Consider the following 40,693-nt stretch of genomic DNA (forward strand, 5'->3'; position numbering starts at 1 on the left):
TCGACATGCCGCAGCAACAGATCATTGCGGCGGCGTTGCAGCAGATTCACGGTAAAGAACCAGCTCGCCCCCGGCGCGAAAGCACGGCGATAGTTCGGCATCCTTGCCCCTCCAGAAACACCAAAAGGTCAAGCCTAGACGGCCACGGAAATAGCTCAAGCCCCGGCAACATCAGGTAACCCGTAGGGCGCATTAGCCGCAGGCGTAATGCGCCGAACGAGAGCCGCACACCACAAACTCCAGAGAGCAAAACACCCCGCGCAAGGTAGGGCGTTCAGTGTTGCAATGGATATCGTGATTCGCGGTGAACGACGGATTACGCTTCGCTAATCCATCCTACGGAGTTGATCCGCCTTACCGGGTTACGGAGTTGATCCGCCTTACCGGGTTGCACCAACACAGCCAGATCGAGGCCACGGTGCTTATCCGCCGTACCGTGTACTCGGCTACCAAAGGCATAGATCGACAGGAGGTCATCTAGCCGTGCACGCAACAGTTCGATCAGCACCGAATCATTCATGATCAGCCTTTGCCTATCGATTGATCGGTCTATCCCAAACATCCTCAAGTTGCTCTGCCTAGACTACTCGCTCACAAAATCATAGTCGCTGATGGGGCAGGCATTGACTCAGCTTTTCCACTGACATGTAAAAAAGCGCCCTGCATATGCAGGGCGCTTTTGAAGAGGAGTTTTAGGCTTAACCTAAACCCGCAGTAAGAAAATATTACCCTTCAGTGCAGTTGTTCGGACGAACAGAGGCAGGCAGGTTAGAGGTGCAGCTCCAGTTACCGTTGGCAACGGTATAGGTAAAGGTAACTTTCTTACCAGCAATTTGGTCATTAACGCCAGAACCAGCGTCTTTGAAAGTTGCGACCAAGGCGCAAGAAGTAGTGCCATTTGCAGTAGCAACGATAGTATTAACGTACTTACCGCTGAGGGTGTAGCCGTTTGCATCATTGAGGGCGCCTGCAGGGCTACCAGCAACAGGAGGAGTAGCTGTAGGGTTAGCCGGCACTGCTGCTGCCGAGCTGCACGCAGTTGCGAGACCAGAGTTTCCAGCGATGTCGATCAGCGGAGTTTTAAGACCGCCCAGGAGGTTCATAGCCTCTGTGACTTGAGCACGAGCGGTGTAGTTCTGGTATTGCGGCAGGGCGATAGCGGCCAAAATACCAATGATCGCAACTACGATCATCAATTCGATCAGGGTAAAACCCTTTTGCATTTGAGCTTTCATGATTCTCTCCGAAATTGAACAGGCCCATTGACCTGACAGGAAGGGAAGCACGAGACGTGCCAACTTCCAAAACCTCTCTTTTGCGGGCCTTTACCGAGCCACATGCACATACCGCAGCACAGCCCACGCCACTAACTGCCAATTTTCGTCACTCGCGAATGCACGGTTTGGCAGGCCACCTGCAACTGGGCTATAAGGCAGGCATTGTGTGTGGAGCCCCCAATGAACGAAAGCGTATCCCTCTCCGGCCTGGCCAAGCAGATGGTGCTGGCCGAGCTGCTGGACGAAAAAGCCGCTCAACAGGCACAGCTACAAGCACAGCGCAACAAGCTGTCGCTGGTCACCTATCTAGTGCAGAACAAGCTGGTAAAAAGTCGTGCATTGGCAGAACTAGCCTCGGAGCAGTTCGGCGTTTCCTTTCTCGACCTCAACAGCCTCGACAAGGAAAGCCAGCCACGTGACCTGATCAGCGAGAAACTGGTACGCCAACATCGCGTGCTGCCGCTATGGCGTCGAGGTAACAAGCTGTTCGTTGCGCTTTCTGACCCGACCAATCACCAGGCCGTCACCGATGTGCAGTTCAGCACCGGCCTGACCACAGAAGCCATTTTGGTCGAGGACGACAAACTCGGCGATGCCATCGACAAGTTCTTCGACTCGGCCAACAGCAGCATGGACGAGCTGGCAGACGTTGATCTGGATGGACTGGATGTCGAGGCGGTTGATGATGAGAAGTCGGTCGGCGAAGGTGGCGCCGATGCTGACGATGCGCCGGTAGTACGTTTCGTCAACAAGATGCTGCTGGACGCCATCAAGGGCGGCTCATCGGACCTGCACTTCGAGCCCTACGAAAAAGCCTATCGGGTACGCTTTCGTACCGACGGTATCCTCCATGAAGTCGCGCGCCCACCCATTCAGCTTGCTCCACGCATCTCTGCCCGCCTCAAGGTGATGGCCGCGCTGGATATTTCCGAACGGCGCAAGCCGCAGGACGGCCGGATCAAGATGAAAATCTCCAAGACCAAGGCCATCGATTTCCGCGTCAACACGCTCCCAACGCTCTGGGGCGAGAAGATCGTGATGCGGATTCTCGACCCTACTAGCGCGCAAATGGGCATCGATGCACTGGGCTACGAGGAGGAACAGAAAGAGCTGTATATGAACGCCCTGAAGCAACCCCAGGGCATGATTCTGGTCACCGGCCCCACTGGCTCGGGAAAGACGGTATCGCTCTATACCGGCCTGAACATCCTCAACACGCCTGATGTGAACATCTCCACCGCCGAAGACCCGGTGGAGATCAACCTGGAGGGCATCAACCAGGTCAACGTCAACCCCAAACAGGGTATGGACTTCACCCAGGCGCTGCGCGCCTTCCTGCGTCAGGACCCGGATATCATCATGGTCGGTGAGATTCGAGACCTGGACACCGCCTCCATTGCCGTCAAGGCCGCACAGACCGGGCATATGGTGATGTCCACCCTGCACACCAACAGCGCCGCGGAAACCCTGACCCGCCTGCGCAATATGGGCGTGCCTTCGTTCAATATCGCCACCTCGGTCAACCTGATCATCGCCCAGCGTCTGGCGCGCAAGCTGTGCAACAGCTGCAAGAAGGAAGTGAACGTACCGCGTGAAACCCTGCTGGCCGAAGGCTTCCCCGAGGACAAGATCGGCACCTTCAAGATTTATGGCCCGGTGGGCTGTGAAAACTGCAAGGGTGGTTACAAAGGGCGTGTCGGTATTTATGAAGTGGTTAAAAACACGCCCAACCTGCAGCGGATTATCATGGAGGAAGGCAACTCCATCGATATTGCCGCGCAGATGCGTAAAGACGGCTTTAATGACCTACGCACCTCCGCTTTGCTCAAGGCCATGCAAGGGGTCACCAGCCTTGAGGAAGTCAACCGCGTAACCAAGGATTAACCATGGCGGAAAAAGCTCTAAAAACCAGTGTGTTCACCTGGGAAGGCAAGAACAAAAGCGGTGCCGTCGTCAAGGGGGAGCTCAGCGGGCAGAACCCGTCCTTGGTCAAGGCGCAACTGCGCAAACAGGGGATCAATCCGACCAAAGTGCGCAAAAAGGGGGTGTCGCTCTTCAGCGCAGGCAAGAAGATCAAACCCATGGATATCGCCCTGTTTACCCGGCAGATGGCGACCATGATGAAAGCTGGCGTGCCACTGCTGCAGTCCTTCGACATCATCTCAGAGGGCTTCGACAACCCCAACATGCGCAAGCTGGTCGACGAGGTGAAGCAGGAGGTGGCTGCTGGTAACAGTTTTGCCGCCTCGCTGCGCAAGAAACCACAGTACTTCGATGAACTGTATTGCAACCTGGTTGAGTCTGGCGAACAGGCCGGCGCGCTGGAGAATCTGCTGGACCGAATCGCCACCTACAAAGAAAAGACCGAAGCGCTGAAGGCCAAGATCAAGAAGGCGATGAACTATCCAATCGCTGTTGTGGTGGTCGCCATCATCGTCTCAGCCATTTTGCTCATTAAAGTTGTACCGCAATTCGAGGAAGTTTTCGCCAACTTTGGCGCTGAACTACCTGCCTTTACGCTGATGGTAATAGGCATATCGCAATTTCTTCAGGAGTGGTGGTTCATTTTTCTGATTGCAATCATCGCCGCTGCCTTTGCATTCAAAGAAGCGATGAAGCGCTCGCAGAAACTGCGCGACTCGGTTGACCGTGGCGTACTGAAACTGCCAATAGTCGGCGACATTCTTTACAAATCTGCGGTAGCCCGCTTCGCACGCACACTATCAACGACTTTTGCCGCTGGCGTGCCACTGGTCGATGCGCTGGATTCGGTCTCCGGCGCCACCGGTAATGTGGTGTTCAAGAATGCGACCAACAAGATCAAGGCCGATGTCTCGACTGGTATGCAGCTTAACTTCTCAATGCGCACCACCGGTACCTTCCCCTCCATGGCTGTGCAGATGACCGCTATTGGCGAAGAATCGGGCTCGCTGGATGAGATGCTCGACAAGGTGGCCAGCTTCTATGAGGCCGAAGTGGACAATATGGTCGACGGCCTAACCAGCCTGATGGAGCCGATCATCATGTCCGTGCTGGGCGTGCTGGTCGGTGGCCTTATCATCGCCATGTACCTGCCAATCTTCCAGTTGGGTGCCGTCGTTTAAATGCTCGTGATCGACTTCCTGGCCAGCCATGTGCTGGCCTTTGTTTTGTGTGTTTCGTTGCTGGGTTTGCTGGTCGGCAGCTTCCTCAATGTAGTGATCTACCGCCTACCGGTGATGCTGCAACGCGATTGGCAGAGCCAGGCACGCGAGGTGCTGGAGCTGCCGCCAGCACCGACCACTCAGACCTTCAATCTGATTCTGCCCAATTCCTGCTGCCCCAACTGCGGTCATGAGATTCGCCCCTGGGAGAACATCCCGGTCATCAGCTATTTGTTCCTGCGCGGCAAGTGTTCGAACTGCAAAACCCCGATCAGCAAGCGTTACCCCATCGTCGAACTGGCTTGCGGGCTGCTTTCAGGCTACGTCGCCTGGCATTTCGGCTTCACCTGGCAGGCTGGCGCCATGCTGGTGCTGGCCTGGGGGCTGCTGGCGATGAGCCTGATCGATGCCGACCACCAGTTGCTGCCCGATGTGCTGGTGCTGCCGCTGCTGTGGCTGGGCTTGATCGTCAATTACTACGGATTGTTCACCAGCCTGGAAGATGCCCTGTGGGGCGCGATTGCCGGATACCTGAGCCTGTGGTCGGTGTATTGGCTGTTCAAGCTGATCACCGGCAAGGAAGGCATGGGTTACGGCGACTTCAAGCTGCTGGCCATGCTCGGCGCCTGGGGTGGCTGGCAGATTCTGCCGTTGACCATTCTGCTGTCGTCGCTGGTCGGCGCGGTCCTGGGGGTGATTCTGCTGCGCATGCGTGGCAGCGATTCCGGCACGCCGATTCCCTTCGGCCCTTATCTGGCGATTGCCGGGTGGATCGCTCTGCTGTGGGGCGATGTGATTACCGGCAGTTATCTGAAGTTCGCTGGGTTTTGAGCCAAACAGCCACCCATAGTCGCCCAAGTTGTAGGAGCCCCGCCCCGGGGCGAAGTTTCTGGATCTAGCGCTGAACCTCAGAACCATTCGCCGCGGGGCGCGGCTCCTACAGGGTTTGAGCTAACCCAGCGACACTCGTCACTCCCGCGAAGGCGGGAGTCCAGGAGTTATCCTGACTCCACGAGCTGGGTCCCCGCCTTCGCGGGGATGACGGATCGCGGTACACGCGGTTCGCATCATCCAGCAATCCCCCCTACAATCGCGGCCTTGAGCAGTAACGAGACCGCATTGGCGTTATGAAACCCTGGATACTCGGCCTGACTGGTGGCATTGGCAGCGGCAAGAGCGCGGTGGCGCAAGGCTTTATCGAACGCGGCGTGCACGTGGTGGACGCCGATCATGCAGCGCGTTGGGTGGTCGAACCGGGGCGCCCGGCGCTGGCAAAGATTGTTGAGCACTTTGGTGCAGGCGTACTGCAAGCCAATGGCGAGTTGGACCGCGCCGCACTGCGCAAGCTGATATTTGCCGACTCCGAGCAGCGCCGCTGGCTGGAAAGCTTGCTGCACCCGCTGATCGGTCAGGAGATCGTTCAGGTGCTGGCGCGCGCAGAATCGCCCTATGCCATTCTGGTGTCGCCATTGCTGGTCGAGTCCGGCCAGCGGCAGATGACCCAACGCATATTGGTCGTCGACACGCCTGCCGAGTTGCAGGTGCAACGCACCATCGCGCGCGATCAGAGTTCGGAAGAACAGGTTCGCGCCATCATGCAGGCCCAGGCCAGCCGCGAAGAGCGCCTGCGCCATGCTCACGACGTGCTGATCAATGATCGTGATATGGCCTGGCTGGACGCGGAGGTCGAGCGCCTGCACAACTTTTACCTGACCCTGCGCGGAGGCCAACCATGACCATTACCGTTCAATGCCCAACCTGTAGCGCACCCGTCGAGTGGAAAGCCGAAAACACCTACCGCCCCTTCTGCTGCGAACGCTGCAAGCTGATCGATCTGGGCGCCTGGGCTGCCGAAGAGCATGCGATTCCCGGCAATGACCTGGAAGACGAGATGTTCAGCGGCGACCTGCCGACACGGCCACATTGATTACAGGCCTGGAAAGAGCCGATTGGCTCGTCTCTCGCTACCACTCTTGGCGACGAGGAAAGCATCGTGACTAGCGCAGCTTGTCCGTAGGAGCCCGCTTGCGGGCGATCAAGTACAAGAGCATCGCCAGCAAGCCGGCTCCTACAGGTTGCTATGCAGCTTTCTATGGCCGCATAAAAGCGTAGTCGCGGTCGTCGTCGAGGTTGTCGGCGAGAAACTGTAGCTCGTGCGCCAACTCCCGGGGATCACGCAGCGCCCTGCTCCGCTGTACGACCTCCGACAGCAGCGCACGCAGTGCCACAACAGGCTCATGACCCTGCACTTCGGCGTCATGCAAATCGTCCTGAACAGCGTTTCTTGCCCAGCTGTGAACACTCATCTCAAGTCTCTCGGAGGCGTTTCTCACAGCATGGCGGCAGGCCCGTTTCGGATATTGACGGGGATCAATCCGCTCGCTGCCATTCAATCGGCCAATACGGTCTCATTCACTCACCGCGATCCCCCTCCTTCCAAGGCGCCTGCAGGTAGCGGCTGCGGTTGAAGGTTTCCAGCCAGTCCGGGTAGAACACCACCAGCGCGGTGACGATGGTGCCGTTGATAAAGGCCTCGGGGAACGCCACCAGCCACAGATAGCCGGCAAAGTCGTCCAGCCAGGGCGGCATGGGGAACAGCCCGTCCATCCACAACAACGCAAGGCCGCCGAGCAGCGTCATCAACGTCGCCAACGCTGCCGGAAAGAAACCGCAGAAGAAGATGTAGACGAACAGGTTACGCGGCTGCGCGCGCTCTACACGGATTGCGCACACCTCGGTGACCAGCACCGGAATCAGCACCAGCAGCACGCCGTTGATGCCGAGCGAGGCCAGGTCCATGCGACCGATAGCCAGCAGGCCAAGCTGCGCCGCCAGGCCAGCCAACACGGCAAGTGGCCAATCGAGCAGCAGGGTTACGGCGGTCATACCGATGAAGTGGTAGGAAAGCCCGGAGTCGAAATCGCGGCGCACCAGCCACAGCAGAAACAGCGCGAGCATGGTGCCGAACAGCAGATGCTGGCGGCGCAGGTCACTGAACAGTTCGACCCAGGGCGCCCGTGTTATCGCCCAGAGCAGCGCCAGCCCGTAGACCAGCCAGCCGCCCAGCAAGGTGGAGAACGCCAGCAGGTTGGAAGCGATCATGCGCGCACACCCTCTCCTTCATTCATTGCCATGCCCGGCAGTCTACACCGGCACCCGGATTTGATTTTGCCGGCAGAGCAACTGCAATGGCGACTGCCCTGCCATTGATCGACAACAGACAACAAAGCCCAGCTGGATTTCCACACTCACCGGAGCGACTGGAGCTGCAGGCACTGGCATGCGGGTAAGCGCTGCGGCTAAGCTTCAGACATGGACGATTCCGATTATCTGCGCTTACTTACGCACCAGGCCGAACAAGCCAATGCCTTCCTCTCCAACGCCAAGAAATGGGAGCGTGAGCGTTGGGTCTGTCAACGCCTGCTGCAAGCGCTGAACGTGCGTCACCATAGCGATGACTTCACGCCCAGCGGCCAGGAGCCGCCGGACGTACTGTTTCGCGATGCCAACTTCGAAGTGTTTTTCGTGCTCGATGAAGGCCGGCGCCTCAATGACGAGTGGCGCGCCGAACTGGAGCGGCGCCGCAGCGCCTTTTCCCTGAGCCAACTGGTGCGTCGCGAAGCGCGCCCCAAACGCATTCCAGCCAGCGAAATGCAGGCGCGCCTGGCACCGACCCTGCGCAAGAAGGCGCATAACTACCGCGAGCGTGGCATCGACCTCGGCGAACTCGACCTGGTCGCCTTCGTCAGCCTCAAGCGCGCCGTGCTCGACTGCAATAGCCACTTCCCGCCCCCTACCGAATACCTGCGCCAAGGCTGGCGCTCGCTGTCCTTGGTTGGTCCGCGCTTCGCCCGTGTGCTGTTCGCTCACCCGGACGCGCCGGATTTTCTAAGGCAAAATCTCGGCCGCAGTCTGCTGTTCGACATCGGTATCGGCCTGTGAGCCCCTTGCAGGAATTGCTCGCCGGCGTGCCGCAAGTCGGCCAGGTGCGCTGGATAGGCGTGCGCCCCAAGGCGCGCGAGGCGATGCTCGAAGTCGAGGCCGTGGAAGCGCGGCGTGAAGCCGGCCTGACCGGCGATCACAGCCGCCCAGAGCCACGCAATGCGCGGCAGGTCACGCTGATTCAGTGGGAACACCTGGCCGTCGTTGCCGCCTTGCTCGGCCGCGATGCGCCCATGCCGCCCAGCGAGCTGCGCCGCAATATCGCGGTCGCCGGCATCAATCTGTTCAGCCTCAAGGGCCGGCGCTTTCGCATTGGCCAGGCGCTGCTGGAAACCACCGGCTGGTGCCAACCCTGCGCCCGCCTGGAGGAACGTCTCGGTCGCGGCACCTTCCAGGCCATGCGAGGCCATGGCGGCATTACCGCTCGCGTGATCGAGGGCGGCATCATCCGCCTGGAGGACGCGGTAAGCGTGGACCCCCTCGAAACGATATCTGACCCGCAGGACAACGACGCTCGCCAAGGCTGGCAGGCACGCCTAGAATAGTCGCATTCAAGCAGAGGCCCGCCCATGACCAGTCGCCTGAGCCCCGAAGACCAACAGAAAGTCGACCAATACCTGAGCGCACCGCAGCATCAGGTTGAACGTCAGCCGTTTCGCGTTTGGCGTCTGCTGGCGGTGGTCATGGTCGTGACCATTGGCCTGGGCCTGCTGAGCCGCTTGCTGAGTCGACTGGTGCTATGAGCTGCCTTGCGCTCGCCCTCTCGCACTCACACCGTCTTTTTCAAAGCCTTGTGAGCAATATCCATGTCCCATCGCATCGTGATTGTCGGCGGCGGCGCCGGCGGTTTGGAGCTGGCCACCCGCCTGGGTAGAAAACTGGGCAAGAGTGGCGCGGCCCGAATCATTCTGGTCGACGCCAACCTCACCCATATCTGGAAGCCCCTGCTGCACGAAGTGGCCGCCGGCTCGTTGAACTCCTCGGAAGACGAACTGAACTACGTGGCCCAGGCCAAGTGGAACCATTTCGAGTTCCAGCTCGGGCGCATGTCCGGCCTCGACCGTGCCAGCAAGAGCATCACCCTGGCACCGACGCTGGATGACGATGGCCAGGTACTGATGCCTGAACGCCGCATCACCTACGACAGCCTGGTCATTGCCGTTGGCAGCACCACCAATGACTTCGGCACGCCTGGCGCTGCTGAGCACTGCATTTTCCTCGACACCCGCGCGCAGGCCGAGCGCTTCCATCGCCGCATGCTCAGCCACTACCTGCGTGCACATGCCAGCGAGAACGAATACGGTTCGAAGATCGATATCGCCATCGTCGGCGCCGGTGCCACCGGGGTCGAGCTGGCAGCAGAACTGCACCACGCGGCCAAGCAGTTGGTCGCCTATGGCCTAGACCGCATTCGCCCCGAAGACATGCGCATCACCCTGATCGAGGCCGGGCCGCGTGTGCTGCCTGCTCTGCCCGAGCGCATCGCACGGCCGGTGCATCAGACCCTGGAGAAGCTCGGCGTCACCGTGCTGACCGGTGCGGCTGTCAGCGAAGTGACTGCCGACGGCCTGAAAACCGCCGACGGCAACTTCATCCCGGCCAGCCTGAAAGTCTGGGCTGCCGGCATTCGCGCCCCCGGTTTTCTCAAGGATCTCGACGGCCTGGAGAGCAACCGCATCAACCAGCTGCAGGTTCGTCCGACCCTGCAAACGACGCTCGATGACGACGTATTCGCCTTCGGCGACTGCGCAGCCTGCCCGCAGCCGGGCACTGAGGGCCGCAACGTGCCGCCACGCGCCCAGGCAGCGCATCAGCAGGCATCGCTGCTGGCCAAGTCGCTACGTTTGAAGATCAGCGCCCAGCCGCTGCCGGAATACCGCTATCGCGATTACGGCTCACTGATCTCGCTGTCGAGCTTCTCCGCGGTCGGTAACCTGATGGGCAACCTGACCGGCAGCGTCATGCTCGAAGGCTGGCTGGCACGGGTGTTCTACGTGTCGCTGTATCGCATGCACCAGATGGCCCTGTATGGCGTGCCACGCACCTTGCTGCTGATGCTCAGCGATCGCATCGGGCGCAGCACCGAGCCGCGCCTGAAGCTGCATTGAAGTAGTGGCAGGCTACAGACTGTAGGGTGGGCCGGGCGGCGATCCGCTTCAGCCCACGTCGACCGCTGGTGGGCTAAAGCCCACCCTACGAGCTGATGCTCAGCGATCGCATCGGGCGCAGCACCAAGCCACGTCTGAAGCTGCATCGAAGCAGTGACAGGCTACAAGTCTTGTAGGGTGGGCTTCAGCCCACGCCGACCAACGCTGGTGGCTAAAGCGGATCGCCGCCCGGCCCACCCTACGAGCTGAAGCGCCCGTAGGGAAAATGCTGGAATTCCCCTTTGCAAGACAGCCGATCGCCCGTGGTGCGCATGACGCACCTGTGCGAACCGGCCAGCGTGGCCGGGACAATGCGAGACGGCCCAGACGCACGTGAGGCGCAGAAACGAACAAGCCCGCACTAGGCGGGCTTGTTCGTTGTAGTGGTGGGTCGTGTAGGATTCGAACCTACGACCAATTGGTTAAAAGCCAACTGCTCTACCAACTGAGCTAACGACCCGAAAATGGTCGGGGTAGGGGGATTCGAACTCCCGACATCTTGCTCCCAAAGCAAGCGCGCTACCGGACTGCGCTATACCCCGATAGGAAGTTGGCTCCGCGACCTGGACTCGAACCAGGGACCCAATGATTAACAGTCATTTGCTCTACCGACTGAGCTATCGCGGAACTTCGGTCTTCCAGCTCTTCTGCGCTTTGGCTTTCGCTTTACCGCTTCAGAGGCGCGCCATTTTACGTAGCAAAATTTCCCTGTCAACCCCTGCAAACTGCTTTTACGACAATGCTTTGCAGACAAGCCATGGACTACTATATGTTTCATCGAACTGTGGCACGACGCAGGACGCGCCAGCCGAAGACGCCAGCTAGGACAGTCCATGAGCAACCAGGACAAGCCCCCCATTCATCCCAAGGTGGTCAGCCTCGCCAGCCGCGGTATACAGCCGCGCTTCAGCGATCTGGTACAAGCCTGCCGTAAGCTGGTGATGAATCGCCTGGCGGAGCATTTGAGCGGTGTATTCGGCCAAGTCGATGACACCCTGTTCGAGTGCGCCGAGAAAGCCGAGAACAACAAGGTGCAGACGTTGTTCTTCGACAACATGCGCGAGATCCGCCGCCAGCGTCCACAGATCGAGCGCAGCTACCACCAGGCCATCGCCAACAATTTTTCCGATTTCCTCGACGGCAAGCTGCAGGATCAGACACCGGCCGAAATGGACCCCGAGCAATTGGCCCTGGTGCAGAACGAGGATTACGAAGAAACCCTGCAGGTCACCAATATGGTCAGCCGGGTCAAGGCACGCTGCACCCAGCCGCTATTCGCTCTGGAGCAGCGCCTGGCGCTGCTCAACAACGGCCAGAAGCTCGGCGAGGACAGCAACCCCTTCGGCCCACAGGCCATTGCCCAGGCGTTTCGCGATGCGCTGGCGCCCTGCCCCTTCCCACTGCAGATCAAGACCATCCTCTACATGCTCTTCGATCGCCATGTGATGCAGAGCCTCGATTCACTCTATGGCGCACTCAACCAGCGCCTGATCGATGCCGGCGTGCTGCCCAACCTCAAGTACAGCGCACAGATCAATCAAAGCGTCAGCCGCCCCGATGCGCCAGCGCCAGAAGCCCCGACGCCCCAACAAGCAGCGGGCAGACCGGGCACGACGCCAGCGCCCGTAGAACCGGCGCTGTTCGATCTGGATCTCAGCGCACCGCCGCCGAACGATCCCGGCGCGCTGTTCAGCGGCTTGTCCAGCCTGCTCGGCGAGCACCGCCAGAGCCACCCGGACGCTCCGCTGCTGGGCGGCACACGGAGCATCGTCAGCTTCTCACCGCGCGGGGCCAGCCGTACCTACAGCGCCAGCGAACTGCTTGCTGCGCTCAATCGCATGCAGCAGCAGTCGGCCCACGAACTGGCCCAACGCCTGCACCAACCGCAAGCCGTTGAAGGCCTCAAGGCCGATCTGCAGCAGCAACTGGAATCACACAGCAGCCTGCCGGGCGACAGCAAGGTGTCCGATCAGGAAGCCGACGTGATCGACCTGGTTGGCATGCTGTTCGACTTCATCCTCGATGACGAGAACCTGCCGGACGCCTGCAAGACCGCACTCTCGCACCTGCATACGCCCTATCTGAAAATCGCGCTGCAGGACAAGGCGCTGTTCACCCAACACCACCATCCGGCGCGACGCCTGCTCAACACCATGGCCCAGGCTGGCGTGCTTTACGGCAGCGAAGGTGACGAACGCAGCCTGCTGGCCAAGATGCAATGGGTAGTCGAACGGGTGATTCACGGTTTCAGCGGTGATCTGGGACTGTTCGACAGCCTGATCGAGGAGTTCAACGAGTATGTCGAGACCCTGCGCCACAAGGTCGAACTGCGCGAACGCCGCGCGGTCGAGGCGGCCAAGGGGCGTGATCGTCTGCTGGGGGCTCGCGAGCAGGCACTTGAGGTGGTTCAGCGATGCGTCGGAAAGCGCGACCTACCAACCATCATCCGCAACTTCCTCGAACTGACCTGGGCCGACGTCCTGGTGTTCGTCCTGCTGCGCCATGGCGAACAGAGCACGGAGTGGAAGCGCTCCTGTGAAGTGGCCGAACAGCTGGCCTGGAGCGGCACACCGCTGGGCGAGGCCGAGGTGCTGCAGTTGCAGGAACAGCGCGTACCGATGCTCAGCGACCTGCGCAAGGGCCTGGAATTACTCGGCGGCTACCATGAGGACGGCATCCGTCGCCTGCTGCAGGACCTGGTGGCCTGCCAGCATGCGGTGCAAGCCAAACAACCGCAATTGGCCGCCCAGCTCAAACCTACCCTGCCAGAAAGCCCACTGGGCGCCATGCTTGGAGAAGATGCCGATCTGGCTCGTCAGGCACCTTTGCGCAGCAAGCTCTCGGCACGCGCACAAGCCTTGGCCAAGGAGTTGGCCAGCGTCGAGTTCGGCACCTGGTTCGAGTTCGTCGAGGGCGGCAAGAGCCGCGCGCTCAAGCTTTCCTGGTTCAGCCCGACCACGCACAACTACATGTTCGTCGACCACAGTGGCCAGCGCGTGGCGATCAAGCCGCTGACCCTGCTGGCCAGCGAGATGGAAAAGGGCCTGGCCCGCATCGTGACACCCGAACGCGCGGCGCCCCTGGTGGATCGCGCGCTGACTGCCATTTACCGTGTGCTGCAGCGTTTCACCGGGCGCACGGCCGAACCCCGCTGAGGAATTTCCATGGAAGAGCGTCGCCTACACAGCCGCCATGGCACCGAAATGCAGCTGGAGGTCTTCGACCTGAACAGCGGCCAGCGCCTGGGCCGGATAGTCGACCTGTCTGCAGATGGTTTCATGCTGTTCAGCGACACCCCCCACACCGCCGACGCGGTGCTGGAATGCCGCCTGGTGTGCACCTCAGGTAGCGATGCGGTACAGGAAGTGCGTCTGGGCGCCGATTGCCTGTGGAGCCGCCCCGGCGCCGACGGCCGGCATTGTTGGGCCGGCTTTCACATCATCGATCTGGCCGAGGATCAGGCCAAGGCACTGGAGAGCCTGCTGGCCAGGCTCTGAGCTGCGCGACCGGTGCGCACGGCGCACCCTACGAAACGCCCACGCCAAACCAACCTCAACGCAAAAGGCTGATGCCGATCAGTTAAGACGCAAAAGCAGCCTTGCGTGGGAGCCCCGCCCCGGGGCGAAGCTTGTGGATTTGTGCTGAACGCGTGATCGATTCGCCGCGAGGCGCGGCTCCTACAGATACGTAGTGCTCTTTCGAGCGACACACACGCCGAACGGATAGGCGTTCCGCCCCGGGGCGAAGCTTTTCGCGTCCCCCTCGGTTCGCGGCGGGGCGCCGCTTCTACAGAGAGCCTGTACCCGCAACGAAAAACGGAGCCCGCAGGCTCCGTTTTTTCATCCCGGCGTAACACCGGGATATCGCATGGTGGGTTACGCGGCGCACTCTGCTCGTGAAACCAGCCAATTACGTGCTTGGCGCCGCTAACCCACCCTACGCCAGCTTCTTGTAACGCACGCGGTGCGGCTGCGCGGCGGCATCGCCCAGGCGTTTCTTGCGGTCGGCTTCGAACTCGGTGTAGTTGCCTTCGAAGAAGTTGACCTTGCCGTCGTCCTCGTAGGAGAGAATGTGGGTGGCGATACGGTCGAGGAACCAGCGATCGTGGGAAATCACCACGGCGGCGCCCGGGAAGTCCAGCAGCGCCTCTTCCAGCGCACGCAGGGTTTCCACGTCGAGGTCGTTGGACGGTTCGTCGAGCAGCAGCACGTTGCCACCCTGCTTCAGGGTCAGCGCCATATGCAGGCGACCGCGCTCACCACCGGAGAGGTCCTTGACGAACTTCTGCTGGTCGGCGCCCTTGAAGTTGAAGCGGCCGACGTAACCGCGCGACGGCACCTCGTAGTTGCCGACCTTGATCATGTCGAAGCCGTCGGAAATCTGCTCCCACACGGTCTTGTTGCCTTCGAGCATCTCGCGGCTCTGCTCGACGCTGGCGATCTGTACGGTTTCACCGATCTCGATGGTGCCGGAGTCCGGCTGCTCCTTGCCGGTGATCATGCGCAGCAGGGTCGACTTACCGGCGCCGTTACCACCAATCACGCCGACAATGGCGCCTTTGGGGATGCTGAAGGACAGGTCGTCGATCAGTACGCGGTCGCCGAAGGACTTCGACACGTTGTGGAAATCGATGACCTTGTCGCCCAGACGCGGGCCAGCCGGGATGTAGATCTCGTTGGTCTCGCTGCGCTTCTGGAATTCCTGCGACTGCATTTCCTCGAAGCGCTGCAGACGTGCCTTGGACTTGGACTGGCGTGCCTTGGCGCCCTGGCGTACCCACTCCAGTTCGGCCTTCATCGCCTTGGCGTGCGACGCCTCGGCCTTGGCTTCCTGAGCCAGACGGTTGGCCTTCGATTCCAACCAGCCGGAGTAGTTGCCCTCGTAGGGAATACCGTGGCCGCGGTCGAGTTCGAGAATCCAGCCGGCGACGTTGTCGAGGAAGTAACGGTCGTGGGTGATGGCCACCACGGTGCCGGGGAAATCGTGCAGGAAGCGCTCCAGCCAGGCGACCGAGTCGGCGTCCAGGTGGTTGGTCGGCTCGTCGAGCAGCAGCATGTCTGGCGCCGACAGCAGCAGGCGACACAGCGCCACGCGGCGTTTCTCACCACCGGACAGGTGCTCGATCTTGGCGTCCCAGGCCGGCAGACGCAGGGCGTCGGCGGCGACTTCCAGCTGGCGCTCCAGGTTGTGGCCATCGGAAGCCTGCAGAATGGCTTCGAGCTTGGCCTGTTCGGCAGCCAGGGCATCGAAGTCGGCGTCCGGCTCGGCGTAAGCGGCGTAGACCTCGTCGAGACGGGCCTGGGCCTGCTTGATCTCGCCTACCGCCTCTTCGACGATGTCGCGCACCGTCTTGCTCGGGTCGAACTGCGGCTCCTGTGGCAGGTAGCCGACCTTGATCCCCGGCATCGGACGAGCCTCGCCGTCGATCTCGGTGTCGACGCCGGCCATGATGCGCAGCAGCGTGGACTTACCGGCACCGTTGAGGCCCAGCACGCCGATCTTGGCGCCTGGGAAGAATGACAGGGAGATGTCCTTGAGAATTTCACGCTTCGGCGGGACAACCTTGCTGACCCGATGCATGCTGTAGACGTACTGAGCCATGGAGAACCTGACTGGTGAGAATAGGGAGCTGGAAACGGCGCGCCATGCAGGTCGCGTGAAAACATGATGAATGCGTTGGGGGGCTATGTTCGCGTTAGCTGTTGTACACCCTGTAGGAGCGGATTTATCCGCGAAATTCGCGGCTGAAGCCGCTCCTACCGAAAAGCCAGGGTCGTTAACGTGCGCTAGCCATCAGTTTTCACACCACCTGCGTGTACGCAATGTGCAGAGACCTTAGCCCCTGCGGAGGCGAACGCCAAGTACCGCGCGGACAGTTCACGCGCGCGGCGCAAAACTACCGGAATGTGCGTGACAGGGCAAACCTACGTTCGTCGGCGCAGCTGGCACTTGGCCACGTTTGCAGGCATTCTAGCCGGCTCGCGCGAGCGCAGGCATGCCCGCGCGTCTCAACGCTTAAAATAGCCCAGCACTGGCTGCAGGTTCACAGAACGTGTCGACTCCCTCATCCCTGCCTTCCTCCTCCCCGGGCGAGTCGCGCGCAGCATTGCGCCGTGCACTGGTGGTGCTGGTGCTGGCGATGCTGGGATTGCTGGCCTGGCAGCTGACCCAGGAATACCGCCAGTTGCTCGATAGTCAGAAGCAACTGAGCCAGGGTTACAGCGCCCAACTGGCCAAGCACCTGAGTCTGAACATGCGCCTCAAGGCACAGGCGGGCCAGGCGATGCTGCAAAGCAGCCCTGCGCGCGCTGGCGACGGCAGCGAATTGGTCACGGCATTGCGCAGCATCTTCCCGACCGTCAACAGCGTGGCCTGGCTCGATGCCGACGGGCAGTTGCTGGCCGACAGCGCCAGCGAGTCGCGCGACCTCAGCTTCATTCGCAACCAGCAGCAACGCAGCGGCGCGGCGCCCTATCACTTCGCCTTCAGCGCACTGGACGGCGGCGCGCTCTACCTGCTGCTGCGTCAGCCTGACGACAGTCACCGAGTATTGCGCATGCGCACCAGTGCGTTGCGTGGCTGGCTGCGCGAGCAGCACCAGAGCGAGCACGACTGGTTGCTCGAAGATCTGCTCAGTCACCGCGTGATAGCACGTGCCGATGACCTGCAACAGGCTGGCGGCATCATCGCGCCGGTTACTGCGGCAGAACAGGCACAAAGCCTGGAACTGATCGCCCTGCCCGGCAGCGACTGGCAACTGCGCGCCCTGTTCGATGCAGAACGCGCCGGCAACGAGCTGATGCCGACCCTGGCCGGCAAGTTCCTGCTGTTCGCGCTGTGCAGCCTGCTTACCCTGCTGGCCCTGTACGGCCTGCAACGCGAGCAGCGCAGCCTGCAGCGCCTGAATAGCGAAACACGCCGCTCGCTGCGCCAGGCCGCCAGCGCGCTCGGTGCCGTCGAAGAACGCATTCTGGTGACCCAGGCCGATGGCAAGGTGCGCTACCTGAACCCGCAGGCCGAAGCGCTGTTCGGGGTTCCCAGCAACGTGGCCGGGGAACTCCATCTGCTTGATCTGCTGCCCGATCTCGACCCGCTGCTGCTCAACAGTCCACAACTGAGCAGCGATCTGGGACCGGAGCTGATCAGAGTCGAAAGCGAGGGGCGCGAGCGACTGTTCGCCGTGACCCGTAGCGATATCAGCGAAGTCGGGCGTCATGCCGGTTACGTCTGGGTGCTGCGTGACGTGACCGACGAGCAGCAGGCCATGCGCGTGCTGCAGGAAACCCGCAGGCGCTATCAGGATATCTTCGAGGGCACCGGCGTGGCCCTGTGCGTGCTCGACCTCTCCGGCCTGCGCTGCCTGTTGCTGCAGCACAAGTTGCGCGATGCGGCGGGTCTGCAGCGCTGGTTGCAGGCCGATGCCGAGCATCAGCAACTGTTGGTCGAGCAACTACGCATTACCGAAGCCAACCAGGTGGCGCTCAACCTGCTCGGGGTGAAGAGCACCGAGCAGGCCTGGCAGCAACTGATCGACAACGGCCCGATACAGCCCGACGATCTGCGTTATCGCCTGGCCGTGGCCGTGCTCGAAGGCCCCAATCTGGTGGAGCTGGAAACCCAGCTGGTCACCGCACAGGGCCTGCAGCGCCATGTATGGCTGGTACTGCGTCTGCCGGAAATGATTCAGGATTATCAGGCCGTCACCCTTAGCATCAGCGACATCACCAGCCGCAAGCGCATCGAGCTGTCGCTGATCGAGCGTGAGCGCTTCTGGTCCGAGGTGGTTCGCTCGGTCCCCGACCTGCTCTACGTGCATGACATGCAGAACCAGCAGGTGCTGTTCAGCAACCACAGCCTCGGCTTGCAGCTGGGCTATAGCGTCGGCGAGCTCAAGGAGATGGCCGGGGATTTCTGGGAGCAGGTACTGCATCCGGACGACAGCGAATACTACTGGCGCATCCGCAACCTGCAGAAAGTGGTCGGCAACGGTTTGCTGCTCGAATCAGTGCTGCGCTGGCGTCACCGCGACGGTCAGTGGCGCTGGTTCAGCATCCGTGAGCAGGCGCTGGCGCGCGATGATCGCGGGCGCGTCAGCCGCCTGATCGGCTTGGCCAAGGACATTACCGAGCAAATCGAGCGCAACCAATCGCTGCGTGACAGCGAGCAACGCTACCGTCTGCTGGCGGAAAGCATCAGCGACGTGATCGTCTCCACCGATGACAGCCTGAACCTGAACTACGTCAGCCCGTCGGTGGAAGCCATGCTCGGTTACGACGCCGAATGGGTGACAACCAACGGCCTGCAAGGCCTGGCGGCCAACCCGCAGCAGCTCGCCAGCCTCTACCAGCTGCTCGAGCGGATTCGCGATTCGCTCGGCGAGCGTGACCGCCTCGAGCGTCTGCGCGAGGAGCTGCCGGATCAGCTCTTCGTCTTCGACTGCCTGCGCGCCGACGGCCACAAGATCCCGGTGGAGCTGCGCCTGGTGCTGATGTGGGACGAGAACGGTCGCTTCGGAGGCATCCTCGGCGTTGGCCGCGACATCAGCCAGCAACGCCGCGCGGAAAAAGACCTGCGCATGGCCGCCACGGTATTCGAGCACTCCACCGCAGCGATTCTGGTGACCGACCCGGCCGGTTACATCGTTCAGGTCAACAAGGCCTTCAGCCGCGTCAGTGGTTATTCCGCCGGCCAGGTGCTCGACCAGCTTCCCGGCATGCTCACCGCCGACCGCCAGCAGGCGGCGCACCTGCAGTACATCCTCGGCCAACTCAACCAGCGCGGCAGTTGGGAAGGCGAGGTGTGGCTCAAGCGCAAGGGTGGGGAGAACTTCCCGGCCTGGGTCGGCATTACCGCGGTGCATGACGAGGAAGGCGACCTGGTCAGCTACGTGTGTTTCTTCAGCGACATCAGCGAACGCAAGGCCAGCGAACAGCGCATCCATCGTCTGGCCTACTACGACGCCCTGACCCACCTGCCCAACCGCACCCTGTTCCAGGATCGCCTGCACAGTGCCCTGCAGCATGCGGATCGGCATGACGAATGGGTGGTGCTGATGTTCCTCGACCTCGACCGCTTCAAGCCGATCAACGATTCGCTCGGCCACGCCGCCGGCGACCGCATGCTCAAGGACGTGGCCGTGCGCCTGTCGGCCTGCGTCGACGGCGACGACACCGTGGCGCGCATGGGCGGCGACGAATTCACCCTGCTGCTGCAGCCGCGCGCCACCCGCGAGGGCGCATTGAATCGCGCCATTCATGTCGCCGAGCAGATTCTCTCCAGCCTGGCGCGCCCTTTCGTCCTCGAAGGCCGCGAATTCTTCGTCACCGCCAGTATCGGCATCGCCCTCGCTCCGCAAGATGGTAACGAACTGAGTCAACTGATGAAGAACGCCGACACGGCGATGTACCACGCCAAGGAACGCGGCAAGAACAACTTCCAGTTCTACCAGGCCGATATGAACGCCAGTGCCCTGGAACGCCTGGAACTGGAAAGTGACCTGCGCCACGCTCAGGAGCAGGGCCAGTTCGTCCTGCATTATCAGCCGCAGTTTGCCGGCGACGGCAATCGCCTGACCGGGGTCGAGGCGCTGTTGCGCTGGAGTCACCCGACACGCGGCCTGGTGCCGCCGGATGAGTTCATCCCGGTGCTGGAGGAGCTCGGCCTGGTGGTGCAGGTCGGTGAATGGGTGCTGGAGGAAGCCTGCCGGCAGCTCAAGGCCTGGCACGAGGAAAAGATCCGCATCCCCAAGATTTCGGTCAATCTGTCGGCCCGGCAGTTCGCCGAAGGCGATCTGAGCGCACGCATCGCCGCCATTCTGGACAGAACCAGAGTAGCCCCGGCCTGCCTGGAGCTGGAGCTGACCGAAAGCATACTGATGCGTGACGTCGCCAGCGCGATGCAGACTCTCGGCAACCTCAAGCGTTTGGGCCTGTGCATTGCCGTGGATGATTTCGGCACCGGCTACTCATCGCTGAACTACCTCAAGCAGTTCCCTATCGACGTCTTGAAGATCGACCGTAGCTTCGTCGACGGCCTGCCCGATGGTGAGCAGGATGCGCAGATCGCCCGCGCGATCATCGCCATGGCGCACAGCCTGAACATGATGGTGATCGCCGAGGGCGTGGAGAGCCAGGCACAACTGGACTTCCTGCGTGAACACCACTGCGACGAAGTACAGGGCTTCCTGCTGGGCAGGCCCATGGCTGCACGTCAGCTCACCGCCCAGTTCAGCGGCGCAGCGCTGTTCATCCTCAGTTGACGGGCGAGCCCTGGGCCCAACTCAGCATGAAGGCCATTTGTCAGGCTCATGACCGACCTTCATATGCCTGAATGCGACCTTTGCGGTAGAATCCGCCCCCTCTTTCTACCGCCCAGCTGATTTCAGGGGACCGCCATGTTCAGCCGTGATTTGACCCTCGCTCGTTATGACGCCGAACTCTTTGCCGCGATGGAGCAGGAAGCCCAGCGCCAGGAAGAGCACATCGAGCTGATCGCCTCGGAAAACTACACCAGCCCGGCGGTGATGGAAGCCCAGGGCAGCGTGCTGACCAACAAGTACGCCGAAGGCTACCCGGGCAAGCGTTACTACGGTGGTTGCGAGTATGTCGACGTGGTTGAGCAACTCGCCATCGACCGCGCCAAGGAACTGTTCGGCGCCGACTACGCCAACGTCCAGCCGCACTCCGGCAGCCAGGCCAACAGCGCCGTGTACATGGCCCTGCTCAACGCCGGCGACACCGTGCTGGGCATGAGCCTGGCCCATGGCGGTCACCTGACCCACGGCGCCAGCGTCAGCTTCTCCGGCAAGATCTACAACGCCGTGCAGTACGGCATCAACGACCAGGGTCTGATCGACTATGACGAAGTCGAGCGCCTGGCCGTCGAGCACAAGCCGAAGATGATCATCGCCGGCTTCAGCGCCTACTCGCAGGTGCTGGACTTCCCGCGTTTCCGCGCCATTGCCGACAAGGTCGGTGCCTACCTGTTCGTCGACATGGCCCACGTCGCCGGCCTGGTCGCCGCTGGCCTGTACCCGAACCCGGTACCGTTCGCCGATGTGGTTACCACCACCACCCACAAAACCCTGCGCGGCCCGCGTGGCGGCCTGATCCTGGCGCGCAAGAACGAAGAGCTGGAGAAGAAGTTCAACTCCGCAGTATTCCCAGGCGGCCAGGGCGGCCCGCTGGAGCACGTCATCGCCGCCAAGGCGGTGTGCTTCAAGGAAGCGCTGCAACCTGAGTTCAAGGCTTACCAGGCACAGGTAATCAAGAACGCCCAGACCATGGCCCAGGTGTTCATCGACAACGGCTACGACGTGGTCTCCGGCGGCACCGAGAACCACCTGTTCCTGCTCTCGCTGATCAAGCAGGACATTACCGGCAAGGATGCTGACGCTGCCCTGGGCCGCGCCTTCATCACCGTCAACAAGAACAGCGTACCGAACGATCCGCGTTCGCCGTTCGTCACCTCCGGCCTGCGTATCGGCACCCCTGCCGTCACCACTCGCGGCTTCAAGGAAGACGAGTGCCGTCAACTGGCAGGCTGGATCTGCGACGTACTGGCCAACATCGGCAACGACGAAGTCGAAGGCCGCGTGCGTGAGCAGGTCAAGGCGCTGTGCGCGAAGTTCCCGGTCTATGCCAACTAAGAACCTATTCACGATCTAGCGAGCTAGAGCGATACAAGGCAAAAACAAGCGAGGAAGCGGAGTTTACAAGTGGTAAATGAGCATTCCGAGCTTGTTTTTAATGCAGTAGCGCCGACGCGCAGCAGATCGTGAACAGGTTCTAAGGCTCAGCCTGAAACGAAGAAGCCCGCCGATTGGCGGGCTTCTTTTTGCCTTCAATTTGCCTCAGGCCGGCTGTTTCACGTAGCGCGCCAGTTGCGCGTCACGGCTCATCACCTCGAGCGTGGCTGCCAGCACCTGCTCACTGGTGGCGTCGGCTTTGCTGAAGATGCTGCCGAAGTTGTCGTGAGTGACCTTGGCGAAGTGCGCACGATCCTGAGCCTCCACGCCCAGCAAGGTAGCGTAGGCGTCCAGCGCTTCGCCCTGGCCCATGGCCATGTCTTCGGCAATCGAATCGAGCATGCCGTTCATCGCCAGCATGGAGCGGCCGTTGTAGCCCAGCGCGCCACTGGTGTCGCAACCGTTGGTACCAGACGTCATGCCGAAGGTGGCGTTACCCGAGGTGCCATTGGTGGTGGTGGCCAGGAAGTGCGGGGCCATGCCACGCTGCCCTTCGAACAGCATGTTGCCCCAGCCGCAGCCATTGCCGCCCGCAGCATCGGCAAACGCACCAACACTGGCCATGCTCAACAGACCGAAGACCAAACCTTTACCCAGCAGTCGCTTGCTCATGTCTATCGCTCCGCTATATCGAGTAATGAAACCGCTTAAGGAGCTTTGGCGAGACTTGGCGACCTGTCAAACTGATGGGCATCGGTTGTGCGCCACGGCACAAGGGTTGGAGTGCGTGGCCAGTAGCCTTGGCTATAGTGATGTAAATCCTTCAGGAGTATCGGCATGAGTGAATCAGCCAACGAGCGTCGGCGCTTTCAGCGCATCGCCTTCGACGCCCCCACCGTCATCGCTCAAGGTGAGCGGCAATGGTCGGCAGCTCTGCACGATATCTCTCTCAAGGGCCTGCTGATCAAGACCCCACGTGACTGGAACGGCGACCCGAACCAGCCCTTCGAAGCTCTTATCGAACTGGGGGACGAAGCCAAGGTGAAGATGGAAGTGGTACTGACGCGCGCCCAGCCGCAGTCTCTCGGTTTCGTCTGCCGCCATATCGATCTGGATTCCATCAGCCACCTGCGCCGCCTGGTCGAACTCAACCTCGGCGATGAACAGCTGCTGGAGCGCGAACTGGCGGCATTGGGCGAAGACGACTAGCAGTCAGTGGCGCAGACAGGCAGCCTCTGCCTGTTCACGACGCTGGCGACGCGCCTGAATACGCTGCGCCTGACGGCGCGCATCGCGCGATTCGATGGCCTTGGCGTCGAAGTTGAAAGCCCGGGAAAAGAAATCGAAGAACAGGAACATGATGGCGTCTCCTTCAGTGGATACGCCTTCATGCTGCGCGCCGATAGCCTGCTACCTATTGACCTCGGTCAATTTTCGACCCGCCCCACTCGCGGCAGAACGCCGCAGCCGATACAGAGACGTAGCCCGGATGGACCTGTAGGAGCCGGCTTGCCGGCGATGCTTTTATCGATGATCGCCCGCAAGCGGGCTCCTACAGTTGGCACATGTGCAGGTACAGCAGGAAGGGTTTTAGCCGCGACTTTAGTTACTCGAACAACGCATCCAGCGCCTGTTCCAGGCGCGTGACGGCTACTATCTGCAAACCCGGCGGTGCTTCCTTGGGGGCATTGCCCTTGGGCACGATGGCGCGCTTGAAACCATGCTTGGCCGCCTCCTTCAGACGCTCCTGACCGCTCGGCACCGGACGAATCTCGCCGGACAGACCAATCTCGCCGAACACCAGCAGGTCATGTTGCAGCGGCCGGTTGCGCAGGCTGGAGATCACCGCCGCCATCAGTGCCAGGTCGGACGCCGTTTCCAGCACCTTGACCCCGCCAACCACGTTGAGGAACACGTCCTGGTCATAGGTCGGAATGCCGCCGTGGCGGTGCAGTACCGCCAGCAGCATGGCCAGGCGGTTCTGATCCAGGCCCAGGGTGACGCGGCGCGGATTGCCCAGATGACTGGTGTCGACCAGCGCCTGCACCTCCACCAGCATCGGTCGCGAGCCTTCCCAGGTAGCCATCACCACGCTGCCGGGCACGGCCTCCTGCGCGCGGGTGAGGAAGATCGCCGAGGGATTGGAGACTTCCTTCAGGCCCTTGTCGGTCATGCCGAACACACCCAGTTCGTTGACCGCGCCGAAACGGTTCTTCACCGCCCGTAGCAGGCGCAGGCGACCGTCGGACTCACCCTCGAAATACAGCACGGTGTCGACCATGTGCTCCAGCACGCGCGGGCCGGCTAACGCGCCCTCCTTGGTGACGTGGCCGACGAGAAAGATCGCCGTGCCGCTCTGCTTGGCGAAGCGCACCAGCAGCGCCGCACTCTCGCGCACCTGGGCCACGCCGCCTGGCGCCGACTGCAGTTGCTCGGTGAAGATGGTCTGGATCGAGTCGATGACCATGACCTTGGGTTTTTCCTGGCGGGCGGTGGCGATGATCGATTCGATGCAGGTTTCGGTCATCACCTTGAGCTTGTCCTGCGGCAGATCCAGCCGCCGCGCACGCATGGCCACCTGCTGCTGCGATTCCTCACCGGTGACGTAAAGGGCGGGAAAACGCGTGGCGATATTGCACAGGGTCTGCAGCAGGATGGTCGACTTGCCGATGCCTGGATCGCCACCGATCAGCACCACCGAGCCATCCACCAGGCCGCCACCGAGCACCCGATCCAGTTCACCGGAAGCGGTGGAAAAACGCGGAATTTCCTCGACACTGACCTCAGCCAGGGTCTTGATATTGGCCTTGTCGCCGGCCCAGCCAGTGCGCCCACTGGGCGTGGCGCCCTCGACCACGGTTTCGACCAAGGTATTCCAGGCGCCACACTCCCCACACTGCCCTGCCCATTTGGGGAAGTTGGCGCCGCACTCGGTGCAGCCGTACATGCGTTTTGCCTTGGCCATTGCGATCAATCCTGCCGCTGAACGAAGGCTGGAACGATACCGAACAACTGGATAAATTTACAGATCACAGCCACTCTGCCCGGAATGCCCATATGCAGATCCAACTGCTCCCCACCAGCGCCGAACAGCTGCCGCTACTGGCCAACCTCTACCAGTTCTACGCCTACGAAAGCTCGGACTGGGAGCAGGAGGATGTGGAGACGGACGGTCGCTTCTACATCCACCACCCCCACCTGCAGCGCTATTGGCAGGAACCGGGCTGGAGCGCGCAACTGATACTGGTCGACGCCTTCATTGCCGGTTTCCTGCTGATCGAACAGAGCGAGTTACCCGGTCTTGATGTGCCGGAGTTCGCCGATCTGTTCATCCTGAAAAAGTATCGTCGCCAAGGCATCGGTCGCGCCCTGGTACAGCAGGTAATGGGCGATGGCAGGCCCTGGCTGCTGCGTTTCTACCGCCAGGATGAGTTGGCCTGCGCGTTCTGGCAGCAGCTGTTGAGCGAATGGCCCAGACCGGCGCGCGAAGTGTGGACGGAAGAAGAGGCGGACGGGCTAATGCTGATCAGATAAGTTCGTCACCACCCCCTCCTACTTGCAGTAGAGGGGCGTTTTTCGTAGGAGCCAGCTTGCTGGCGATGCTTTTTATGGCGGATCGCCGGCAAGCCGGCTCCTACAAAGATCGAGTGCAACGGCTTAACTGACTGGCATTAGGCGGACGGGCTGCTCACTTATCTGATCAACCCGCCCGTACATTGAAAACGTCTGATCGCAGGGGCCCACTTGCGGGCGATCAGCCTTTCACCAACACGCCGGCAAACCGGCTTCTACGACTCAGCCCTTGCAGCCATTGCCACAACCGCAGCACTGCCCCGCAGCGCGTTTGAGCTGGCGCGCCAGCTCGTCCTTCATTGCCACGCGGTTGAGTTTCAACGCGCTGAGGGCGACGTCATCGAGCAACTCGATACCGTCCTCGATACGGCAGATGCGCTTGTCCAGTGCTTCGTATTCTTCGGCCAGGCGCGAGAACTGTTCATCGCTCTGGCGCAGGCGCTGCAGTTCGTTGCGCAGTTCGGGGAAATCATGAACCAGCGGATGATGGTCGACGTGCATGGTGGAGCCTCTGACAGGAAAGATGGCTCCAGCCTAGCGTCACAGACACCCCGCTCACTTGATCAGGATCAAGCACTGCCCGCCTTGCGCAACAGTTCGGCGATCTCGTCCTTGAGCGCCACCCGCTGCAACTTCAGGCCCTGCAGGATCAGATCATCCGCAGCCTCACGCCCCGCCTCGATGGCGTAGATACGCCTGTCCAGTGCTTCATAGTCACTGGCCAAACGTGGAAAGTGCGGGTCGCTGTGCAGCAACGTGCGCAAGGCATCGTGCTGCTGCGGAAACTCTCGACTAAGCGGATGATGTTCGAGCGGCATGGAGGATTCTCCGGAAAGGGTTTCCTTAGGGTCTGTTGCCGTTTCGACGCGAGCCGCGTTGCTGCGCGAAACGGCAACAGACCCTAGCCTAGTCGAAGCTGCGCCGAATGCTGCAGCGCAAGGAGTTACAAGCCCTTGCGTACCTGCGCAGCCCTCTGAAACAAAATGTTGCAGCCTTGCTGCAATATCACCTGTCCTTTTGCGTTAATTTTATCGGCCGTTCGTCACTAGCCCATCTACATGACACTCCTGATAGCGTTCGCTGTCCTCTCCATCCTGGTTTCGTTCATCTGCTCCATCCTCGAAGCCGCCCTGCTTTCCCTCACGCCCAGTTACATCGCACAGCAGAAGGCCGACAAACCGCAGCTGTACGAAAGGCTGAAAGAGCTCAAAGACAAGATCGACCAGCCGCTGGCGGCCATCCTGACCCTCAATACCGTGGCACATACCGTTGGTGCGACCGGCGTTGGTGCGCAGGTGGCAATCGTCTTCGGCGACGGTTACCTGGGTATCGCCTCGGCGGTCATGACCCTGCTGATTCTGGTGCTCTCGGAAATTCTGCCGAAGACCATCGGCGCACGTTACTGGCGCGCCCTTGCTCCCTTCCTGCCGAGCCTGCTGCGGGCAATGATCCTGCTGCTCAAGCCGTTCATCGTGCTCTCCGATCTGATCATGCGCCTGTTCGGCGGCAAGGAGCCGGAACATGATATTCGCCAGGAAATCAAGGCACTGACCCTGCTCGGCCGCGAAGTGGGCAAGCTCGACGAAGACGAGCATCGGGTGATCAGCAACATCCTCGACCTGCACGAGATTCGTCTGCGCGACATCATGACGCCGCGCATCGTCTGCGAATCCGCCGCACCGGATGAATCGATCGCCGAGTTCAAGACCCGTGCCCGCGAGAGCCAGTTCTCCCGCTACCCGGTGATCGGCGAGGACGAGTCGCCGCTGGGCGTGGTGTTCCGCTATGACGCCCTGGCCGCCGAGAACGACGCCGAACCGATCACCCAGATCATGAAACCGCTGAAGGTCGTACCGGAAAGCATGAACGTGGAGAACCTGATGACCCTGATGATGCAGGAACATCAGCATATGTGCCTGGTGTACGACGAGTTCGGTAGCTGGCGCGGCCTGGTGACCCTGGAGGACATCATGGAAACCATCATCGGCAAACCAATTCTCGACGAGACCGACGACATTCCCAATATGCGCCGCTTCGCCAAGCGCCGTTGGGAACATCGACTCAAAGCTATCCGCGAAGACTGATCACCAGTAGTTTTCCACCGCCACCTGACCCGGCCGCCGGGTCAGGCTCAGATTCAGGCCGCGCGCTTTCAGACGCTGGCGAATGTCATCGATCATCTGCGGGTTGCCGCAAATCATCACTCGCGAATATTCGGGCGTCAGTTCAAGCCCGGCGGCGCGCTCCAACTCACCGTTGTCGAGCAGATCGGTGATACGCGCATTCAGGCAATCCGGCGCCTGCTCGCGAGTGACCACCGGCAGGTAGGTGAGTTTGTCAGCGAATTCGGCCAGGTGTTCCAGCTCGCCAAAACCCCTGATCAGCGGCTGATAGGCCAGTTCGGCGAAGCTACGCGCGCTGTACACCAGTACGATACGCTCGAAGCGCTGCCACACCTCGAAGTCCTGCAGGATCGACAAAAACGGCGCGATGCCAGTGCCGCTACCCAGCAGCCAGAGGTCACGGCCGTCGACGAAGCGGTCCAGGGTCAGGTAGCCGGTGGCCATCTTCTCCACCAGCAGGCTGTCGCCAACGCGCAGTCGACTCAACTCGCTGGTAAATTCGCCGCCCGGCACCACGATGGAGAAGAACTCGAGAAACTCGTCATGTGGCGCGGACACCAGCGAATAGGCGCGCCAAACCACAGTGCCATCGGTTTTCTCCACGCCCAGGCGCACGAACTGCCCGGCGCGGAAACGAAAGCCCGGGTCACGGGTAGTGCGCAGGGTGAACAGACTCGGCGTCAGGCTGCGTACCTCGAGCAGCGTCTGACGGGTGAACTTGTCTTCGCTGACGGTCATAATCGCCCCCTTCAGGCACCTCCAAACACTATCTGCGTTGTCATCACTGCGTTAAAAACAAGCTCGTGCGCGAGTCCGATCAAAATGCTCATTTACAGCTCGTAAAGTCGAGCGCGACTCCGACCGTTTCTCGCTTGTTTTTGCCTTGTGCTGACTGCCTCGCCTACGTGTTTAGAGGCACCTCTTCATTGAATACCTGTCCAGTCTGGCGCAATTGCCCAGCAACAAACACCGAAGGTTTGCATGCCTACTCTCGAAACTCCCTTCGCCAGCCTCGAACTGCAGCGTCAGCCGCACCAGGCGAACGAGCCGCTCCAAGCCTTCGATGCCGCCGACGAATACCTGCTGGGTCATCTTCATGAGCATGGCATCGAGGCAGGTAGCCGGGTGCTGCTACTCAACGACAGCTTCGGCGCCCTCGCCTGCTCGCTGGCCGGACACTGCCAAGTGACCAGCAGCGGTGACTCGCACCTGGGCTTTCTCGCCCTGCAGAAGAACCTCGCCGGCAACGGCCTGAGTGGCGACACTGTGACCTTTCTGCCGAGCTGCGAAACGCCGCAAGGACCGTTCGACTGGATACTGATCCGCGTGCCGAAGACCCTGGCGCTGCTGGAGGAGCAACTGATTCGCCTGCACGGCCAGTTGGCGCCGAATGCCCGCGTGGTAGCCGGGGCGATGATCAAGCACCTGCCGCGCGCCGCCGGTGATCTGCTGGAGCAATACATCGGCCCGGTGCAGGCCTCGCTGGCCGTGAAGAAAGCCCGATTGCTGGTCGCCACGCCTGAAACCAAGGCGGCGCCGCACTCGCCCTACCCGACCCGCTACCGCCTGGATAAACCGGCGCTGGAGCTGGTCAACCACGCCAACGTGTTCTGCCGCGACGGCCTGGACATCGGCACCCGCGCCTTCCTGCCGCATTTGCCGCGCCACCTCGGCGCACGCCGCGTCGCCGACCTGGGCTGCGGCAACGGCGTGCTCGGCATCGCCTATGCCCTGGGCAGCCCGCAGGCACAGCTGACCCTGGTGGACGAGTCATACATGGCCGTGCAGTCGGCGCAGGAAAACTGGCTGGCGGCGCTCGGTGAGCGAACGGTGACGATCCGTGCCGGCGACGGCCTGGCCGAACAGCCGGCCGGCTCGCTGGACCTGGTGCTGTGCAACCCGCCCTTCCACCAGCAGCAGGTGGTCGGTGATTCTCTCGCCTGGCGCATGTTCCAGCAGGCCCGCGCGGCGCTGGTGACCGGCGGCGAACTGTGGATAGTCGGCAACCGCCACCTGGGCTATCACGCCAAGCTGGCGCGGCTGTTCCGTGGCGTCGAGCAGGTGGCGGCCAACCCGAAGTTCGTGGTGCTCAAGGCGAGCAAGTAAGCCACCTACAAGGTCAGGGTAAAGCGCGACAGCAATGCCCCCGGCAGCGCCATCGAGCCGGTCTGCCGGGCGCCGTAGGTGCCGCCGGGCAGCAGCAGTTCGGGCTCGCGGGTCAGGGCTTCGAGTTGCGGGCCGAGGAAGTCGAACAGCGAATCATCGAAACGCATGGTGTTGGCCGGCGCCTGGATCTGCCCGTCCTCGAACCAGAAGGTGGCGAAGCGGGTCATGCCGGTCAGGCGCGCGGCGGGCAGGTCGGAGAAATTGCCGTACCACAGGTTGCCGACGTAGAGCCCGGTGCCGAGCCGTTGCAGCACGTCGTGCTCATCCAATTTACCGCCATGCATGTGCAACGACAGCGGGTATTCGCCGCTGCACGCGCCATTGGCGATCAGTCCATATTCCGCGGCACTGCGTGAGCTGACCAGGCGCTCGCCGGGGCGACCACGGTCGATCAGGCGCAGCGGCTGGCGTGGCCCCTCTGCCGTGAAGGCTGGGGCCAGGCCGCCTTCGATACGTTCGTCCACGCTCACCTGGGTGTTGAGTTCGGCCTTGCCGCTGAATAGCCGCTGCAAGGGGCTGCCGCCCGAAGCCAGCGCCTGCGCACCGAAGCCCCAGCAGCATAGGCTGACCAGCTCCTCCAGCGCTGCCGGCGCCAGGTAGGCCCGATAAGCCCCGGGCTGCAACGCCTTGGCCGGACGGCCGAGATAGGCCAGCTGCTGCCGCGCGTCCTCCAGCTTGCGGGCGAACACCTCTACATCCCACTGCTTGCCGGCATAGGCGCTTTTCACCGCCTGGCCGTTGTCATGGAACAGGCTGAATTCGAGGTTGAAACTGCTGGCGGCGTACCAGCCGAACGCACCCCAGGAACTGGCGAAGCCCTGATACTGCGGGCCGACAGCGAGAAAGCCGACCAGATCCAGGCCAGCCGCCGCAGCGACGATCTGCTGCGCCATGGCCGCGCTATCCAGCGCAATCGCTTCGCCCATGGATTCGCTGCGCCAGGCCTGACGATTCAGGCGCAGATACGGATCCTCGCTCAGAGTTGGCAGCATGCCACGCAGGCGCTGCAGCGCTTGCAGCAGCAGGGGTACATCTTCATCGAGCACACCACTGAGCGCCAGCTTGTGCTCGGCATGGCGCTGGCCCTGGTACAGCGACAGGGTGACGTAGACCTGCTGCACATCGCCGGCCTGGCGCACCTGGCCCTGGTTGAAACGGATAAAGCTGGACACCTCGGCGCCGTAGGCCAGGGTGAAGCCCTACTCGCCCACGACCTGCGCCTGCAGGTGCTCGAGCAACGCACTGAAATGCTGACGTGCGTCCATCAGGCAGCCCCTCCAAAAACGTCGATATCGGCAAAGACGCAGGCCGGTGAAGCGTACCCCACGCGAATCACCTGGTTGGGCTCGCCCTTGCCGCAATAGAGTGTACCCATCACCTCGAAGGTGCTGACATCGCGGACTGCCTTGAGGTTGCGCAAGAAGCGCGAGCTGATGCCGCGGTAGTTGGGGTTCTTCACCACGCCCTTGAGCTCGCCGTTTTCGATCAACTGACCCCACTCGCAGCCGAACTGGAACTTGTTGCGCGCGTCGTCGATCGACCATGAGCGGTTGTTGCTCATCAGGATGCCGCGATCGATGCCGCCGATCAGCTCGGCCTGGGTCTTGTCACCCGGCTCCAGATTGAGATCAGCGCCGACTCCGCCATCAGCAGCTCGAACCAGTGGGCGGCGCCCGCCAGCTGCTGCTGGTAACCCGGCATCACATCGTCGCTTTGCTCGGTGGGGTGCGGCAGGCTGGCGAGATCCAGCAGGTTATGCCCGACCAGAGCACGGGCCATCAGCTCGGCACGCTCCAGCGCGGCCTGCAAACCGCCCTGACTGAGCCGCATAGGCTTCGACACCGGCGATACGCACGGTGAGCATGGCGCCGGCATCGTCGACGAAGGACGGCGCCTGCGCCACACGCCGGCGTACCCAGTAGGATTCCCGGCTTTCCTGCACATGGCGCAGCGACCAGAAGTCAGCTGTGGATTTCAGCGCGGCGAAGCGGCGCTGCAGGGTATCGCTGAGGGCGAACATCGGGCCTCCTTGGCTGGCGACGAAAGGAGGCCAGCATGGGAACAAGCACGCGCCGGGATCAACCGCGGCCTCAGCCCGGCGTCCCCAAACCCGCCGCGCTCATGAACTGGCGCAACAGCCAGGCCACGATGCCCAGCGCTGTGACGCTGCAGGCCCAGATCAGCACCAGCCAACCCAGACGCTGCCACAGCGGTTTCTTCCCTTCGGTTTCGGTCATGACCGTCTCCTAAGAACCTGATTCAAAGCCTCGCGAGCTAGAGCCATGCAAGGCGCAACGTTGGTAACAGCCTCCGGCTGGTCAAAGCAGGCGAGAACCGGTCGGAGTCGCGTTCGACTGTACAAGTGGTACATGAGCAGGCCGAGCCTGCTTTTAACGCCGCAGGGCCGACGCGCAGCAGGCTTTGGACCGGTTCTCAGTGATAGCCGTCATCCACCGTCACCTTGCCTCTAAACACGTAATAGCTCCAGGCGGTGTACATGAGGATGAAGGGGATGATGAACAACGCGCCCACCAGCATGAAGCCCTGACTCTGCGGCGGTGCGGAGGCCTCCCAGATACTGATCGACGGCGGAATCACGTTCGGCCACAGGCTGATACCCAGGCCGCTGTAGCCGAGGAAGATCAACGCCAGGGTGAGCAGGAACGGCGAGTAGTTGGCGTTGTTGGCCACGGCGCGCAGCAGCGCCCAGGTGCACAACAGCACCAACACCGGCACGGGCATGAACCAGAACAGGTTGGGCAGGCTGAACCAGCGCTCGGCGATATCCGGATGCGCCAGCGGCGTCCACAGGCTGACGATGCCGGTCACGGCCAGCACCACGAAGATCAGCGGCCGGCCGAGGTCATGCATTTGCTGCTGCAGACGTCCTTCGGTCTTCATGATCAGCCAGGTGCAGCCGAGCAATGCATAGGCGGCGATCAGCGCCAGACCGCAGAACACCGAGAACGGCGTCAGCCAGTCGAAGGCGCCGCCGGCAAATCGGCGGTTCACCACTTCGAAGCCATCGATATAGGCACCCAGCGCTACACCCTGGAAGAAGGTGGCGGTCAGCGAGCCGCCGATAAAGGCCTTGTCCCACAGATGGCGCTTGGCGGCCTTGGCCTTGAAGCGGAACTCGAAGGCCACACCCCGAAAGATCAGCCCCAGCAGCATCAGGATCAGCGGCAGGTACAGCGCATCCAGCACCACCGAGTAGGCCAGCGGGAAGGCGCCAAACAGCGCTGCACCGCCGAGTACCAGCCAGGTTTCGTTGCCGTCCCAGACCGGCGCCACGGTGTTCATCATCACATCGCGCTCGCCGTCGTCACGGACGAAGGGAAAGAGGATGCCGATGCCCAGATCGAAGCCGTCCATCACCACGTACATCATCACGCCAAAGGCGATGATCACCGCCCAGATCAGCGGAAGGTCGATACCCATGTTCAATTCCTCTGCGGCAAGGTGTCGGTTTCGCCATCGTCCAGGCCTTCTTCGGCAGCCGACAACGGCCGTGCCGGCGTACGCGGCTGACCAGGACCACCGGAAGACACTTGCTTGCCCTCATCGAGCTTCGGCCCCTTGCGCACCAGACGCAGCATGTAGCCGATGCCGGCACCGAACAGTACGAAATAGACCACCACGAACAGCGCCAGAGTGAAGCCCAGCTGCGCCGCACTATGCCCTGATGAAGCATCGGCGGTACGCATCAGGCCATGAACGATCCAGGGCTGGCGGCCGATCTCGGTGGTGTACCAGCCCGCGAGGATGGCGATGATCCCGCTGGGGCCCATCCACACCGCCAGGTGCAGGAACGGCCGGCAGGTATACAACCGCTCGCCGCGACGCAGCCAGGTGCCCCACAAGCCGGTGAGGATCATCATCAGGCCCATGGCGACCATGACGCGGAAGGTCCAGAAGACGATGGTGGAATTGGCCCGGTCTTCCGGCGGGAAGTCCTTGAGCGCCGGCACCTGCTTGTCCAGGCTGTGCGTGAGAATCAGGCTGCCGAGCGCGGGGATTTCCACCTTGAAGCGGGTTTCCTCGCGCTCCATGTCCGGCCAGCCGAAGAGGATCAGCGGGGTTGGCTCGTCGCCGACGTTCTCCCAGTGGCCCTCGATGGCGGCAATCTTCGCCGGCTGATACTTGAGCGTGTTGAGGCCGTGCAGGTCACCGATGAAGGCCTGCACCGGCGCCACCAGCAGGGCCATCCACAGTGCCATCGAGAGCATCTTGCGGATCGCCGGGTTGTCACGCCCGCGCAGCAGGTGCCAGGCCGCCGAGGCGCCAACGAAGAAGGCGGTGGCGAGGAACGCCGCCGTAGCCATATGCGCCAGGCGATAGGGGAACGACGGGTTGAACACCACGGCGAACCAGTCCACCGGAATCACCCGCCCGTCGATGATCTCGAACCCCTGCGGCGTGTGCATCCAGCTATTGGAGGCGAGAATCCAGAAAGTCGAGATCAGTGTGCCGATGGCCACCATCACCGTGGAGAAGAAGTGCAGGCCCGGTCCGACGCGATTCCAGCCGAACAGCATGACGCCGAGGAAGCCCGCTTCGAGGAAGAACGCGGTGAGCACCTCGTACGTCAGTAGTGGCCCGGTGACCGCCCCGGCAAAATCGGAGAATGCGCTCCAGTTGGTGCCGAACTGATAGGCCATTACCAGACCGGAGACTACGCCCATGCCGAAATTGACCGCGAAGATCTTCGACCAGAAGTGGTAGAGATCGCGATATAGCGTATTGCCGGTCTTCAGCCACAGACCTTCGAGCACCGCCAGATAACTGGCCAGGCCGATGGTGATGGCCGGGAAGACGATGTGGAAGGAAATGGTGAAGGCAAACTGGATTCGGGCGAGATCAAGCGCCTCTAGACCGAACATGTCACATCCTCATTCAGGGTTATTTCGGCCCCAGCACGTAAAGCCGATCCATAGACTCCAAGTGTTGGAGTCAAACGAACTGAAATTGTTCTTATGGAAGTGGTATGCAGCCGAGAAGCTGCTGAGTAAAGCGCGAAAAGGCGTATTGATCTGGATCAATGCATACTAAAAGACTAGCCGCTAAAGGCATAACTGGCGCTGTGGTGATTTGCCGCGCGACAGGCCACCGCAGCGCTTACCAAAAAAGCTTCGCCCCGGGGCGGGGCTCCTACGAAAAGCTGTGGCCCCCACCTGTAGGAGCGGCGCCCCGCCGCGAACCTGCGCGCAAAAAAAGAGCGGCCACGCGCTACGCGGGCCGCTCGAATCACGGAGTTGCTTACATCGAGTGATCGCGATGACTTGCAACCACCCGTATTGGATTACCGCTCGAGGATTGCGGTCACACCCTGACCGCCTGCCGCGCAGATGGAGATCAAACCGCGCCCCTCACTGGCCACCGACAGCAGCTTGGCCAAGTTGGCGACGATGCGTCCACCGGTGGCCGCGAACGGGTGACCGGCAGCCAGCGAGCTGCCCTTGACGTTCATCTTGCTGCGGTCGATGGACCCCAGGGCGGCGTCCAGGCCCAGGCGCTCCTTGCAGTAGTCGGCGTCTTCCCAGGCCTTGAGCGTGCACAGCACCTGAGCGGCGAAGGCCTCGTGGATCTCGTAGTAGTCAAAGTCCTGCAGGGTCAGGCCATTGCGCGCCAGCAGACGCGGCACCGCGTACACCGGTGCCATGAGCAGGCCCTCTTTGCCCTGGACGAAGTCCACCGCCGCCGCTTCGCCATCGCGCAGGTAAGCCAGCACCGGCAAGCCGCGGGCCTTGGCCCATTCCTCGCTGGCCAGCAGCACCAGCGAGGCGCCATCGGTCAGCGGCGTGGAGTTGGCCGGGGTCAGCGTGCCACGCGGTCCGCGCTCGAAACAGGGCTTGAGGGTCGCAAGCTTCTCCGCGCTGATGTCCGGGCGCAGGTTCTGGTCGCGGGTGAGGCCGAGAAACGGCGTCATCAGGTCATCGTGCCAACCCTCGGCGTAGGACGCCGCCAGCTTCAGGTGACTGGCCAGTGCCAGCTGATCCTGCTCGTCACGCGGGATGGCCCAGCGCTGCGCCATCAGCTCGCAGTGCTCGCCCATCGACAAGCCGGTGCGCGGCTCACCATTACGCGGAATGTGCGGCGCCAGGTGGCGCGGGCGAATCTTCAGCAGGCTCTTGATCCTGTCGCCGGTGCTCTTGCTGCGATTGGCCTCGAGCAGAATCTGCCGTAGCCCCTCGTTGACGCCGATGGGCGCATCGGAGGTGGTATCGACGCCGCCGGCGATGCCACAGTCGATCTGCCCAAGAGCGATCTTGTTGGCCACCAGAATCGCCGCTTCCAGGCCGGTGCCGCAGGCCTGCTGCAGGTCGTAGGCCGGCGTCTCCGGCGCCAGGCGCGAGCCCAGCACGCATTCACGGGTCAGGTTGAAGTCCCGCGAGTGCTTGAGCACGGCACCGGCCACCACCTCACCGAGGCGCTCGCCATGCAGATTGAAACGCTCCACCAGCCCTTCGAGGGCGCTGGTCAACATCTCCTGATTGCTCGCCCTGGCGTAGACAGTGTTGGAACGGGCGAACGGGATACGATTGCCGCCTACGATGGCGACCCGGCGCAACTGGGTCATGGGGACTCCTTGCTGGTCGAGAAATCGAAGAAACCTGTGGCGAACTATTGCCCGTCAGCCGGTTCCCAGAAACATGAGACTGACACTGTAGCCTTCTGGCCGCACAGGCTAAACCTCAAACAGGTACGAACATTGGCCGCCTTGCCGGCATGTGAGGCGACAGAGTCAATTGCGCTTTGCCAACTGCCGCGTACAGTGGCACGACTTTCGATTCGCCCGCAGGAGCCCTTCATGTCCGACCGTTACCTCGCCTTCGCCAACTCCCCCACTGGCCGCCGCCTGGTCGGCGCCCTTGGCCTGCCGGCGCCTGTGCGCCTGGAACGCTGGATGGCCGGCCGCGTGCGACCGGTGGACGGCGCCCTGCTGCTCGGTGGTGAAGGCGAACTGCTCCAGGCCGTGATGCCCTTCGCCAACAAGCTCACCGATCAACTCTTCTCAGCTCGCGACGGCCAGCTCGACCTGCCCCGCTGGACCGCCGAGCACGGCCCCAAACTCAAGGCGCTGGTATTCGACGCCAGCCACCTGACCCGTTTCGAACAGCTGATCGAGCTGCGCGATTTCTTCCAGCCCACCTTCAAGGGGTTGGCCAATAGCCCTCGCGTGGTGGTGCTGGGGCGTGCGCCCGAGTCGATCAAAGACCCGATCGCCGCCAGCGTGCAGCGTTCACTGGAAGGTTTCACCCGCTCGCTGGGCAAGGAAATCCGTCGCGGTGGCAGCGTGCAGTTGCTCTATGTCGGCAAGGGTGGCGAGCAGCAACTGGAAGGCGCGCTGCGCTTCTTCCTCTCGCCCAAGAGTGCCTATGTTTCTGGCCAAGTGCTGCGCCTGGGCGCCTGCGGCGAACAGGTCAAGGACTGGACGCGCCCATTGGCCGGCAAGAAGGCCCTGGTCACCGGCGCCTCGCGCGGCATCGGTGCCGCCATCGCCGAAGTGCTGGCGCGTGACGGCGCCGAGGTGGTGCTGCTCGATGTACCACAGGCGGCCGATGCGCTGCAGGCGTTGGCCGCGCGCCTGGGTGGGCAGGCGGTGACCCTGGACATCTGCGCCGAGGACGCGCCGCAGCGCCTGGTCGAGGCGCTGCCCGAGGGCCTGGATATCGTCGTGCACAACGCCGGCATCACCCGCGACAAGACCCTGGCGAAGATGAGCGATGCGTTCTGGAACTCGGTGATCGACGTCAACCTCAAGGCGCCGCAGGTGCTGACCCAGGCGCTGCTGGACGCCGACAAGCTGCACGACAACGGCCGCGTGGTGCTGATCGCCTCGATCAGCGGCATCGCCGGCAACATGGGCCAGACCAACTACGCGGTGAGCAAGGCTGGCGTGATCGGCCTGGCTCAGGCCTGGGCACCGGCCCTGGCGAAGAAAGGCATCAGCATCAACGCGGTAGCCCCCGGCTTCATCGAAACCCAGATGACCGCCGCCATTCCGCTGGGCATCCGCGAAGCCGGGCGACGGATGAATTCGATGAGTCAGGGTGGCCTGCCGCAGGACGTCGCCGAAGCCGTGGCCTGGTTCGCCCAACCGGGCTCGGGCGCGGTGACCGCACAGGTGCTGCGCGTGTGTGGGCAAAGCCTGCTGGGCGCCTGAGACCGTTGCGCTGGTGGGCTGAAGCGGATCGCCGCCCGGCCCACCCTACGGTCACGAGTAACTATGTGTGGGAGGCGCTTCAGCGGCGACGGTCGCGGCTAAAGCCCCTCCCACAGGATGGCATCAACCTTTGCCGCGCTTGCGAAACTCCACCGGCGTTTCCCCGACCCAGCGCTTGAACGCGCGATAGAAAGTGCTCGGCTCGGAGAAGCCGGTGCGCTCGACTATCACTTCGATGCGCTCGTCGGTCTTGAGCAGCAGCTCCTTGGCCAGGCGACAGCGGTAGTCGGTGATCAGGTCGTTGAAGCGCACCCCAGCCATGGCCAGGCGCTCGCGCAAGCGCCGCGCCGGCATGTTCAAGCGCGCTGCCACCTGTTCCAGGGTGGCGCCGCCATTGACCAACAACTCGGCGATCAGCTCGCGCACCTGGCGCACCAGGTCCAGCCTCTCCACTTCCGCCAATTGCCGCCGCGCCAGCGACTCGTGCATGCGCAGCAATTCCGGGGCGGCGTGGCGCGAAGCCTTGTCCAGTACCGCAGCGTCGAACAGTAGCGCGCAGTCCTCGGCGCCGAGGCGCACCGGGCAGCCGTAAACCGCTTGGTAGCGTTCCGCGGGCGCGCCCTCGGCATGTATGAAACGCACTTCACGCGGGCGGAAATCGTTTTCGGTCAAGGCCGCGAACAGACGGTTCACCGCCCCCGCCAACATCTCCGGAAAATGCCGCGGCGTGTCGGCCTCCACGCCCAGCGTCAGCACGGCCATATCGCCGTCCACGTCCAGACGCGCGCTGAGGGTGTCGGAGAGCAGGCGCACGTAGCGCAGCGCGTGGCGCAGGCCAACGCCAAAGGTTTCGCTGGAGAGAAACAGGTATTCCAGAAGCAGGCCATGGAAGGCGGGCAGGTGCTGGGCCAGGTACAGGCCGACGTGCTCCTCGCCGCACTCTTCGCTGGCAGCCTTCCAGAACGCGGCCTGGGCCGCATGGGGAAAGCGGCCAGCCGGAAGGCCGCCAGGAGGCAGGCCAACGCGCACCAGCACGCGGTCAGGGTCGGTTCCACTGGCACGCAGGGCATCGATTACCGGGCGCATCAGCGCCACATCGTCGGTCAGATCACGCATGATTCCTGCTGTTCTTCTTATTAGTGAGCATTTTTCGTGAACGGCGCCATCTTAGGGGCAGCGAGCCGCCGCGCGCAAACCACGTCGCAGACCAATTGGCTAGCCTGCGCACACGCCGGGCAGAACAGCCAATGCCAGCGTGGGTCTGAGGGTTAAGCTGCAGTCATTCATTCGCCAAGGAGTTCGCCAATGGCCATCGACTGGCTCGATCTCGACACACCACCGGCCCTGCCCGGCCTGTTCCTGCGCGCAGCGCTGCGCCGCAAGGTGACTGGCCGCCAGCTTCCCAACCTCGGCCTGCGCTGCCGTGTGGAGGTGGAGCCGCAGCACCTGGCGCGCTATCGCCAGGTCTGCGCCATCGCAGACAGCCCGTACCTGCCACCGGTCTATCCGCATGTGCTGGCCTTCAGTCTGCAGATGAAGTTGCTCACCGACCGCCGCTTTCCGTTCCCGCTGCTGGGCCTCGTGCATCTGGAAAATCGTATCCGCGTGCTGCGCCCACTGGGCGGGCTGGGGCCGTTCCAGATCAGCGTGCAGGTCACCGACCTGCAACCGCACGACAAGGGCGCCACCTTCAGCCTGATCACCCGTTTGGAAGATCAGCTCGGCCTGCTCTGGGAAGGTGACAGCCGCATTCTCTGCCGCGCCCTGCGTCTCGAAGGGCAGGCGCCACTGCGCGCCGAACAGCCGCCGCTGGAGCTGACGCCACTGGCCGACTGGGGCGCGCCCGCCGATACCGGCCGGCGCTACGCGCGCGTGGCCGGCGACTACAACCCGATCCACCTGTACGCCGCAACGGCACGCCTGTTCGGCTTCCCGCGTGCGATCGCCCATGGCCTGTGGAACAAAGCGCGCAGCCTGGCGGCCCTGCATGCACATCTGCCGCAGGCCGGCTACGTGGTCGAGGTGCGGTTCCAGAAGCCGGTGCTGCTGCCCACCCACGTTGCCCTGCAGGCCAGCGAGCCTGGCGCCAGCGGTCAGTTCCGCCTGATCGGCGAAGGCGACACCCCGCATATGGCCGGTAGCTGGCAGCCGTTGACTGTCTGATGTAGTCCGATGTTATCCGGGAGCTGATATCGAGAACATCCGCCCCGGATTACATCCGTATATGGACTCCTCCCGTTTTGCCAGTGAAATAATCTGCCTCTGAACCTAGGTACGACTGCTTCCGTATATTCGACTTCTGATAAGGCGTTAGCCTTGAGCCATGATGAATTTCGCTCCTGTGCGCCTAACCGGGCTAGCGGCCTTGCAAAGCAGAGGGCCGATGGATGCAGCAGGTTACACACAGGTCGGTGCGACCGGTTCGTCATCAGTTCATGTCACTGTGCAATCGAGTGGATCTCTACTACG

The 40,693-nt window shown here is 62.2% G+C and carries 36 protein-coding genes, 3 tRNA genes and 3 pseudogenes; 19 read left to right on the forward strand and 23 right to left on the reverse strand.

Annotated features, from left to right (window positions below):
* Nucleotides 1-101: pseudogene (locus DBO86_RS26790) on the reverse strand (REP-associated tyrosine transposase); the annotation flags it as partial.
* Nucleotides 102-725: 624 nt separating this feature from the next.
* On the reverse strand, nt 726-1,235 hold the full coding sequence (locus tag DBO86_RS16890) for a pilin (RefSeq protein ID WP_108234284.1): 510 nt from the start codon (nt 1,233-1,235) through the stop codon (nt 726-728).
* A 222-nt stretch (nt 1,236-1,457) separates the two neighbouring features.
* Here DBO86_RS16890 and pilB point away from each other — a divergent pair, with 222 nt between their 5' ends.
* The 5 genes from pilB to yacG all read left to right on the forward strand — a co-directional run bounded on the left by pilB (nt 1,458) and on the right by yacG (nt 6,347).
* Complete coding sequence (gene pilB / locus DBO86_RS16895; RefSeq protein ID WP_108234285.1) at nt 1,458-3,161, forward strand: type IV-A pilus assembly ATPase PilB; 1,704 nt, start codon at nt 1,458-1,460, stop codon at nt 3,159-3,161.
* A 2-nt stretch (nt 3,162-3,163) separates the two neighbouring features.
* The gene (locus tag DBO86_RS16900; RefSeq protein WP_108234286.1) at nt 3,164-4,381 is read left to right on the forward strand and encodes a type II secretion system F family protein; all 1,218 of its coding nucleotides are present in this window, start codon (nt 3,164-3,166) and stop codon (nt 4,379-4,381) included.
* The gene (locus DBO86_RS16905; protein ID WP_108234287.1) at nt 4,382-5,251 is read left to right on the forward strand and encodes a prepilin peptidase; all 870 of its coding nucleotides are present in this window, start codon (nt 4,382-4,384) and stop codon (nt 5,249-5,251) included.
* A 296-nt stretch (nt 5,252-5,547) separates the two neighbouring features.
* Entirely contained in the window at nt 5,548-6,156 is a 609-nt protein-coding gene (coaE, locus tag DBO86_RS16910; RefSeq protein WP_108234288.1) for a dephospho-CoA kinase, read from the forward strand.
* Nucleotides 6,153-6,347: a DNA gyrase inhibitor YacG gene (gene yacG / locus DBO86_RS16915; protein WP_004425006.1), complete on the forward strand. Its 195-nt coding sequence runs from the start codon at nt 6,153-6,155 to the stop codon at nt 6,345-6,347. The genes coaE and yacG overlap by 4 nt, the downstream gene beginning before the upstream one ends.
* Nucleotides 6,348-6,510: 163 nt before the next feature.
* Here the strand turns inward: yacG and DBO86_RS16920 are convergent, their stop codons facing one another.
* A complete protein-coding gene (locus tag DBO86_RS16920; RefSeq protein WP_108234289.1) occupies nt 6,511-6,726 on the reverse strand; it encodes a hypothetical protein in 216 nt (71 codons plus the stop codon).
* Between the two features lie 106 nt (nt 6,727-6,832).
* Nucleotides 6,833-7,522 (reverse strand): energy-coupling factor ABC transporter permease, encoded by a 690-nt coding sequence (locus tag DBO86_RS16925; protein ID WP_108234290.1) that lies wholly within the window; start codon nt 7,520-7,522, stop codon nt 6,833-6,835.
* 210 nt (nt 7,523-7,732) lie between these two features.
* On the opposite strand from DBO86_RS16925, the gene DBO86_RS16930 reads away from it, so the two are divergent.
* The 4 genes from DBO86_RS16930 to DBO86_RS16945 all read left to right on the forward strand — a co-directional run bounded on the left by DBO86_RS16930 (nt 7,733) and on the right by DBO86_RS16945 (nt 10,470).
* Nucleotides 7,733-8,362 carry a DUF1780 domain-containing protein gene (locus DBO86_RS16930; protein WP_004425012.1) on the forward strand — a complete coding sequence of 210 codons (630 nt, stop codon included), beginning with the start codon at nt 7,733-7,735 and terminating at the stop codon, nt 8,360-8,362.
* Entirely contained in the window at nt 8,359-8,907 is a 549-nt protein-coding gene (locus tag DBO86_RS16935) for an MOSC domain-containing protein (protein WP_108234291.1), read from the forward strand. The genes DBO86_RS16930 and DBO86_RS16935 overlap by 4 nt, the downstream gene beginning before the upstream one ends.
* A 24-nt stretch (nt 8,908-8,931) precedes the next feature.
* Nucleotides 8,932-9,105, forward strand: coding sequence for a DUF3094 family protein (locus DBO86_RS16940; RefSeq protein WP_108234292.1), 174 nt, complete (start codon nt 8,932-8,934; stop codon nt 9,103-9,105).
* A 63-nt stretch (nt 9,106-9,168) separates the two neighbouring features.
* Nucleotides 9,169-10,470, forward strand: coding sequence for an NAD(P)/FAD-dependent oxidoreductase (locus tag DBO86_RS16945; protein WP_004425018.1), 1,302 nt, complete (start codon nt 9,169-9,171; stop codon nt 10,468-10,470).
* Nucleotides 10,471-10,893: 423 nt separating this feature from the next.
* Here the strand turns inward: DBO86_RS16945 and DBO86_RS16950 are convergent.
* From DBO86_RS16950 to DBO86_RS16960, 3 genes are all read right to left on the reverse strand, one after another.
* Nucleotides 10,894-10,969: transfer RNA gene (locus DBO86_RS16950), tRNA-Lys, on the reverse strand.
* 5 nt (nt 10,970-10,974) lie between these two features.
* A tRNA-Pro gene (locus DBO86_RS16955) sits at nt 10,975-11,051 on the reverse strand.
* A gap of 9 nt (nt 11,052-11,060) precedes the next feature.
* Nucleotides 11,061-11,136, reverse strand: a tRNA-Asn gene (locus DBO86_RS16960).
* Nucleotides 11,137-11,342: 206 nt separating this feature from the next.
* Here DBO86_RS16960 and DBO86_RS16965 point away from each other — a divergent pair.
* Nucleotides 11,343-13,664 carry a DUF1631 domain-containing protein gene (locus DBO86_RS16965; protein WP_108234293.1) on the forward strand — a complete coding sequence of 774 codons (2,322 nt, stop codon included), beginning with the start codon at nt 11,343-11,345 and terminating at the stop codon, nt 13,662-13,664.
* 9 nt (nt 13,665-13,673) lie between these two features.
* On the forward strand, nt 13,674-14,006 hold the full coding sequence (locus DBO86_RS16970; RefSeq protein WP_108234294.1) for a PilZ domain-containing protein: 333 nt from the start codon (nt 13,674-13,676) through the stop codon (nt 14,004-14,006).
* A 439-nt stretch (nt 14,007-14,445) separates the two neighbouring features.
* On the opposite strand, the gene ettA is transcribed toward DBO86_RS16970, so the two are convergent.
* Nucleotides 14,446-16,110: an energy-dependent translational throttle protein EttA gene (ettA, locus tag DBO86_RS16975; protein ID WP_108234295.1), complete on the reverse strand. Its 1,665-nt coding sequence runs from the start codon at nt 16,108-16,110 to the stop codon at nt 14,446-14,448.
* 451 nt (nt 16,111-16,561) lie between these two features.
* Here ettA and DBO86_RS16980 point away from each other — a divergent pair, with 451 nt between their 5' ends.
* Both DBO86_RS16980 and glyA read left to right on the forward strand, forming a co-directional pair.
* Nucleotides 16,562-20,767: a sensor domain-containing protein gene (locus DBO86_RS16980; protein ID WP_425266804.1), complete on the forward strand. Its 4,206-nt coding sequence runs from the start codon at nt 16,562-16,564 to the stop codon at nt 20,765-20,767.
* Nucleotides 20,768-20,902: 135 nt separating this feature from the next.
* On the forward strand, nt 20,903-22,156 hold the full coding sequence (glyA, locus tag DBO86_RS16985) for a serine hydroxymethyltransferase (RefSeq protein WP_021487979.1): 1,254 nt from the start codon (nt 20,903-20,905) through the stop codon (nt 22,154-22,156).
* A gap of 204 nt (nt 22,157-22,360) precedes the next feature.
* On the opposite strand, the gene DBO86_RS16990 is transcribed toward glyA, so the two are convergent.
* Complete coding sequence (locus DBO86_RS16990) at nt 22,361-22,867, reverse strand: DUF3015 domain-containing protein (protein ID WP_004425035.1); 507 nt, start codon at nt 22,865-22,867, stop codon at nt 22,361-22,363.
* 165 nt (nt 22,868-23,032) lie between these two features.
* On the opposite strand from DBO86_RS16990, the gene DBO86_RS16995 reads away from it, so the two are divergent.
* Nucleotides 23,033-23,404, forward strand: a complete 372-nt coding sequence (locus tag DBO86_RS16995; protein WP_045734044.1) for a PilZ domain-containing protein — start codon at nt 23,033-23,035, stop codon at nt 23,402-23,404.
* A gap of 3 nt (nt 23,405-23,407) precedes the next feature.
* Here the strand turns inward: DBO86_RS16995 and DBO86_RS26080 are convergent, their stop codons facing one another.
* Both DBO86_RS26080 and radA read right to left on the reverse strand, forming a co-directional pair.
* On the reverse strand, nt 23,408-23,554 hold the full coding sequence (locus tag DBO86_RS26080; RefSeq protein WP_017678812.1) for a hypothetical protein: 147 nt from the start codon (nt 23,552-23,554) through the stop codon (nt 23,408-23,410).
* A gap of 247 nt (nt 23,555-23,801) precedes the next feature.
* Nucleotides 23,802-25,160 carry a DNA repair protein RadA gene (gene radA, locus DBO86_RS17000; RefSeq protein ID WP_075745431.1) on the reverse strand — a complete coding sequence of 453 codons (1,359 nt, stop codon included), beginning with the start codon at nt 25,158-25,160 and terminating at the stop codon, nt 23,802-23,804.
* Between the two features lie 92 nt (nt 25,161-25,252).
* On the opposite strand from radA, the gene DBO86_RS17005 reads away from it, so the two are divergent.
* Nucleotides 25,253-25,729, forward strand: coding sequence for a GNAT family N-acetyltransferase (locus DBO86_RS17005; protein WP_039965075.1), 477 nt, complete (start codon nt 25,253-25,255; stop codon nt 25,727-25,729).
* Between the two features lie 261 nt (nt 25,730-25,990).
* Here DBO86_RS17005 and DBO86_RS17010 read toward each other — a convergent pair whose 3' ends face one another.
* Both DBO86_RS17010 and DBO86_RS17015 read right to left on the reverse strand, forming a co-directional pair.
* Nucleotides 25,991-26,269 (reverse strand): HP1242/YdcH family protein, encoded by a 279-nt coding sequence (locus DBO86_RS17010; RefSeq protein WP_004425044.1) that lies wholly within the window; start codon nt 26,267-26,269, stop codon nt 25,991-25,993.
* 68 nt (nt 26,270-26,337) lie between these two features.
* Nucleotides 26,338-26,586, reverse strand: a complete 249-nt coding sequence (locus DBO86_RS17015) for an HP1242/YdcH family protein (protein WP_004425048.1) — start codon at nt 26,584-26,586, stop codon at nt 26,338-26,340.
* A 240-nt stretch (nt 26,587-26,826) separates the two neighbouring features.
* Between DBO86_RS17015 and DBO86_RS17020 the strand changes: the two genes are divergently transcribed.
* Nucleotides 26,827-27,852, forward strand: coding sequence for a CNNM domain-containing protein (locus DBO86_RS17020; RefSeq protein WP_104730348.1), 1,026 nt, complete (start codon nt 26,827-26,829; stop codon nt 27,850-27,852).
* On the opposite strand, the gene DBO86_RS17025 is transcribed toward DBO86_RS17020, so the two are convergent.
* Nucleotides 27,853-28,629, reverse strand: coding sequence for a ferredoxin--NADP reductase (locus DBO86_RS17025; RefSeq protein ID WP_108234296.1), 777 nt, complete (start codon nt 28,627-28,629; stop codon nt 27,853-27,855). It abuts the gene before it with no gap.
* A gap of 243 nt (nt 28,630-28,872) precedes the next feature.
* Here DBO86_RS17025 and DBO86_RS17030 point away from each other — a divergent pair, with 243 nt between their 5' ends.
* Entirely contained in the window at nt 28,873-29,997 is a 1,125-nt protein-coding gene (locus DBO86_RS17030; RefSeq protein ID WP_108234297.1) for a methyltransferase, read from the forward strand.
* 5 nt (nt 29,998-30,002) lie between these two features.
* On the opposite strand, the pseudogene DBO86_RS17035 reads toward DBO86_RS17030, so the two are convergent.
* From DBO86_RS17035 to DBO86_RS17060, 8 genes and pseudogenes are all read right to left on the reverse strand, one after another.
* Nucleotides 30,003-31,322 (reverse strand): annotated as a pseudogene (locus DBO86_RS17035) (TldD/PmbA family protein).
* Nucleotides 31,322-31,690, reverse strand: a pseudogene (locus DBO86_RS27310) (metallopeptidase TldD-related protein); the annotation flags it as partial. The pseudogenes DBO86_RS17035 and DBO86_RS27310, both read right to left, overlap by 1 nt.
* Nucleotides 31,645-31,836 carry a hypothetical protein gene (locus DBO86_RS27315; protein WP_376738818.1) on the reverse strand — a complete coding sequence of 64 codons (192 nt, stop codon included), beginning with the start codon at nt 31,834-31,836 and terminating at the stop codon, nt 31,645-31,647. The gene DBO86_RS27315 and the pseudogene DBO86_RS27310, both read right to left, overlap by 46 nt.
* Nucleotides 31,811-32,077 (reverse strand): hypothetical protein, encoded by a 267-nt coding sequence (locus DBO86_RS27320; RefSeq protein ID WP_425266805.1) that lies wholly within the window; start codon nt 32,075-32,077, stop codon nt 31,811-31,813. The genes DBO86_RS27315 and DBO86_RS27320 overlap by 26 nt, the downstream gene beginning before the upstream one ends.
* Before the next feature lie 70 nt (nt 32,078-32,147).
* Nucleotides 32,148-32,294 (reverse strand): DUF2474 domain-containing protein, encoded by a 147-nt coding sequence (locus DBO86_RS17045; protein ID WP_074856111.1) that lies wholly within the window; start codon nt 32,292-32,294, stop codon nt 32,148-32,150.
* A 196-nt stretch (nt 32,295-32,490) separates the two neighbouring features.
* Entirely contained in the window at nt 32,491-33,498 is a 1,008-nt protein-coding gene (gene cydB, locus DBO86_RS17050) for a cytochrome d ubiquinol oxidase subunit II (RefSeq protein WP_108234298.1), read from the reverse strand.
* 2 nt (nt 33,499-33,500) lie between these two features.
* On the reverse strand, nt 33,501-34,940 hold the full coding sequence (locus DBO86_RS17055; RefSeq protein ID WP_108234299.1) for a cytochrome ubiquinol oxidase subunit I: 1,440 nt from the start codon (nt 34,938-34,940) through the stop codon (nt 33,501-33,503).
* Nucleotides 34,941-35,359: 419 nt separating this feature from the next.
* A complete protein-coding gene (locus tag DBO86_RS17060) occupies nt 35,360-36,637 on the reverse strand; it encodes an acetyl-CoA C-acetyltransferase (RefSeq protein WP_108234300.1) in 1,278 nt (425 codons plus the stop codon).
* A gap of 231 nt (nt 36,638-36,868) precedes the next feature.
* On the opposite strand from DBO86_RS17060, the gene DBO86_RS17065 reads away from it, so the two are divergent.
* Nucleotides 36,869-38,224 carry a 3-oxoacyl-ACP reductase gene (locus DBO86_RS17065; protein WP_108234301.1) on the forward strand — a complete coding sequence of 452 codons (1,356 nt, stop codon included), beginning with the start codon at nt 36,869-36,871 and terminating at the stop codon, nt 38,222-38,224.
* Nucleotides 38,225-38,347: 123 nt separating this feature from the next.
* On the opposite strand, the gene DBO86_RS17070 is transcribed toward DBO86_RS17065, so the two are convergent.
* On the reverse strand, nt 38,348-39,340 hold the full coding sequence (locus DBO86_RS17070; protein WP_108234302.1) for an AraC family transcriptional regulator: 993 nt from the start codon (nt 39,338-39,340) through the stop codon (nt 38,348-38,350).
* A 189-nt stretch (nt 39,341-39,529) separates the two neighbouring features.
* On the opposite strand from DBO86_RS17070, the gene DBO86_RS17075 reads away from it, so the two are divergent.
* A complete protein-coding gene (locus DBO86_RS17075; RefSeq protein ID WP_104730356.1) occupies nt 39,530-40,387 on the forward strand; it encodes a MaoC family dehydratase in 858 nt (285 codons plus the stop codon).
* Nucleotides 40,388-40,693 lie beyond the last annotated feature (306 nt).

Origin of the sequence: Ectopseudomonas oleovorans, from assembly GCF_003052605.1 — a bacterium.
In the GTDB taxonomy this organism is placed as follows: domain Bacteria; phylum Pseudomonadota; class Gammaproteobacteria; order Pseudomonadales; family Pseudomonadaceae; genus Aquipseudomonas; species Aquipseudomonas oleovorans_A.

Coding starts and splice junctions, on each gene's coding strand:
- DBO86_RS16890 (WP_108234284.1), bottom strand. CDS start 1,235: ATGAAAGCTCAAATGCAAAAGGGTTTTACCCTGATCGAATTGATGATC.
- pilB (WP_108234285.1), top strand. CDS start 1,458: ATGAACGAAAGCGTATCCCTCTCCGGCCTGGCCAAGCAGATGGTGCTG.
- DBO86_RS16900 (WP_108234286.1), top strand. CDS start 3,164: ATGGCGGAAAAAGCTCTAAAAACCAGTGTGTTCACCTGGGAAGGCAAG.
- DBO86_RS16905 (WP_108234287.1), top strand. CDS start 4,382: ATGCTCGTGATCGACTTCCTGGCCAGCCATGTGCTGGCCTTTGTTTTG.
- coaE (WP_108234288.1), top strand. CDS start 5,548: ATGAAACCCTGGATACTCGGCCTGACTGGTGGCATTGGCAGCGGCAAG.
- yacG (WP_004425006.1), top strand. CDS start 6,153: ATGACCATTACCGTTCAATGCCCAACCTGTAGCGCACCCGTCGAGTGG.
- DBO86_RS16920 (WP_108234289.1), bottom strand. CDS start 6,726: ATGAGTGTTCACAGCTGGGCAAGAAACGCTGTTCAGGACGATTTGCAT.
- DBO86_RS16925 (WP_108234290.1), bottom strand. CDS start 7,522: ATGATCGCTTCCAACCTGCTGGCGTTCTCCACCTTGCTGGGCGGCTGG.
- DBO86_RS16930 (WP_004425012.1), top strand. CDS start 7,733: ATGGACGATTCCGATTATCTGCGCTTACTTACGCACCAGGCCGAACAA.
- DBO86_RS16940 (WP_108234292.1), top strand. CDS start 8,932: ATGACCAGTCGCCTGAGCCCCGAAGACCAACAGAAAGTCGACCAATAC.
- DBO86_RS16945 (WP_004425018.1), top strand. CDS start 9,169: ATGTCCCATCGCATCGTGATTGTCGGCGGCGGCGCCGGCGGTTTGGAG.
- DBO86_RS16965 (WP_108234293.1), top strand. CDS start 11,343: ATGAGCAACCAGGACAAGCCCCCCATTCATCCCAAGGTGGTCAGCCTC.
- DBO86_RS16970 (WP_108234294.1), top strand. CDS start 13,674: ATGGAAGAGCGTCGCCTACACAGCCGCCATGGCACCGAAATGCAGCTG.
- ettA (WP_108234295.1), bottom strand. CDS start 16,110: ATGGCTCAGTACGTCTACAGCATGCATCGGGTCAGCAAGGTTGTCCCG.
- glyA (WP_021487979.1), top strand. CDS start 20,903: ATGTTCAGCCGTGATTTGACCCTCGCTCGTTATGACGCCGAACTCTTT.
- DBO86_RS16990 (WP_004425035.1), bottom strand. CDS start 22,867: ATGAGCAAGCGACTGCTGGGTAAAGGTTTGGTCTTCGGTCTGTTGAGC.
- DBO86_RS16995 (WP_045734044.1), top strand. CDS start 23,033: ATGAGTGAATCAGCCAACGAGCGTCGGCGCTTTCAGCGCATCGCCTTC.
- DBO86_RS26080 (WP_017678812.1), bottom strand. CDS start 23,554: ATGTTCCTGTTCTTCGATTTCTTTTCCCGGGCTTTCAACTTCGACGCC.
- radA (WP_075745431.1), bottom strand. CDS start 25,160: ATGGCCAAGGCAAAACGCATGTACGGCTGCACCGAGTGCGGCGCCAAC.
- DBO86_RS17005 (WP_039965075.1), top strand. CDS start 25,253: ATGCAGATCCAACTGCTCCCCACCAGCGCCGAACAGCTGCCGCTACTG.
- DBO86_RS17010 (WP_004425044.1), bottom strand. CDS start 26,269: ATGCACGTCGACCATCATCCGCTGGTTCATGATTTCCCCGAACTGCGC.
- DBO86_RS17015 (WP_004425048.1), bottom strand. CDS start 26,586: ATGCCGCTCGAACATCATCCGCTTAGTCGAGAGTTTCCGCAGCAGCAC.
- DBO86_RS17020 (WP_104730348.1), top strand. CDS start 26,827: ATGACACTCCTGATAGCGTTCGCTGTCCTCTCCATCCTGGTTTCGTTC.
- DBO86_RS17025 (WP_108234296.1), bottom strand. CDS start 28,629: ATGACCGTCAGCGAAGACAAGTTCACCCGTCAGACGCTGCTCGAGGTA.
- DBO86_RS17030 (WP_108234297.1), top strand. CDS start 28,873: ATGCCTACTCTCGAAACTCCCTTCGCCAGCCTCGAACTGCAGCGTCAG.
- DBO86_RS27315 (WP_376738818.1), bottom strand. CDS start 31,836: ATGGCCCGTGCTCTGGTCGGGCATAACCTGCTGGATCTCGCCAGCCTG.
- DBO86_RS27320 (WP_425266805.1), bottom strand. CDS start 32,077: ATGTTCGCCCTCAGCGATACCCTGCAGCGCCGCTTCGCCGCGCTGAAA.
- DBO86_RS17045 (WP_074856111.1), bottom strand. CDS start 32,294: ATGACCGAAACCGAAGGGAAGAAACCGCTGTGGCAGCGTCTGGGTTGG.
- cydB (WP_108234298.1), bottom strand. CDS start 33,498: ATGGGTATCGACCTTCCGCTGATCTGGGCGGTGATCATCGCCTTTGGC.
- DBO86_RS17055 (WP_108234299.1), bottom strand. CDS start 34,940: ATGTTCGGTCTAGAGGCGCTTGATCTCGCCCGAATCCAGTTTGCCTTC.
- DBO86_RS17060 (WP_108234300.1), bottom strand. CDS start 36,637: ATGACCCAGTTGCGCCGGGTCGCCATCGTAGGCGGCAATCGTATCCCG.
- DBO86_RS17065 (WP_108234301.1), top strand. CDS start 36,869: ATGTCCGACCGTTACCTCGCCTTCGCCAACTCCCCCACTGGCCGCCGC.
- DBO86_RS17070 (WP_108234302.1), bottom strand. CDS start 39,340: ATGCGTGATCTGACCGACGATGTGGCGCTGATGCGCCCGGTAATCGAT.
- DBO86_RS17075 (WP_104730356.1), top strand. CDS start 39,530: ATGGCCATCGACTGGCTCGATCTCGACACACCACCGGCCCTGCCCGGC.